37 protein-coding genes, 1 pseudogene, 1 CRISPR repeat array and 1 riboswitch are annotated in these 46,185 nt (G+C 42.7%); of the genes and pseudogenes, 21 read left to right on the forward strand and 17 right to left on the reverse strand.

Annotated elements, in window-relative coordinates:
* The first annotated feature begins 16 nt into the window (after positions 1–16).
* A CRISPR array of direct repeats spans positions 17–4,069; the repeat unit is 28 nt; unit sequence GTTCACCGCCGCATAGGCGGCTTAGAAA.
* Positions 4,070–4,360: 291 nt separating this feature from the next.
* Complete coding sequence (locus KUL10_RS17620) at positions 4,361–5,503, reverse strand: glycosyltransferase (protein ID WP_110430275.1); 1,143 nt, start codon at positions 5,501–5,503, stop codon at positions 4,361–4,363.
* Between the two features lie 242 nt (positions 5,504–5,745).
* On the opposite strand from KUL10_RS17620, the gene KUL10_RS17625 reads away from it, so the two are divergent.
* The 3 genes from KUL10_RS17625 to KUL10_RS17635 all read left to right on the forward strand — a co-directional run bounded on the left by KUL10_RS17625 (position 5,746) and on the right by KUL10_RS17635 (position 8,341).
* Positions 5,746–6,315, forward strand: coding sequence for an alpha-ketoglutarate-dependent dioxygenase AlkB (locus tag KUL10_RS17625; protein WP_110430276.1), 570 nt, complete (start codon positions 5,746–5,748; stop codon positions 6,313–6,315).
* 49 nt (positions 6,316–6,364) lie between these two features.
* Complete coding sequence (locus KUL10_RS17630; RefSeq protein WP_110430277.1) at positions 6,365–6,679, forward strand: BolA family transcriptional regulator; 315 nt, start codon at positions 6,365–6,367, stop codon at positions 6,677–6,679.
* A 96-nt stretch (positions 6,680–6,775) separates the two neighbouring features.
* A complete protein-coding gene (locus KUL10_RS17635) occupies positions 6,776–8,341 on the forward strand; it encodes a SulP family inorganic anion transporter (protein ID WP_110430278.1) in 1,566 nt (521 codons plus the stop codon).
* Positions 8,342–8,425: 84 nt separating this feature from the next.
* On the opposite strand, the gene KUL10_RS17640 is transcribed toward KUL10_RS17635, so the two are convergent.
* From KUL10_RS17640 to ccoG, 5 genes are all read right to left on the reverse strand, one after another.
* Positions 8,426–9,340, reverse strand: coding sequence for a class I SAM-dependent methyltransferase (locus KUL10_RS17640; protein ID WP_110430279.1), 915 nt, complete (start codon positions 9,338–9,340; stop codon positions 8,426–8,428).
* 188 nt (positions 9,341–9,528) lie between these two features.
* The gene (locus KUL10_RS17645; RefSeq protein WP_110430280.1) at positions 9,529–10,152 is read right to left on the reverse strand and encodes a thiol:disulfide interchange protein DsbA/DsbL; all 624 of its coding nucleotides are present in this window, start codon (positions 10,150–10,152) and stop codon (positions 9,529–9,531) included.
* 288 nt (positions 10,153–10,440) lie between these two features.
* Positions 10,441–12,387, reverse strand: coding sequence for a TonB-dependent siderophore receptor (locus KUL10_RS17650; RefSeq protein WP_158525419.1), 1,947 nt, complete (start codon positions 12,385–12,387; stop codon positions 10,441–10,443).
* Between the two features lie 61 nt (positions 12,388–12,448).
* A riboswitch (cobalamin riboswitch) is annotated at positions 12,449–12,681 on the reverse strand.
* A gap of 40 nt (positions 12,682–12,721) precedes the next feature.
* The gene (locus KUL10_RS17655) at positions 12,722–13,690 is read right to left on the reverse strand and encodes a serine/threonine protein kinase (protein WP_110430282.1); all 969 of its coding nucleotides are present in this window, start codon (positions 13,688–13,690) and stop codon (positions 12,722–12,724) included.
* Entirely contained in the window at positions 13,683–15,116 is a 1,434-nt protein-coding gene (ccoG, locus tag KUL10_RS17660) for a cytochrome c oxidase accessory protein CcoG (protein ID WP_110430307.1), read from the reverse strand. The genes KUL10_RS17655 and ccoG overlap by 8 nt, the downstream gene beginning before the upstream one ends.
* Before the next feature lie 269 nt (positions 15,117–15,385).
* On the opposite strand from ccoG, the gene KUL10_RS17665 reads away from it, so the two are divergent.
* The 4 genes from KUL10_RS17665 to KUL10_RS17680 all read left to right on the forward strand — a co-directional run bounded on the left by KUL10_RS17665 (position 15,386) and on the right by KUL10_RS17680 (position 17,429).
* Complete coding sequence (locus KUL10_RS17665) at positions 15,386–15,742, forward strand: hypothetical protein (RefSeq protein WP_110430283.1); 357 nt, start codon at positions 15,386–15,388, stop codon at positions 15,740–15,742.
* Between the two features lie 88 nt (positions 15,743–15,830).
* Positions 15,831–16,394, forward strand: a complete 564-nt coding sequence (locus KUL10_RS17670) for a DUF3016 domain-containing protein (protein ID WP_110430284.1) — start codon at positions 15,831–15,833, stop codon at positions 16,392–16,394.
* Between the two features lie 37 nt (positions 16,395–16,431).
* On the forward strand, positions 16,432–16,944 hold the full coding sequence (gene ybaK, locus KUL10_RS17675) for a Cys-tRNA(Pro) deacylase (RefSeq protein ID WP_233499878.1): 513 nt from the start codon (positions 16,432–16,434) through the stop codon (positions 16,942–16,944).
* Between the two features lie 2 nt (positions 16,945–16,946).
* Complete coding sequence (locus tag KUL10_RS17680; protein WP_110430285.1) at positions 16,947–17,429, forward strand: N-acetyltransferase; 483 nt, start codon at positions 16,947–16,949, stop codon at positions 17,427–17,429.
* 59 nt (positions 17,430–17,488) lie between these two features.
* Here the strand turns inward: KUL10_RS17680 and KUL10_RS17685 are convergent, their stop codons facing one another.
* Complete coding sequence (locus tag KUL10_RS17685) at positions 17,489–18,430, reverse strand: aldose epimerase family protein (RefSeq protein ID WP_110430286.1); 942 nt, start codon at positions 18,428–18,430, stop codon at positions 17,489–17,491.
* Between the two features lie 326 nt (positions 18,431–18,756).
* Here KUL10_RS17685 and KUL10_RS17690 point away from each other — a divergent pair, with 326 nt between their 5' ends.
* Complete coding sequence (locus KUL10_RS17690) at positions 18,757–20,331, forward strand: Re/Si-specific NAD(P)(+) transhydrogenase subunit alpha (RefSeq protein WP_110430287.1); 1,575 nt, start codon at positions 18,757–18,759, stop codon at positions 20,329–20,331.
* A 13-nt stretch (positions 20,332–20,344) separates the two neighbouring features.
* Entirely contained in the window at positions 20,345–21,778 is a 1,434-nt protein-coding gene (locus KUL10_RS17695) for an NAD(P)(+) transhydrogenase (Re/Si-specific) subunit beta (RefSeq protein ID WP_110430288.1), read from the forward strand.
* 60 nt (positions 21,779–21,838) lie between these two features.
* Here the strand turns inward: KUL10_RS17695 and KUL10_RS17700 are convergent, their stop codons facing one another.
* Positions 21,839–22,297 (reverse strand): Lrp/AsnC family transcriptional regulator, encoded by a 459-nt coding sequence (locus KUL10_RS17700; RefSeq protein WP_110430289.1) that lies wholly within the window; start codon positions 22,295–22,297, stop codon positions 21,839–21,841.
* Between the two features lie 128 nt (positions 22,298–22,425).
* Between KUL10_RS17700 and KUL10_RS17705 the strand changes: the two genes are divergently transcribed.
* Positions 22,426–23,673, forward strand: coding sequence for a methionine gamma-lyase (locus tag KUL10_RS17705; RefSeq protein WP_110430290.1), 1,248 nt, complete (start codon positions 22,426–22,428; stop codon positions 23,671–23,673).
* A gap of 59 nt (positions 23,674–23,732) precedes the next feature.
* Here the strand turns inward: KUL10_RS17705 and chrA are convergent, their stop codons facing one another.
* From chrA to KUL10_RS17725, 4 genes are all read right to left on the reverse strand, one after another.
* Positions 23,733–24,893 (reverse strand): chromate efflux transporter, encoded by a 1,161-nt coding sequence (gene chrA / locus KUL10_RS17710; RefSeq protein WP_110430291.1) that lies wholly within the window; start codon positions 24,891–24,893, stop codon positions 23,733–23,735.
* Between the two features lie 8 nt (positions 24,894–24,901).
* Complete coding sequence (locus KUL10_RS17715) at positions 24,902–25,789, reverse strand: DMT family transporter (protein ID WP_110430292.1); 888 nt, start codon at positions 25,787–25,789, stop codon at positions 24,902–24,904.
* Positions 25,790–25,982: 193 nt separating this feature from the next.
* A complete protein-coding gene (locus tag KUL10_RS17720) occupies positions 25,983–27,743 on the reverse strand; it encodes an acyl-CoA dehydrogenase family protein (protein ID WP_110430293.1) in 1,761 nt (586 codons plus the stop codon).
* Between the two features lie 75 nt (positions 27,744–27,818).
* Positions 27,819–28,247: a hypothetical protein gene (locus tag KUL10_RS17725; RefSeq protein WP_110430294.1), complete on the reverse strand. Its 429-nt coding sequence runs from the start codon at positions 28,245–28,247 to the stop codon at positions 27,819–27,821.
* A gap of 282 nt (positions 28,248–28,529) precedes the next feature.
* On the opposite strand from KUL10_RS17725, the gene KUL10_RS17730 reads away from it, so the two are divergent.
* From KUL10_RS17730 to KUL10_RS17745, 4 genes are all read left to right on the forward strand, one after another.
* The gene (locus tag KUL10_RS17730) at positions 28,530–29,600 is read left to right on the forward strand and encodes an efflux RND transporter periplasmic adaptor subunit (protein WP_110430295.1); all 1,071 of its coding nucleotides are present in this window, start codon (positions 28,530–28,532) and stop codon (positions 29,598–29,600) included.
* The gene (locus KUL10_RS17735) at positions 29,600–32,746 is read left to right on the forward strand and encodes an efflux RND transporter permease subunit (protein WP_110430296.1); all 3,147 of its coding nucleotides are present in this window, start codon (positions 29,600–29,602) and stop codon (positions 32,744–32,746) included. The genes KUL10_RS17730 and KUL10_RS17735 overlap by 1 nt, the downstream gene beginning before the upstream one ends.
* Positions 32,747–32,784: 38 nt before the next feature.
* Positions 32,785–33,987 carry a trans-acting enoyl reductase family protein gene (locus KUL10_RS17740; RefSeq protein ID WP_110430297.1) on the forward strand — a complete coding sequence of 401 codons (1,203 nt, stop codon included), beginning with the start codon at positions 32,785–32,787 and terminating at the stop codon, positions 33,985–33,987.
* Positions 33,988–34,133: 146 nt separating this feature from the next.
* Complete coding sequence (locus KUL10_RS17745) at positions 34,134–36,011, forward strand: DUF885 family protein (RefSeq protein WP_110430298.1); 1,878 nt, start codon at positions 34,134–34,136, stop codon at positions 36,009–36,011.
* A gap of 84 nt (positions 36,012–36,095) precedes the next feature.
* Here KUL10_RS17745 and rpoD read toward each other — a convergent pair whose 3' ends face one another.
* The 4 genes from rpoD to rpsU all read right to left on the reverse strand — a co-directional run bounded on the left by rpoD (position 36,096) and on the right by rpsU (position 40,771).
* Positions 36,096–37,922, reverse strand: a complete 1,827-nt coding sequence (rpoD, locus tag KUL10_RS17750) for an RNA polymerase sigma factor RpoD (protein WP_199509311.1) — start codon at positions 37,920–37,922, stop codon at positions 36,096–36,098.
* 285 nt (positions 37,923–38,207) lie between these two features.
* Positions 38,208–39,986, reverse strand: coding sequence for a DNA primase (gene dnaG / locus KUL10_RS17755; protein WP_110430300.1), 1,779 nt, complete (start codon positions 39,984–39,986; stop codon positions 38,208–38,210).
* Between the two features lie 15 nt (positions 39,987–40,001).
* Complete coding sequence (locus tag KUL10_RS17760; protein ID WP_110430301.1) at positions 40,002–40,445, reverse strand: GatB/YqeY domain-containing protein; 444 nt, start codon at positions 40,443–40,445, stop codon at positions 40,002–40,004.
* A 110-nt stretch (positions 40,446–40,555) separates the two neighbouring features.
* On the reverse strand, positions 40,556–40,771 hold the full coding sequence (gene rpsU, locus KUL10_RS17765) for a 30S ribosomal protein S21 (RefSeq protein WP_110430302.1): 216 nt from the start codon (positions 40,769–40,771) through the stop codon (positions 40,556–40,558).
* A gap of 292 nt (positions 40,772–41,063) precedes the next feature.
* Between rpsU and tsaD the strand changes: the two genes are divergently transcribed.
* The 7 genes from tsaD (at position 41,064) to KUL10_RS17800 (ending at position 45,903) form a co-directional block, all read left to right on the forward strand.
* Positions 41,064–42,071 carry a tRNA (adenosine(37)-N6)-threonylcarbamoyltransferase complex transferase subunit TsaD gene (tsaD, locus tag KUL10_RS17770; protein ID WP_110430303.1) on the forward strand — a complete coding sequence of 336 codons (1,008 nt, stop codon included), beginning with the start codon at positions 41,064–41,066 and terminating at the stop codon, positions 42,069–42,071.
* A gap of 213 nt (positions 42,072–42,284) precedes the next feature.
* A complete protein-coding gene (folB, locus tag KUL10_RS17775; RefSeq protein ID WP_110430309.1) occupies positions 42,285–42,641 on the forward strand; it encodes a dihydroneopterin aldolase in 357 nt (118 codons plus the stop codon).
* Between the two features lie 71 nt (positions 42,642–42,712).
* Entirely contained in the window at positions 42,713–43,213 is a 501-nt protein-coding gene (gene folK / locus KUL10_RS17780; protein ID WP_110430310.1) for a 2-amino-4-hydroxy-6-hydroxymethyldihydropteridine diphosphokinase, read from the forward strand.
* Complete coding sequence (locus KUL10_RS17785; protein WP_110430304.1) at positions 43,210–44,007, forward strand: undecaprenyl-diphosphate phosphatase; 798 nt, start codon at positions 43,210–43,212, stop codon at positions 44,005–44,007. Before folK ends, KUL10_RS17785 begins: the two co-directional genes overlap by 4 nt.
* Positions 44,008–44,070: 63 nt before the next feature.
* On the forward strand, positions 44,071–44,433 hold the full coding sequence (locus KUL10_RS17790; RefSeq protein WP_110430305.1) for a histidine triad nucleotide-binding protein: 363 nt from the start codon (positions 44,071–44,073) through the stop codon (positions 44,431–44,433).
* A gap of 155 nt (positions 44,434–44,588) precedes the next feature.
* Positions 44,589–45,422, forward strand: a complete 834-nt coding sequence (locus KUL10_RS17795; RefSeq protein WP_110430306.1) for an HDOD domain-containing protein — start codon at positions 44,589–44,591, stop codon at positions 45,420–45,422.
* A 76-nt stretch (positions 45,423–45,498) separates the two neighbouring features.
* Positions 45,499–45,903, forward strand: a complete 405-nt coding sequence (locus tag KUL10_RS17800; RefSeq protein WP_199509309.1) for a DUF1801 domain-containing protein — start codon at positions 45,499–45,501, stop codon at positions 45,901–45,903.
* Between the two features lie 32 nt (positions 45,904–45,935).
* Here the strand turns inward: KUL10_RS17800 and KUL10_RS18690 are convergent.
* Positions 45,936–46,185: pseudogene (locus KUL10_RS18690) on the reverse strand (transposase); the annotation flags it as partial.

The raw sequence follows: 46,185 nt of genomic DNA on the forward strand, positions 1-46,185 counted from the left end.
CTCAAATCATGCACTTGTTCACCGCCGCATAGGCGGCTTAGAAAAGACGGCTCAGTGACTATTGATAATGGTAACGGTTCACCGCCGCATAGGCGGCTTAGAAATGAATAACACCATGCGCTCTACGATTATCAAGGTTCACCGCCGCATAGGCGGCTTAGAAAAATTCGCGCTTGCAGTATGGTGATAGTCACACGTTCACCGCCGCATAGGCGGCTTAGAAAACCTGTTGTTACTACAGGCTCAGTGTACGAAAGTTCACCGCCGCATAGGCGGCTTAGAAATGAATCGGCTTGCCGTTAACTAGTACTCTGATGTTCACCGCCGCATAGGCGGCTTAGAAATTGCAAGGATTGAAAAGAGTCTTGATGAATTAGTTCACCGCCGCATAGGCGGCTTAGAAATAAAACGCTTTGCTCTGATTCTAGTGAGTGAGGTTCACCGCCGCATAGGCGGCTTAGAAAAGTGTAGCGCTCATCGTTTTTATTCCGATGTTGTTCACCGCCGCATAGGCGGCTTAGAAATATCAGGAATAAAAGAGACAATAAAAAGCACCGTTCACCGCCGCATAGGCGGCTTAGAAAACCTTTAGAAAGTCAGGCGCTACGAGGGGTTAGTTCACCGCCGCATAGGCGGCTTAGAAATGTGAACACTTCCCCTAGGTCGTGTTCTAGAGGTTCACCGCCGCATAGGCGGCTTAGAAATAATCTCTCTGCTATAATTACCTGCACCTCGTGTTCACCGCCGCATAGGCGGCTTAGAAAACGTCACCGGTTACTTTCATCGAACACGAACCGTTCACCGCCGCATAGGCGGCTTAGAAAGATTAAGGGTATTGACTACTTCGATGGTCAAAGTTCACCGCCGCATAGGCGGCTTAGAAATTTACGCCACCTAATGAGCGTGTGGCTTTTTGGTTCACCGCCGCATAGGCGGCTTAGAAACGCCATGCCATTAGGGAAATTACGCGCATGAGGTTCACCGCCGCATAGGCGGCTTAGAAAATTACCACCACTAGCTAGTTTTAGCGGTCATAGTTCACCGCCGCATAGGCGGCTTAGAAAAAATAGAGGTGTAAAAAATGGGGTCGCGTTCGGTTCACCGCCGCATAGGCGGCTTAGAAACTTGCGCGATTGCGGTAGTAACGAGATTTACTGTTCACCGCCGCATAGGCGGCTTAGAAAATCAGGGCGCAATACACCACTAGTGACAGCGCGTTCACCGCCGCATAGGCGGCTTAGAAATTTGCGGTCTTTAATGTCGTCATAAGCCACCTGTTCACCGCCGCATAGGCGGCTTAGAAAAACTCAAAGAATTGATTGACGCACAACAAACTGTTCACCGCCGCATAGGCGGCTTAGAAATAAGAAGTGTTACCCACCAAGAAAACAATATGGTTCACCGCCGCATAGGCGGCTTAGAAAAAAATAGAGAGGAACGCACAAAATAAAAACTAGTTCACCGCCGCATAGGCGGCTTAGAAAGCTGAAATCCCTAACTCTTCAGCCGCGCTTTTGTTCACCGCCGCATAGGCGGCTTAGAAACGATGAAGATGAAACGGAAGTCATTTTAGAGTGTTCACCGCCGCATAGGCGGCTTAGAAAAATACAAGCGCAGTGAGATAGGTAGAGCCATGGTTCACCGCCGCATAGGCGGCTTAGAAATTCATAGTTTCAAGCAGGGTTGTAGTTATCAAGTTCACCGCCGCATAGGCGGCTTAGAAAAAACAAAAAACATGCAAAGTCTGCAAGTCTAAGTTCACCGCCGCATAGGCGGCTTAGAAAGAGTTTTCATGCCACTGCTCCCAATTCATTATGTTCACCGCCGCATAGGCGGCTTAGAAATGATATTGATATGGAGCACATACGCGAACACTGTTCACCGCCGCATAGGCGGCTTAGAAATTTTTAGATTTGTACATATCAAATAAATACATGTTCACCGCCGCATAGGCGGCTTAGAAAGGTAATGCGCTTGCTAATAATGCACTGGTAGAGTTCACCGCCGCATAGGCGGCTTAGAAACAATCAATCCATTAACGCTTATCACGTATATATGTTCACCGCCGCATAGGCGGCTTAGAAATAGCTTAGGTGCTAAATATTCGTCAATAATTCGTTCACCGCCGCATAGGCGGCTTAGAAAACATTGGCATACACTGATATTCGTAAACAAAAGTTCACCGCCGCATAGGCGGCTTAGAAACCGCCACAGATGCCTATGGAACTATGTCCGAGTGGTTCACCGCCGCATAGGCGGCTTAGAAATGCACCATTAGCCCTTAATGTTACATCTTCTGGTTCACCGCCGCATAGGCGGCTTAGAAATCTTGGTGGGGCGGCTGATTGCATACAGGTCAGTTCACCGCCGCATAGGCGGCTTAGAAAAACAAAGAAGATTCGACCCAGTAAAGGGTGCGGTTCACCGCCGCATAGGCGGCTTAGAAACTTTAGAGCGGAAAATACACCAGTGTAAAATCGTTCACCGCCGCATAGGCGGCTTAGAAAGTTTGATGAACTGCTAACACCTATCATTTCAAGTTCACCGCCGCATAGGCGGCTTAGAAACAATTACGCCTATCAATACAATAGCTAGCCAAGTTCACCGCCGCATAGGCGGCTTAGAAATGTGGTGAAATCTGAACCACTGCCCCCGCAAAGTTCACCGCCGCATAGGCGGCTTAGAAACAGTAACGCAGCTGCTTGCGCTTCATTTATGATGTTCACCGCCGCATAGGCGGCTTAGAAAGCTAGAGACAATGGTATAAAAACCATTTTCAAGTTCACCGCCGCATAGGCGGCTTAGAAAGTGGTGGTATCAATTCGGCATGCTAGGCATTTGTTCACCGCCGCATAGGCGGCTTAGAAAAATATAGGCGCTATCGGACTCGGGTTCGTTAGGTTCACCGCCGCATAGGCGGCTTAGAAAAAAAGTATTACATTTGCGTACTTGATGCGTTTGTTCACCGCCGCATAGGCGGCTTAGAAAAGTCTAATATCATGCAATAACGGCATCTTTGCGTTCACCGCCGCATAGGCGGCTTAGAAAGCTACCGTTAGCTGTGCTTGTTATTTTCATATGTTCACCGCCGCATAGGCGGCTTAGAAATAATCACTCTCACATGAGCGGTTAATGCGAGGGTTCACCGCCGCATAGGCGGCTTAGAAAAAAGATATGCGCAATAATGGAAGTATGAAATCGTTCACCGCCGCATAGGCGGCTTAGAAAGTCACTGCCTAGCGCATCATCTGGCGCGCCGTGTTCACCGCCGCATAGGCGGCTTAGAAAATAATTGAATGTTTGCGGTTATCCATGACCATGTTCACCGCCGCATAGGCGGCTTAGAAACTATTAGCACAGGCGGCAGTGGTAGCACTACAAGTTCACCGCCGCATAGGCGGCTTAGAAAGATATATTCAGACAATACAATGTCATTTGATGGTTCACCGCCGCATAGGCGGCTTAGAAAAATCAATCGATTCATCAAACGAATCACCAAATGTTCACCGCCGCATAGGCGGCTTAGAAAAGGCAAAACGCCTTTAAAAAATTTCGCCCTTTGTTCACCGCCGCATAGGCGGCTTAGAAAAAGTCAAGAGCCACATGTTCATCGTTTAATTTGTTCACCGCCGCATAGGCGGCTTAGAAAATTAACAACACTTAGCGCACAAGTAGACGAAAGTTCACCGCCGCATAGGCGGCTTAGAAATTTCAAAGTCGCAAAAACAGGAGAGTGGGTAGGTTCACCGCCGCATAGGCGGCTTAGAAAACGAAAGCGAGACCATGCGTAATCACTCGGATGTTCACCGCCGCATAGGCGGCTTAGAAATTTATGGATAACAAGACAGATGTAGCAGAATTGTTCACCGCCGCATAGGCGGCTTAGAAAGCCACAGAATTTAAAGCTGGCTTGGTTTAAAAGTTCACCGCCGCATAGGCGGCTTAGAAACTTGTGGGTAAGTGCAAGCAACAACCGTCGGCGTTCACCGCCGCATAGGCGGCTCAGAAATCCTACGCCTAATGAATTTGATCATTTTTATGGTTCACCGAAGTGCAAACGGTTTTGAACGACTTTTACATTGTTTGTCTTGCTTTTGCAGCAGTCTGGCTGCAACCACATTTGCCAATGCGTTTAGCGATTCTTTAATAGCACAATTAAAGTGGGTTCAATGAGCGCAAGACTATCAAAGATGTAGGCAAGTAAGCAGTGAACTATAATGTTAGATTTTGAAACGAACACATGATGAACAAGTGTTAGAATTAAGGAGTAGGTAAACTGCCAGTAGTTAGTTACACTTTTGCAATATAAATGTATTTTGATATTTTGTGCCGCTAATTAAGCCTTAAACGCAAAGGTGATTTAGTGTGTTGTGCCACCCAGTAAATCTAAATAAGCTTGCGAGATCTGCTCAGAATTGATTTCATTAAGAATGTCTTTGTCTGCTTGCGTCAATTTATAGGGTAATGCCTCATTAATTTTGTTGCCCAGTTCTTCAGGGTTTCCAAGTTCGCATAAAAAATGGCGTAATCCATTTCGCATTATTTCACGTGGTCCAAAGTCGCAATCTGTCGAGACTATTTTTGTGTCGCATATAAGGCTTTCAATAAGCACCATTGAAAGTCCTTCAAAGTCACTGCTAAGCACAGTCACTTCGGCTCTATTCATCCATTGGTACGGGTTTTGACTAAAGCCCGGCAAAATCACGCGGTCTTCAACTTTAAACTGCTTCGCTAGTTTAGATAGTTTTTTAACGTTTTCACTCAAGCAGACCAGTTTATAACGCTCATCAACATGTTTGAGTGCCCTGAATAAAACATCATGGCGTTTAGCCCTAGCAGCTCGACCAACATGCAAAATGAATTTAACTTTATCCTGTTTATATAAATCTTTTCCTGTACCGTTTTGTTGAGCTAAATTTTGAATTGATTTGATATCAAACGGATTATAAATTCGTTTTACCGAGGAAGGTTTAAATAGCGTCGACTGTTCGAGCTCTTGTTTGACCCCATTAGATACCGCGATGAGATTTTTTCCACTTAGCCTTTTTAAAATACGTCGTTGATAAAAATACTTTAAAGGACCCATTCTCGCTTCGCGCTTTAATTCTCTTTGATATGAATTATGCATGACATAAAAAGCATTTTTGAGTGGTAAGTTGCTTGCTAGACGGTAGCTTTCATATAGGTGAATCAGGCTTAAATCAAAATCACCATGTCGTTTTTCTTCTGCTCTTATTGCATTGAATAGTTGTTGGCTGAGTCGAGGCTCATTAAACCAGCCTCTTACTGAGCCCGAGTTACCAGACAGCGGAAATATTACTTTAAAATCATCGTTAAGCGGGTAGCTGACGAGTTCTTTCAATACGAATATACACACGCGGCATCCTTTACGGCTCATTGATGCTGCGAGTTCGAGTACTACTTTTTCGGCACCCCCTCCGCTTAGTGAGTCAATGATCATTCCTACATGTTTTGGTTTTTTAGCGCTTGGGTTTTTTGGCATTTGAGTTCGATAAAAAGTATGGATGCTTGAATTAAAATGATAGGAGGGTAGGCGGATAAAATAAACTAGCGCCGCGGCTCAATATAGACTAGAAACATAGTGAACTCAAATACTGTTGATGCGACTATCAACACTGATAGTCGTGATATTATTGTGAATCTACAAAAACTTAGAACTAACAGGATAAATACACTCTGAAAGACCAATCGACGCTGTTTGATATTGAGCAACACACTATCAACTTGACTAATGCTGACATCAAGTACTTCCCTAATTGGTTAGAAAAACCGCTTGCTGATAAATTGCTAGCCCATTTGTTACAACATATTGAATGGCAAGAAGCCACAATTAAGATATTTGGCAGAGAACAAAAAATCCCACGCTTGCAAGCATGGTATGGCGACGAAGATGCCAGTTACACTTATTCAGGCTTGAATATGACGCCCTTGCCTTGGGAAAAAAACTTAAAAGTACTTAAGAGTAAATGTGAGGCTCAGTGCAATACACGTTTTAATTCTGTGCTCGTGAATTTATATCGGGATGGCAATGACAGTATGGGGTTTCATGCAGACGACGAGCTAGAGTTAGGAGAGCAACCCATTATTGCTTCAGTCAGTTTGGGTGAGCAACGAAACTTTGATTTAATCAATAAATCTACCAAACAAAAGCAGCGTATTGTGTTGGAACATGGCTCTTTACTAATTATGCAGGGTGAGACTCAAAAGCATTGGCAACATGGCATCAATAAAAGTAAACGGCCTCACGATCCGCGAATCAATTTAACTTTTCGTTTTGTGCATCAGATGCAGTAAACTTAGAAACTAATTAGTCAATAGTACAACCTAAGGTGTGAAGTATTTCATGCAAATTGAAAAAATTATCAGAGAAAAAGTCGAGCGCACATTCCCAAACGCTGAATATGAATTGCTGAACGAGTCGCATATGCACAACGTACCAGCGGACTCCGAAACACACTTTAAGCTGACCTTGATTACCGATGAATTTGCCGGTAAACGTCTTATTCAAAGACACCGAGCATTAAACGAGTTGCTAGCTGATGAATTAGCTGGTGGCGTTCACGCATTGGCTTTGCATACTTACACGCCAGAAGAATTCAAAAAGAAAAATGGTATGAGTCCTGATTCACCTAATTGCCTTGGTGGCGGGAAACGATAAAGCTTCGACAAAATGCTAAATTTAACATTCTGTTAAAAGCAATTTAGATCATTTTCTGTTAGACTCCGCGCGTTTTTTAATCAATAAAGTTGTTCTATGTTTAATTTGATAAATGGTACACAAGGTAATGTCAAAAACGACGTGCTTTCAGGTATCACTGTTGCCCTAGCACTTGTGCCAGAAGCGGTCGCTTTTGCATTTGTTGCGGGTGTTGAGCCGATGGTAGGGCTTTATGCTGCCTTTATGATGGGATTAATTACGTCTGCTATTGGTGGTCGCCCGGGTATGATCTCTGGTGCAACGGGCGCGATGGCTGTGGTCATGGTGGCATTGGTTGCCTTGCATGGCGTTCAATACTTATTTGCTGCCGTCATATTGGCCGGTATTTTTCAGATTTTAGCCGGTGTTTTTCGACTTGGTAAGTTCATACGGCTAGTGCCTTACCCCGTCATGCTAGGGTTTGTGAATGGCTTAGCAATCGTCATCTTTTTAGCGCAATTAGGTCAGTTCAAAATTACCAACCCAATGGGTGATTTAGAATGGATGAGCGGTACGATGCTATATATGATGCTTGGTTTAGTGGCATTGACGATGGCGATTATTTATTTACTACCGAAGTTAACAAAGGCTGTTCCAGCCTCACTGGTTGCCATTATTACGGTAACCGCTTTGGTTCACGGCATGGATTTAGAAGCGCGCACCGTTATCGACTTTGTACGTGATATGGTACCCGAAGCTCAAAAAGAAGGAGTTACGCTAGCTGGCGAGTTGCCGACCTTTGCTATTCCAATGGTTCCATTTAATTTAGAAACCCTTTATATCATTTTGCCAACTGCCATTATTCTGTCTTTAGTGGGTTTGATTGAATCTTTGCTCACGCTAACGCTCATCGATGAAATGACAGACACACGTGGTCGCGGTAATAAAGAATGTATCGGTCAAGGGGTTGCTAACTCAGTCAATGGTTTCTTTGGTGGTATGGGTGGTTGTGCGATGATCGGACAGTCGATGATCAATATCAATTCAGGTGGCCGTGGTAGACTGTCGGGTATCACTGCTGCTCTAGTATTACTCGGTTTCATCTTGTTTGCAGCACCGCTGATTGAAATGATTCCGCTTGCGGCATTGGTTGGCGTAATGTTTGTAGTCGTTATCGGTACCTTTGAATGGGCTTCATTTAGAATCATTCGAGGCGTTAATCGCGAAGATGCATTTGTGTTGTTCTTAGTAACCGGTATCACGGTTATTGCTGATTTGGCTATCGCTGTTATTGTGGGTGTGATCGTGTCGGCTTTAGTGTTTGCATGGAAGCACGCCACTCATATCATCGCGAAAACACATACAGATGAAGACGGATGGAAAGTCTATGACTTAGAGGGGCCGCTCTTTTTTGGCTCAGTGTCTTATTTCAAAGATATTTTCGACCCGCAAAACGACCCTCAAGATGTCGTCATTGATTTTAAAGAATCGCGTGTATGGGATTCTTCTGGAGTGGATGCGTTAGATGGATTGGCAGATAAGTACGAGAAGCTCGGTAAAAAGCTTCATATTCGTCATATTTCACCAGAGTGTCGTACTTTGCTGAAGAAAGCTGGTGACTATGTTGAGATCAATGTGAACGAAGATCCGCGTTACCGTATTGCGAGTGACCAGTTGGGTTAGTGATACAACTAAGTTCATTTAAACGAAAAAGGGGGCAATTTTGCCCCCTTTTTATTGCTCATTGAGCCTTTTCTGATCGTTTAATCAACTCTTCTTAAACAAAAGCGTCATGCGATCTGACTCACCAATCGCTTCCATTGCAGCTCGTTTCGCTTCATCATCTCTAGCGCCATTTAGGCTAGGCGGTAAGCGCCATACAATATCATTTTCAGTAGGCTGGTCTTTGGGATTAGCGTTAATTTCACTGCTGGCGACCAATGTAAAGCCCGCGTCTTCAAACGTTTTGATTAAGCTAGATTGCTTTAAGTAGCCTCGGCTTCCGTCAGACCATTCATCGCTATTTGCTTCTGGGGCGCGGTGTTGAACGACCCCGACCATGCCATCTTCTTTTAGCAGGGTATGAGCGGCTTTAAGCGCATTAGTCATAGTATTGGCTTGTGCTTCAAAGCGATTTAGATTGTGTAAGGCTCTGATAAATACTACGCGATCTAAGCTTCCTACTAGTTCATCGGGAACAGTGTCAAATGTAAACCCACTGCTTTTGATACCATTATCGGTATATTTGGCGACTGTTTGAGGGAATGCTTTTGTAGAAGCAATACGTTCTTCTATGCGTTCTGGTGAGAAAAAGCCAAAACGTGCCCACATGTCGTCAACGTAGTTAATGCCGTGAAGCTCACCATCGCTTCCAATGTAATTTGCTAAAATATTTGAGTACCAACCGCCGCCTGGCAACGCTTCAGCAACAGACATACCGGGTTTGATTTGAAAGAACGCGATTGTTTGAGCTGGGTTTCGATATTGGTCGCGTGCTCGTGTAGCTTCGTCACGCGCGTCAACAACGTTATTTAGTGTCGCTAATTGTGATGCTTGTAAACCAAGCCCAGCTTCGTCACTTGTTCGTTTACACGCGCTCAATGCTGATATAGCCGCCACTAAGGCCAAGCCTGTCATAATTTTGCTTAGCTTAGAATTTTTATTGCCTTTGCGAATATCCATGTCGTTTTCCTTGTTAGGTAGAAGTAATTATTAGTTTTTTAGTCGTGTTATAGATAAAGACAGTGATTTCAATCAAACACTTTCGGACAAATTAACAAAATTTTAATAGCTAAAAGTGCGTTACAAAATAATGGCACAAAAAAAGGACTTAGCAGTCCTTTTTTCGAAACAAGTATATCTTTTGGGGACTATGACTGAGTTGATAGCCAAGTAATTAGTTCAACAATATCATCAGCAGTCATATCGCGCGTGAATTTTGCTTGGTATTTACCATTTACGATAAAATTAGGTACGCCCGTTACAAACTCTCGATAAGTCGCAATGTCCTTGTTGTTCTTTTTAACCATGCTGTTAATGCCGAAGCTTTTTGCAAGCTTGTCAAAACGCTCTGCTTCAACACCGTTAACTATAAACAAGCTGCGTAGATCATCAATACCAGTGATGGTGGCGCGTTGCTGGTGGATGTAATTAAAGATTGCTTGGTTTAACTTGTCTTCTTGTTTTAACAAACGAGCAATCACCATTGCGCGTGTCGCGTCATCTTGAATATCAGGACCGGTAAAACGCATAAAGTTAACATGCACTTTAGTAAACTTAACGTCTTCGGCAAGACCCGCCTTAATTTGTGCAACAAGTGGCTCGAAGCTATAACAAGCTGGGCACCAAAATGAGAAAAATTCTTTTACTTCTGGTTTTGCAGTTGCAGTGTCGCTAATGATTTCGTAGTGAGTACCTTCGCTCCATTTCATTTGAGCACAAGCTTGGAGAGGGAACAATATCGCTACAAATAATACTAAAAAGAGTCTTTTCATCTTTTGGGATTTCCTTTGGTCGCATGCACGACTTACTAAGTGTTGTCGTTGTTATATGCTGTGTTGTTAAGTGCGATAGCATAGCACAATTTATTATTGAGTCTCAAAGCCAGCGTATCAACCGGCTCATAATTTCTTTTACGTAAGAACCGCTATTTAGCACAATTTGTTGAACAAGCTTTGTCACTAAACCTTATTCAATCCTCATTCTATAAAATGATGAAACAAAAAAGCAGGCGCATCTACGCTATAAAGCGTTTATGACCTGCCGTTGCGCTTTCAGTTCAATTAAAATAAGCGATAGCTAACATTTAAACTGACTTGTCGACCTTGCCCAACAAAGCCAATAATGTTTTCGTATTCCTCATCAAGTAAGTTACTGACTCTTAGCGAAACATCTAGGTTTTCATCAAATGAATGGGTGTAATTAGCGTTGACTAACCAATATGCACCAATGTTGATAATCTGACTAGATTGAGGAAAAGGAGGGAAGAAAATATCAAGCTGTGAGCCAGTATAATCTGCTTGCACGAATAAGGCATTGTCGGCATCAAAACGATACCTCAGCGTTGCTGAACCTGTGTGATTGGCGCGTCTAAGTTCTTTCGAAAACGCATCTTTAGCATCTAAATAAGTATAGTGAGCCTGCCAGTTCAATTTTTTATAGCTGCCCGACGCACTTACTTCAACACCTTCTCGAGTGCTTTCTAACTCGCTGTTTTGAGCAGTTGAAAGCCCTAATTCAGGAACAAATACAAAACTATTGATTTCGTTTTCTAAGTCAGTATTAAAGTAGCTTAGCGAGACAGTGTTTTGCGCAGTGGTATAAACCAACCCTAGTTCTTGGTTGACAGCAGATTCTGGTTCCAGTTCGGGATTCCCAATAAAAAACGCTGGAAAGAAACTAAAGCGTTCAGTAAATGTGGGGTTAGAGACTGCTTTTCCTAGTGAAGCAAACGCTCTTAGTTGACTAGTCACATCGTAATTTAAGCCTGCGCGGTATGACACCGCGCTATCAAATTCATCGCTGTTGTCATAACGAATACTGGCGGTGGCGTTAAATGACTCATTAAAGAAATAGCGCCCATCACTGGTCAGTGCGAATGTTGCATTATCTGATTCAAGAATGTCAGCGCCAGAAACCGGTAGTTCAACAGTTTCGTCAATGTAATCAAGTCCAACGTTAACAAAATGGTCTTGTTCAAACCTTAAAGTCGAGATCCAATTGAGTCGTATTTTTTCACCTTTACTTGAGCTTGTCATAAACTCTCCAGAGAAATTCTCTGTGTCTTGCTGACTGTATTGAAGGCTTGCTTTGTGAGAAAGGTTTGAACCTAAAGAAGAATAACTCCACATGGCTTTTGCGCTAACTTGCGTACCTTCTGAAACATTGTCCGCGTCAGTCGATAAACCCGTATTGACAAAGTCAGTCGCGTCAAAATCACTTTCGTATTGGGCTAGGCGAGTGTTGAAGGTGAGCGTGTGTTCTTTGTTTAAGATGCGTTGGTAGTTTGCACTTAGCTGCGTGTTTTTGTAGCCATCATCTTCATTATTATCAAGTCCGTTGCCTTCACGAGAGATATTAAAGCCATCGGTTTGATAGTGACTTAGGTTTATTGCTAATTTAGCGTCATTACTGTTAGAGCTGACGCTAAGGCCAATGCGTTGAGTATTTTGAGTGGCAATTTCACCTGAAGCATCTACCTGTAGGCCGTTGCTATTATTTTGACCTTTGGTAATGATGTTGATCACACCTGATACTGCACTTGCACCCCAAAGCGCGCTTTGCGGTCCGCGTAATAACTCAATTCGCTCGACGTCACTTGCTTGGATATGCGCAAGGTCGGCAATTCTGCCTTGTGAGATGTCATTGACTTCAACACCGTTGACCAGTACCAAAATATGATTGGTTTCGCTGCCTCTAAAGCGAACTTCGGTCAGCGTGCCATTTGGACCCGAGCGTGAAATATTCATGCCAGCAAAGCTTTTAAGCAAGTCAGTCACAAATACGGCGCCCGATGCTTTGATATAAGTTTGATCCAAGACAGATACCGAACTGGGTAAATCATCGATATTGGTTTCAATTTTCGAACCCAATACTGTGATTTTTTCAATCGTATTTGAATCAGACGAGGGAAGCGTCGTTTGCGCGAATACCGCAGAAGCAAGTAGGGCTGTTGACGCAAGTGAAGAGCTCAGCAATGCCTTGCTGATAGTAGAAAGTTTAGTGTTCATTGTAGTGTTATTCCCAATAATGCTCCGCCCGAGCATTTGTGGCTAAGATAAGTCAGCAAATTTGCTAACCGTTTATCAAGGCCGGTATCCGGGCTCACATTATTTAGAAACGCGCCTTCCCATTTTTGAAACAAAACAGTGGCGGACCTAACAAAGATTTTTTATGGCCTTTGTTATAGCATTTCTATTTGGCCCAAAAGACCAAATGTTTACCGTTGCGGGGGCAGCGCAGGCTTTTCACCTGCTTCCCGTTTAACACGAAGTCAATCGAGCACCTTGAACGGCGCGTAGTATACGTAAAAAAATGAACAAAAACTAAAAAGAAATGAATAAGTTATAGTTTTAAACTTGGTTCATTTAAGGCGGCAAATTGCTCTTTGAGTGCAAGGATTTGGTTTTCCCAATATTTGTCATCAGCAAACCAAGGAAAAGCATGTGGAAACGCGGGATCTTCCCACCTTAGGGTTAGCCATGACATGTAGTGAACCATGCGCATCGCACGCAAAGGTTCGATCAGCGCAAGTTCATTGCTGTCAAAGCTTTGAAACTCTTCATATGCTTCTACAAGGGTATCTAGTTGAATAAACTGTTGTTGTTTATCGCCTGATAACATCATCCATAAATCTTGTACTGCAGGCCCCATTCGACAGTCATCTAAATCAACAAAACTGGGGCCGTCACGCCACAAAATGTTGCCGGGGTGTAAGTCGCCATGCAGACGGATACTTTGATAATTTGTATGAAAAGCCGATTTTGTGCGTTCGATGATCAAATCTAAGATGGTCATAAACGCTGTCATCAGATGTGACGGGATTAAGTTTCCGTTAACTAATATCTCTCTTGGCTTGTCTAAATATGCGGCTAAATTGATAGAAGGCCGATGTTCAAAGCTTTGGCTTTGCGCAACACGATGAATACGCCCAATAAAACGCCCCATCCACTCAAGCTGGTCAAGGTTGTCGACTTCAAATTGGCGACCGCCGACTGAAGGAAACAAGGTAAAACGATAGCCATCGTATTCGTGTAATGATTTGCCGTTAATGATTGACGGCGCGGCGATCGGAATTTCTTGCGCCAGTAGCTCTTGCGCGAAATCGTGTTCTTCTTGAATCTGCTCATTGCTCCAACGAGCAGGCCGATAAAATTTGACCACGTAACGCTTTTTATCTTCGGTGGCAAACTGATAGACGCGGTTTTCGTAGCTGTTTAAAGCAAGAAGCCCCGTGGCGACTTGCACATCGAGGCTTTCGATAGCATCCAGAATTAAATCTGGATGCAAATTACTGAAGGAAAAATCAGACATCTGTATATAAGAACTTACTCTCTTCTTCGACTGCGATGATGTTACCTGTTTCGTCAGTGGTTTGTACACGGAAATAAAACTCGGTGACGCGTTCGGTAATATTTTCAGGCATGGTTGCTACGCTAACGGGAAGTGTAAACACACCACCACCTTTGACCTCAACGGTTGTTTCACCGTCGTAACGAGCGCCATTAAGGCCAACCACCGAAATAGTGAAGTTGCGTGTTTTTTGTGATTTATTAAGCACTTTTAAGGTGTATACGTTTACTATTTCGCCATCGAAGTTTTCTCTAAACAACGAATTTCTGTCTTTGATGATGTCTACTTCAAGCGGTGAGCGAAGCATAATATCCGTAATTAACAAGCCAGTCATAATACACAAAACAACAAAATAGCCGATGAGCTTAGGGCGGAAAATCTTGGTGGTCCCACCTTTTAATTCATGTTCTGATGTAAAGCTGATCAAGCCCTTTTCGTAGCCCATTTTATCCATCACGCCATTACACGCATCTACACAAGCGCCGCAGTTGATGCACTCGTATTGCAGCCCGTTTCGAATATCGATACCCGTTGGGCAAACTTGAACACAAAGGTTACAGTCTATGCAGTCACCGAGTCCCTTTGCAGCAACCTGCCCACTTGTCATTTTACGTGAACGAGGACCTCGCTTTTCGCCTCTGCCGCTATCATAAGCAACGGTAAAGGTGTCTTTGTCGAACATCGCAGATTGAAAACGCGCATAGGGACACATATGGGTACACATAATTTCGCGCATGTAAGCTGCATTACCGTATGTACAAAATGTGAAAAATAGCACTGAAAAACCAGCCCAAAAGCTCACTTCAAGGGTAAAGAAGTCAACGAATAATTTGTCTATTTCTGTAAAGTATCCAACAAACGTCAATGAGGTGAGCAATGCCACCGCGACCCATGCAAAGTGTTTTAAGCTTTTGCGCCAAAATTTATCAAAGTCCATTTTGCGTTGATCAAGCTTGATGCGTTTATTGCGACTGCCTTCTATTTTTTCTTCAAACCAAATATAAATAAATGTCCAAGTGGTTTGAGGGCACATAAATCCACACCACACCCGTCCTGCAAAGGTGGTGACAAAAAATAGTGCAAATGCGGCGACAATAAAGATGTAGGCAACAATCGTTAAGTCTTGTGGCCATAGTGTCATGCCAAATATATTAAAACGTTGTTCGTATAAATCGAAAAGAATAGCTTGCGAACCCTGGTATTCAATCCAAGGTGCGATAGCGAATAGCCCCATAAAGATAAGCCCGAATAGACGACGTGTATTTTCTAATACACCTTCGACTGCGCGCACATAAATACGCCTACTTGAAGCAACGTGAGAGTCGGTGCCCGCGGGTTTGTGAATTTTAACCGGCGTCACATCCTTTATCTCAATTTTTTGGTTCATCTTTGGCTCCATAAAGTTGCCTTTGAATTTAAGCGATTGCCTGCCTACGATAATTTCTCTCGATTATACAGGTAATAAAGCTATGTTGAGTTAATTCAGATCAAATTAATCCAACTAAAGTGAATGCAGGGTGAAGTATTTTGCTGTAAATGATGAATTTAATTTCGTTTTGTCGGTCATAACTATACGTAGGTGCTGCAGAGTTGGTTGCCGTTTTATGTTGAAATGGCGTATTGTATACTCAGATGTGGTAAAAGGTTGGTCTTTGGATGATAAGGTGGATAGGTGGTTTAATTGCGTGTTTAGTGTTTATAATGGTGCTGACCAATACGCAAACTCAACATGCAATTAAAAGTACGCAACAAACGTTGAGTAATTGGATCTCTACAGCAGCAAAAGTCCCTGATATTAGTAAGTTAAATATACTAAGAGAAGAGTTTTTACATAACAACTTGTCTCTTCAACCACACCAAACTGATTATATCAGTGAAATCACGAGCTCCGTTGAAGAGTTGCGAAAGTATTATTTTTTGTATTGTGTAAAGGGCGATAAGAACCCATTTATTTACGGCGCCAACAAAGCCAAATTATGTGAACAAATAAAGCAATCTAGTCTTATTGAGTAAAAAGTCTGTGATGAGTTTAAGTAGGAGCGGCTTTACTTGTTTTTGTTTTGAAAATCGTTGTTAACCTGTGTTAGTTACGGAGAAAGTCATGAAAAATTCTAGTCTAAAATTAGCTTCTTTCTGTTTGTTTTATATGGGCGTTTCGACATCGGTATTGGCCAGTGAGTCAGTGGTTACAGAAGAAAATAAAACGCCTGAAACTATTGAAGTCGTGTGGCAAGATGCCGAAAAGTTTCGAGATGTAAGGCCAGTTAATGAGGGACGTAAACGCTTCCGTGAGAGAGTACTGCAACAGCTTGAAGCGCATATTGTCTCGAAAGGAGACGATTTACCTTCTGGACAATCACTTAAGATAACCGTCAGTGATGTTGATTTAGCTGGACAGGTTTGGCCGATGTCTTTTGTCGGTATGGGGCAATCGGGGGGGGATGTTCGTTTAATAAAAGACATCGATATCCCGCGGATGGATTTGTCTTATGAATTGATGGATCAAAGCGGCCAAGTATTAAAGTCTGACACGGTTAAATTGAAAGATATGGCATTTTTGCAAAGCAGTCATATGCGATATCGAAACGACCATCTAAGGCACGAAAAGAAGATGTTGGACGATTGGTTTAAACGAACCTTCGTGAATAAACAAAGTAATTCTTAAATATTTGGGCGTTTATCGAAGCCGATAGGCGCCCAACTTGAAGCCAAGCACTTTTGAGTTAACATTGACCCCTGCAATCAAATTATTAGAAAAGCTGAAAATAGATTTTCAGGTGTTGAGCTATGAACATGATCCAAGTGAAACAGCCTATGCAAAAGAAGCCGCATGTAAATTGGGGATCGCGGAACAACGTGTATTTAAAACCTTAGTTCTTGAAACCTTCAAAAAACAAGTTAGCGATTATTGTGTTGTCGTTATTCCTACCACCCATTTAGCTGATTTAAAGCTCGTCGCGAATCTCATGGGAGCTAAAAAAGCTGATTTAGCGCCGGCAAATAAAGTACAAAACATGACGGGTTATATACTCGGTGGCGTTAGTCCTTTTGCTCAAAAGCGAAAATTAAAAACGTTGATTGATGAGTCTGCGTTAGCACATGATACTGTATTTGTAAGTGCTGGTAGGAGAGGCATAGAAATTGAGCTTGAACCCAGCATCATGAAAGATATACTCGACGCATCGTTTCACAATATCTGTGTAGGTCAATTATAAAAATGCATATCAATGTCGAGCGCGTCAATTATCAAAATGAAACCCAATGTGAACAGCTGATAGACTTGTTAGAAAGCTATGCACTTGACCCGATGGGAGGTGACACCCCTCTAGCTGATGTGGTTAAAAAAAATCTTTGTCAGGCTCTACAAGTACGCGCCTATATGAAATCTTTTATCTGTTACGTCGACGACAAGCCAGCTGGATTCGCAAATTGCATCGAGAGCTTCTCAACCTTTAATTGCAAACCCGTCTTAAATATTCATGATTTTGCAGTGAAACCTGAATTTAGGGGCCTCCAATTGAGTCAACATCTCATGATGGCGATAGAAGCTCACGCCAAAGAAATAGGATGCTGCAAACTCACACTAGAAGTGCTAGAAGGGAACAAAGTGGCTCAAAATGCATATTTAAAATCGGGCTTTGTGGGATATGAGCTTAATCCTGAAATGGGTAAAGCAATGTTTTGGGAAAAGAAGCTCTAAACAGATTTTCGCTTCAAGTCCCCCAAACGACTGCCATTCATTAGACGCGTGGTGCGTAACTACTGCTGCAAACCAAAACGATAAACAACATATCGCTCAAATACTTCTCCTGCCTTCAATATGTCAACGGGCAGTTGAGGCTGGTTGATGGCATCAGGAAACCCTTGCGCTTCCAGACATAAAGCTGATTGTTTGACTGGTAGAAAGTTACCTGTATACAGCTGCACGCCGGGATAGTTAGTTTCTACTTCTAAAGTGATTCCCGTATTTTTTGCAATGACTTGCGCTGCTTTATTTTGCGAAATCTGATAGCAATGGTCATAACCGTTTTCGTCAAGCAAGCCAGCAAGGTCTGACAACTTATTTAAATCAAATTTGGTTCCATGCACAGAGTTAAAGTGCCCCAGTGGAATACTGTCTTCGTCAACTGGTAAAAAACTATCTGCATTTACTTGAATGAACATGTCTTTTACATGACGCTCGCCCAATGAAAAGTAAGCGTGATTGCAGATATTAATTGGTGTGTCTTTATTGCTCGTCGCTGTATACGTAAAACGGAGTTCATTGGCGTCGTTTAGCTCGTAGACAACGCAGAGTTTCAATTCACCCGGAAACCCTTGATCACCATCGGGTGAAACTATTTCAAACGCTATCTTTTGGCCCGACTCGCTGACACCTTGAGTTTTCCAATAAAGTTTATCGTAACCCTTCACTCCTCCATGTAAGGTGTTTTTTCCTTCATTAGCAGGTAATTCAAAGGTCTGCCCATTCAATTCAAAACGCGCATTTGAGATACGATTACACACTCGACCAACTGTTGTTCCCATATAAGATTGGTCATTGAATATATCTTCATCACTTTGATAATTGACTGTCGTTTCAGTTAGGTTTCCAGTTTTGTCTGGCGCCTTGATAGACAAAATACGCGCGCCGTAGTCTGCCAAGGTGACTTGCATTTTATTTTGATTGTGTAGCGTAAAACGTTGAATGGCTTGAGGCATGATGTTTCCTTTTGGTTCACTGAATATCCTTAACTGCAAAGGTCAAAAAAGCAAGTTTTAAAATTTATAAAATAGGCATGATTTTTCTTTCAGCCTTTGTAGTTCAGCATAAAGTTATTAGACAACGGACATTATTGTAAAAATAAAGATAAGTTTTTTTATGGTTTTTCACATTGGAATAACTAAGACTCAGGGATTATTGATGTTTTGTGAACTAACTTGATATTGTGAGTACAGCTGAATTCATTCAGATCTATAGTGAGTGCTTTAACTTGCTAATCCGATAATGCGTGCAATGGACGCGTTTTACAAAAGAGGAAAGTCACGTGAAAATCGGTGCACCAAAAGAGATATTTAAAGGAGAGGCTCGTGTTGCCATTACTCCTGAAAGTGCTTTGGCTTTGAAAAAACTGGGATATGAACTTGCTATTGAGACTAAGGCAGGTGAATTAGCTGGTTTTTCTGATAAGGCTTATGAAGAGGCTGGCGTAGAAATTATTAAGACTGCTGCCGCTTTGTATAAAGAAGTTGATATTGTTGCGAAGGTTCGCCCACCAACCGAAACTGAAGCAAAGCGACTGAGAAAGGACCAAACACTTATTTCTTTCTTTTACCCGTCGGCAAATCAAGCGTTGATGGAATTAGCACAGTCAAAAGGTGCTAATGTGATTGCTATGGATATGGTGCCACGTATTTCACGTGCGCAAAAAATGGACGCGTTGAGTTCAATGGCAAACATAGCCGGCTATCGTGCGGTAATTGAAGCGGGCAACAATTTTGGTCGTTTTTTTACAGGTCAAGTGACGGCCGCTGGTAAGGTTCCACCCGCAAAAGTACTTGTCGTTGGAGCCGGAGTAGCGGGTCTTGCTGCAATAGGCACATCAACAAGTCTTGGGGCAATTACTTATGCATTTGACGTCCGCCCTGAAGTCGCGGAACAAATAGAGTCAATGGGCGCTGAATTCGTATTTTTGGAATTTGAAGACAGTGAACTTCCTGATGGTGCCGAAACAGGTGGCTACGCACCTCCCTCAAGCCCAGAGTTTCAGGCAAAGCAACTTGAAAAATTTAGAGAAATCGCTGCAGATATGGACATTGTGATAACCACCGCGCTGATTCCCAATCGAGCAGCGCCGTTGCTTTGGACAAAGGACATGGTCGAGTTAATGAAACCAGGTTCTGTAGTGGTTGATTTAGCAGCAGAAAAGGGCGGGAATTGTGAGTTAACAGAAATGGACAAACGAGTTGTTTCTGACAATGGTGTTGTGATCATTGGTTACACTGATTTCCCGTCACGAATGGCTACCCAAGCATCTACACTATACGGTAACAATATCCGTCATATGATGGCCGATTTAACACCTGAAAAAAACGGTCAGGTTAATCACAATATGGAGGATGATGTAATTCGAGGCGCAACGATTACACATCAGGGGGAAATCACATTTCCACCACCTCCCCCGAAGGTTGCGGCCATTGCAGTACAAAAGAAAGAGAAGCCTAAAACACTGACTCCCGAAGAGGAGAAAGCAAAAGAAGTAGCAGAGTTTAAAGCGCAAACAAAGAATCAGGTTACTCTGTTGGGTATAGGTGCTGCATTGGTATTAGCGGTTGGTTTGGTGGCACCTGCCAGTTTTATGCAGCATTTTATTGTGTTTGTATTGTCCGTTTTTATAGGTTTCCAAGTTATTTGGGGGGTGGCGCATAGCCTACATACACCATTAATGGCCATTACAAATGCTATATCTTCAATTATTATCCTCGGTGCACTCATGCAAATAGGATCTGGGTCATATTTGGTTATCATTTTATCTGCGTTGGCAGTATTTATGACAGGCATCAATATTTTTGGTGGCTTCCTCGTGACAAGGCGCATGCTAGCCATGTTCCAAAAATCTTAAGGAGACGAGGACAATGGACTTCGGATTTACAACAGCGGCTTATGTCGTTTCAGCAGTATTAATTATCTTGGCGCTTGGTGGATTGTCTAATCAAGAAAGTGCTAAACGCGCCGTATGGTATGGTATCGTCGGGATGGCTTTAGCTGTCTTGGCAACTTTAATCGGCCCAGGAAAAGGCTTGGCTATCTTATCTCTGGTGTTAATCGCAGCTGGTGGTTTAGTTGGCTATCAACTCGCGACAAAGGTGCAAATGACACAAATGCCGGAGCTTGTCGCTGCGATGCACTCTCTGGTGGGGTTGGCAGCCGTGTTTGTAGGGTTTAATGCCGATCTTGAGTTAACGAGAGTATTGTCTATGACTTATATAGAACAGTCTTCGTTAGATGGATTTGCGTACTTATTATCCAAAAAGTCCGCAGTGGAAATCTCTATCTTACGGGTAGAACTCGTCCTAGGTATTTGGATTGGTGCGGTTACGTTCACAGGCTCAGTGATCGCCTACGGAAAGCTTGCTGGTAAGGTGGATAGTGCAGCGACTAAATTGCCTGGAGGCCATTTATTGAACGCAGGAGCCGCAGGTCTTTCTTTGGTATCGGCGATTATATATTTCAATGGCGGTGGGGTCTTAGCATTGGTCCTATTGACCGTATTGGCTTTATTTATCGGGTATCACCTGATCATGGGAATTGGTGGCGCCGATATGCCGGTTGTCGTATCAATGTTAAACAGCTATTCAGGTTGGGCAGCTGCTGCGATAGGCTTTTCACTCGGTAACGACTTACTCATAGTGGTAGGTGCATTAGTTGGCTCCTCTGGGGCAATATTGTCTTACATCATGTGCAAAGCAATGAATCGCTCGTTTGTGTCGGTTATCTTGGGCGGTTTCGGTGGCCCTGCGGGTGAACAAATGGCAGTCGAGGGTGAGCAAATTGCTATTGATGCAGACTCAGTAGCAACGGCTTTGAACGAAGCTGATAATATTGTCATCATTCCAGGTTACGGAATGGCCGTCGCGCAAGCCCAGCAAGGCGTAGCTGAACTAACGCGCAAGCTTAGAAGCAAAGGAAAAAACGTTCGTTTTGCTATTCACCCAGTGGCTGGGCGTTTGCCGGGGCATATGAACGTTTTATTAGCTGAAGCAAAGGTCCCTTATGACATCGTGCTAGAAATGGATGAAATAAACGATGATTTCCCAGAAACTGACGTTGCGATTGTCATTGGATCCAATGACATTGTTAACCCAGCGGCTCAAGATGACCCAAACAGTCCGATTGCGGGCATGCCGGTATTAGAATGTTGGAAAGCCAAACAAGTCTTTGTTTCTAAACGAGGCCAGGGAACCGGTTATTCCGGTATCGAAAACCCTTTATTCTTTAAAGATAATACGCGCATGTTCTACGGGGATGCAAAGGCATCGATCGATAAGCTTATTCCAATGATAGACTGATTTTTGGTTTGAGTTAACTATCAAGACCTTAGCTGTATTGTTAATAGCTAAGGTCTTTTTTTATGGCCGGCTAGGCAATATTGCTGTTTTTTTAACGGTGCCATAAGCAAAACTAGTATCGATAGACGCAATGCATTTTGTCGGATGCAGTACTTTGCGCACAAACTCTTCGTAATCGTGCAAATCAGCTACCACAATTTTTAATAAGTAATCGGATACCCCGGTCATGACATAACACTCCATTACCTGTTCTGCGTCTTGCATGCATGATTCAAATCTATTAACCACCTCATCACTGTGCTTTTCTAGTTGTACTCTGGCAAAAACCGTAATAGGGAGTCCGTATGCTTGCGCATCAATTTCAACAGTGTAACCAGTGATTATTTTATTCTTTTCGAGATTCTTTAACCTGCGTAAACACGGGGAGGGCGAGAGGTTAACTTTGTTTGCCAATTCATTATTAGTGATACGGCCGTCTTTCTGCAATTCACGTAAAATCTCTCTATCTTTTTTGTCCATAAAAATGCCAATTAGTACCTATATTTTAAAATTATATGCCATAAAATTTGTTTTTTGTTTGTTTATTCGCAAATTTATGCGTGTTAAGTGGCAGTATACTGTAGGTTGATTAATGTCGAGCTCTTAGTATGAAATACCAATCTAATAATTTTGAAACAAATGCTATTCACTTTGGATACAACGCACAAGAAAATGAGGGGGCACTAACACCGCCAGTTCATTTTACCTCAACATTTGCGTTTGAAACTGCCCAAGTCGGTGGTGAAATGTTTGCTGGTGAAAGAGAAGGCCATTTTTACACGCGTATTTCAAATCCAACCCTTTCATTATTGGAAGAACGCATGGCTATTTTAGAGCGAGCAGAATCAGCTTTAGCCACTGCGTCAGGCATGGGGGCAATAACGTCTACGCTTTGGACTTTTTTGCGCCCCGGTGACGAAATAATCGTTGATAAAACGCTTTATGGTTGCACTTTTTCTTTTTTAAATCATGGGCTCGCAGAGTTTGGCGTTAAAGTCATTCACATTGATTTAAGCGATAGTCAAGGTCTGAAACAGCATTTGACAAAGAATACTCGCGTTGTGTTTTTCGAAACGCCTGCAAACCCAAATATGAAACTGGTAGATATTCGTGAGGTATCCGCGATGGTACATGAGTTTAATCAAGACATTCGAGTGATCGTAGACAATACATATTGCTCCCCGTTCTTGTGTAATCCCATTGCTTTTGGCGCTGATTTAGTTATTCACTCTGCGACTAAGTATTTAGGTGGTCATGGAGATCTAGTAGCTGGTTTAGTAGTTGGTAACAAAGATGATATTCAAGCAATACGCTTATTTGGCTTGAAAGATATGACAGGTGCTGCACTTGCTCCTTTAAACGCGATGTTGATCATGCGAGGATTAAAGACGCTTGCGTTGAGAATGGAGCGCCATTGTGAAAACGCATTGAAAGTGGCGAAGTTTTTACAAAGTCATCCTAGCGTGAAAGAAGTTAGCTACCCAGGATTATCTTCTTTTAAATATCACAATCTTGCCCAGCAACAAATGAAAGGCTTTGGTGGAATGATCACCTTTGAGGTACACGGCGGGCTCGAAGCAGGTATTGCAATGATGAATCAATTAAATATGATTCAAAGGGCGGTGTCTTTAGGCGATGCTGAGACATTAATTCAGCACCCTGCGAGTATGACACATTCATCTTATACCCCTAAAGAACGGCTGTCGCACGGTATTAGCGATGGCCTGATAAGACTATCCGTTGGTTTAGAGTCAGTTGATGATATTTTGATGGATCTGAAGCAAGCGCTAAACTGCTGTGTGCCAGCCTCATTAGACGATAAAACTGATAAATTAGCTTCAGCTGAACTGGCATAGCAGCTGGGTTGTGGTTTAAACAGCAGAACATGAATTGCTCTGCTGTTTAACGTAGCCCTTCAAAAAAAGTAATTAGCCACGCTAACACCAACACTTAGGCCTAATAACCAAAGCAAAGATAAATGAAATCGAACTGCAATGATTAAACCCAAGGCGATCAACCCTAATTGAAGCGGTTCCTTAATTGTCGAACTCATTATTGGGTTGATGAGCGTAGCAGCAAGAATGCCAACCACAGCCGAACAAGCGCCTAGTGTTGCCCGTTTAAACCAGATGTATTGACTAAGTGTTTGCCAATACGGAAGCACAGCGATAACTAACAGAAACCCCGGTGCGAAGATAAGTAAGGTAGCGATTAGCGCATTTACCAACGCATTGTGTGTAAATCCAGCGTCGGTTGGTAATTCATAACCGAGATAACTAGCAAATGTGAATATGGGACCTGGTACAACTTGTGTGGCACCATATCCAGATATGAACACTTCACGTGAGATAAGCTCGGTATCAACCAAAGGCGCTTCTAACAATGGCAAAACCACATGCCCGCCGCCAAATACCAATGCGCCAGCTTGATAAAATAGAACAAAATCGCTAGCAATCGCTAAGATCACAAACACCCCAACGAGCAACACTAAAGATATAGATGCACTGTGTGCTGAGATATTAATTGAAAGGGTTTGCTTTTGGCTAATTACTTCGTTTTTAATTGACCAAGCGCCTATCAACATACTCATTATAATTGTCGCACCCATCACCCAAGCGTGTTCAAATACAATGCTTATAATCATCGCGATAAGTGCTATAGAGTATGTCAAAACACTGTTGCAAAAGTTTTTACGCATGCCAATCACAGCCTGAAATACAACGAAGACGGCTAACACCTTAAGACTATCAACTGCTAACAACAACCACTCGCTACCAAGCCATTGTTGGGCTAGGTTAGCAAAACAAATCAATACAATGACAGATGGCATCGTGAATGCAAAAAACGCAATTAATGCCCCCCATAAACCGCCCCTTAGCCATCCAAGGCAAAAGCCAACTTGTGAACTAGCCGGGCCAGGTAACACTTGGCAAATTGCTACAAGTTCAGCGTATTGTTCATCGCTTAACCACTGTTTTTGTTCTACAAATACTCTGCGAAAATAGCTCAAATGTGCGACCGGACCGCCAAAAGCTGTGCAACCTAGTTTTAAAAAGCTAAAGAAAATGTCTGACATGATTTTAATTACTTATATTTGATCACCAAACTAACCCCGCCGAGAATCATGATTGAAGCAATGATTAATGATAAACTAAGCGCCTCATTCAACAGCAAGACACCCGCTATACTGGCGAAGACAGGTACACTCAATTGCATACTTGCAGCGCTCGTACCTCTTAGCTTAGGTAATACTGCATACCATATTGCATAACCGATCCCAGATGTGATCGTTCCTGAAATGAGCGCTAGAAATAAGCCTTGGCGTGAAAGGTGTATGGTTCCGTTTGAGACAAGGTAAGCACTAAAGCCTACACACGCTAGCACGCTTGCTCTTAAAAAGTTGTCTGTTGTAGATAGTGTTGCATTTGCAACGCTTTTGCCTTTTATGGAGTATACCCCCCAGGCAATGCCCGCTAAAATCATCAACAGGCTTGCAATTGCCCACGTATTTACCGAGTCTATTTGCAGCTTATCACTATTAGGAAATAGCAAGTAAATAAGTCCAAAAATGGCAGTAATAAACCCAAACCATTGAAGTGTTACCAACCTCTCACCTGATAAAAGGCTATAAAGCATCATGGTAATTTGTACACTGCCAAACAGTAATAGCGCACCTAAGCCTGCAGGTAGTGCAATATAAGCAAACGAAAAACCAGCGGCATAAACAAACAATGCAGAAGCAGATAACCAGTCTCCGTTATTCACTACCTGTTTTATTGTAGAAGCTTGCTTGAGAACAAGCACAAGTATTATTAGTGTAACAGCACCTGATATTAATCTAATAAGTGTGAACGATGCGGGGTCAATGGCTTGCTCATACAGCGCCAGTCGGCATAAAACTGAATTGGCTGCAAACGCAAGTAGAGCGATAAGGCTGTAGAGATATAATCGAACATAGGATGATGTTTTCAAAGTAATTAGATTGCTTTTGGTTTAGAGGGATATTTATTTAGCGTTACATTATAACTGTATAGAAACATCAGCGTGAGTCAAACCTAAGTTTCTAGCACAAAGGAGTTTACGTTAAGATTGATTAGTTGTTAGCAAAAAAAGAGTCCGAACGTGCACTCTTTTTTTGACACTGATTAAGTTACATTATTTAACCTTACACATAGTCGAACTCTTGATCTGCATGTGCAAGCAAATCATCCGAATTGTCCAATATAACTGCCTTGTGGTTGTCTTTGCGTGGTAAAAGGCGCTTTATATAAAAATCTGCTGTTTTGGCTTTACCCTTTGCAATCAATTCGTTGCTATTCACGGATGCCACATCTGCCATACTTTGCCATAACACACCTAAAATAATATAAGAGCTGTAATGCAAATAGTCAGTTGCAGCGCCAGCTGCATCTTCAGGCTTTGCGCCTAACAAGCCATGCGACACTTCTTTCCATTCTTGCAGCAGTGAATTTGCATGTGATTGCCTCTGCGCATCGCTAATTGAAGATACTTTATTACTCAATAACTCATACGTGGCAGTCATCATGTGGCCACCATCACGGGTGAGTTTTCGACCAATCAAGTCAGCCGCTTGAATGCCATTAGTACCTTCATACAGTTGCGCAATGCGGGTATCACGCACTAACTGTTCCATACCCCATTCACGCACATAACCATGGCCACCGTACACTTGGATACCAAGATTGGTAACTTCTGTACCCATGTCAGTCATAAAGCCTTTACAAATGGGGGTAAGAAAAGCGAGTACCTGTTTTGCCTTTTGCTTAACATCTCCATCAGTGTACTTCTCGACGTCCATTTGTTGAGCATATAGGAGCGACAGAGCCCGACAGCCCTCAGTCAACGCCTTTTGAGTTAGTAGCATTTTACGTACGTCTGGTTGATGAATAATAGCGTCTGCTTTTTGCTCTTTTTGTTGAATACCCTGAGGCGCTCTGGATTGCAAGCGCTCTCGGGCGTATGTTAATGAGCCTTGATAAGAGGCTTCAGCTGCACCTAAACCCTGCAGTCCGACTTGAAATCGTGCATCGTTCATCATTGTGAACATACAAGCTAAGCCATTATTTTCTTCACCGACAAGCCATCCAGTCGCGCCGTCATAATTCATCACGCAAGTTGGACTGGCTTTGATCCCCATTTTCTTTTCAATACTGCCCACACCCAAATTATTTGGGGTTGCAGGTTCTCCGCTTTCATCAAGCAGAAATTTAGGCACTAAAAACAGACTAATTCCTTTCACTCCTGCAGGTGCGTCAGGCAGTCTAGCAAGCACTAAATGGATAATATTTGATGTCCAATCTTGATCACCACCCGTAATAAAGATTTTATTACCCGTGATAGCATACGAACCGTCACCATTAGGTATTGCTTTAGTACTAAGCAAGGCTAAATCAGTTCCTGCGTGGGGTTCTGTCAGGTTCATTGTACCTGTCCATTCACCGCTAATTAATTTTGCTAGGTATTGATCCTTCAATGCTTGAGAAGCGTGTTTATCGACTGCAAGCACCGCGCTTTCTGTTAACATTGTCGTTAAACGCCAGCTTAAATTGGCAGCATTTAACATTTCGTGAACGGGTACCGCAGCAGAATAAGGTAAATCTTGACCGTCATACTCAGGATTACCTAGCATCGCATTCCAACCGTTCGCAATATACTCTTGGTAGGCTTGTGCAAACCCTTCTGGTGTAGTGACTTTTCCATCAACCAGTTTTGCACCTATTTCATCACCTTCTCGGTTTAATGGCGCGACGGCGTCCTCGGCAAACTTTGCACCTTGTGAAATTACTTCGTTGACTAGCTCAAAATCAAAATCTTGAGCGCCGATATTTTGGTAATGCTCGTCTAGTGCAAGCCAGTCCTTTAGCAAAAACTGATAGTCCGCTAAGGGTGCTTTAAACTGAGGCATAGGATCTCCTGAATTTGTATGTGTGTTAAAAGATATAGTTACCTAGGGTGTTAAATACATTGATACGTCACTTAATCAATATTGCTCATTTTCATGACTCATTTGAAAAATCTCTGCGTCACTCAATATTTCCGTGCGTCCTTGGGCGACGTAGGCATCTCTAATTAAAATTAAGTCTTTGGGATGTTGCCAAGCCTCATAACGCGTTACAAATGGGTCAATAAAACCGATTCTGTCGATACTTTCATTAATCCAGCTTGGAGCATCTATGACTTCTTCAGTGCCCTCAAAGCCCCCACCTAAATGACAGGCATAAATTCTCAAGCCTTGAGCTGTGACCCCCAGCAATTGAGCGACTTTTACATTTAAACCTGTCTGTTCCCACATGTGACGATGAGCGCCGCATTGTGATGTTTCGGTTTGTGAAAGAAAATTGCCTCTGGGCAGGTCTATCGCGTTAGATTGCTCATGTTTAACCGTAAGAAGCCCATCTTGAATGCGCACTAGGCAAGCACCATTTCCTTGATGAGTATCTCTATAGTCAATATGAACTCTACAGGAAGGAGCAGGGGGGGGCGCTTGCGTGCATCCAACTAAAGTCAAAAGAAATAAAATTATAATAGTGTAAGTTTTCAATCTAGAACCTACAATTAGCAGTATGTATTGCGTTTAGACATGCACCTTAAAGCGCATTGAGCATTGAATCAAGTAAATCGAATCGTTATTCGCAAAAAAAGCAAGAACTCTGCAAGAACGCGACGTTTCGGTACTAAATTAGGAAAAGTAATGACCAAGTTTGTAAAAGTATCCCCTCTTTTAATCGGTGTTTTAGCCTTGGTGGGTTTTCTAATCTATCTTAATTGGCCTCAAGATGAAGCAAAACAAGGCGCGGGAAGGGCTGCTAGCGAAACCCCAGTTGTGGTTGCCCCCGTGGCGATGGAAGAGTTTCCTCTCATTATTGAAGCCTTGGGAACGGCTGTCGCCAATGAATCAGTGATAATTACCGCACAGGAAGCTGATGTCGTAAAAAATATCTACTTTGAGGATGGTGAAACAGTTGAAAAGGGTAAATTGCTATTAGAGCTTAATAATGCTGAAGAGTTAGCTCGTCTCAACGAACTTAAGGTCAATATCGCAGAAGCGAAGCGACAACTAAATAGAGTGAAAGGGTTGGCAAAAGAAAGTGCCGCCTCTGAGCAGTTACTAGATGAACAAAAAGCGCGTGTAGATGCATTAGAGTCACAAGAAGATGTGATTAAAGCTCAATTAAGAGAGCTACAGATTTTTGCTCCATTTACCGGTACTTTGGGGATCCGTGAAGTCAGTATTGGTAGTTTAGTTCGCCCCGGAGATACAATCACGACACTGGATGATTTGAGTAGAGTGAAAGTCGATTTTAGTGTATCTGAATCCCATTTAGCTAGCCTTGCTGTTGGGCAAAGTGTATTCGCTAAATCCGTGGCTTATCCCGGGCAAGAGTTTGAAGGCAAAATTACCAGTATCGATTCACGAATAGATCCTATCACTCGTTCAGTTCAAATTCGCGCTCAAATACCCAACGAACAAAACCTTCTCCGCCCGGGGCTTCTGTTGCAGATCAACTTACAAAAGCGTGTCTTGGATACCTTAGTGATTCCAGAAGCGGCACTGATTCCTGAAGGCAATTCGCAGTCAGTATATGTCGTTAATAGTGAAAACAAAGCAATAAAAACGAGAGTGATTGTTGGACAACGCCGCCCTGGCCTAGTTGAAATAATTGATGGGCTTTCACCTGGACAACGAGTAGTAGTAGAGGGCACCTTGAAAATGCGTCCAAATGCGAGTGTAAGGGTGCTAAATGACGGGAGTACTCAATAATGTTGCTGTCAGATATTTCTGTAAAAAGGCCTGTATTTGCGTCGGTTATTAACCTCCTTCTGTTGGTGTTTGGTATCGTTGCAATAAGCTTTTTATCATTGCGTGAGTATCCAGACATCGACCCTCCCGTTGTGTCAATAACGACACAGTATCCGGGGGCGTCAGCCGAAATTATAGAGACGCGAATCACTCAACTAATTGAAGATCGTATTAGTGGTATTGAAGGGATTAAGAATGTTAGCTCTTCTAGCCAAAATGGCCGCTCAAATATCACCATCGAATTTAACCTTTCACGAGACATCGACGCTGCTTCAAATGACGTGAGAGAGAGAGTCTCTCGTGTCCTTAACAACCTTCCTGACCAAGCGCTGCCTCCTGAAGTCGCAAAATCAAATTCTGACGAGGATGTTATCGTTTGGTACAACTTACGCAGTACTAACCTGGACACGATGGAGTTAACTGATTATGCCGATCGCTTTATTGTTGATCGCTTATCTACTGCAGATGGTATCGCGCGAATTGTCTTAGGAGGCGGGCGTACTTATGCGATGAAAGTCTGGTTAGATCGCAATGCAATGGCGGCTAGAGGCATCACGGTTGATGACGTAGAACGAGTCATTCGCTCCGAGAATGTTGAGTTGCCAGCTGGACGTGTTGAATCTAACGAACGTGATTTTGATGTGAGAGTCGCACGAAGCTTCCTGAATCCTAGTGATTTTGCTGAATTGACGGTAAAAGCGGGTATCGATGGGTATCTTATTCGCTTGGGTGAAATTGCGAAGGTCGAACTTGCCGCCGAAGACGATGAAACCGATTTTAGAGGTGACGGTGTGAATATGATTGGTTTGGGGATTGTTAAACAGTCTAAAGCCAATACACTAGAGGTCGCGCGCTCTGCAAGAGAAGCCATTCAACGAATAGAGCAAACCTTGCCAAGTAATATTTTTATTGTGCCAAGTTATGATTCTTCGGTGTTTATCGAAGAGTCGATTAACGAAGTATACAACACACTAGCGATAGCAATGATCATGGTTATCATTGTTATCTATGTGTTTTTAGGTAACGTACGAGCAACGTTGATACCAGCGATAACGGTACCTATCTCGCTGGTTGCAGCATTTATGGTGATGTATATGCTCGGCTTTTCCATCAACCTACTTACTTTGCTAGCCCTTGTGCTTGCAATAGGTCTAGTTGTTGATGACGCCATAGTTGTCTTAGAGAACATATACCGCAGAATTGAATTAGGAGAGCCTCCGATTCTCGCTGCCTACAGGGGAGCAAGAGAGGTGGGTTTTGCGGTCATTGCGACTACCTTAGTATTAATTTCAGTATTTGTTCCTTTAGTCTTTTTGGAGGGGAACATTGGGCGTTTGTTCACTGAATTTGCGCTTGCAATTGCAGCCGCTGTCGCGTTTTCAAGTTTTACCGCGCTAACGCTCTCTCCTATGCTCGCATCAAAGATCTTGAAGAAGCGCGAACGCAGTTCAGGGTTTGGTTTATGGGTTGATAGATCCTTTAAGAAACTTGAACAACGCTATTACAATTCTTTAGGGGTTACCATCAAGCAACCGTTTGTGATGGCTTTACTCGTTATTGTCAGCATTGCATTGTTACTGCAGTTACAGAGTAAAATTCCTGAAGAATTTGTACCGCGAGAAGATCGAGGAAACTTCTTTATATTAATGCAGGCCCAAGAAGGCGCCAGTTTTGAAAGCAACTCTCGCAACTTAAAACAAATAGAAGATATTTTATTACCATATAGAGATACGGGCGAATTTAAACGGGTATTAGTAAGAACACCTGGGTTTGGTGGTACAGCTGGAATTGCGATAGTGGGGGCAGCTGACTGGGATACTAGAGAGCGTTCTACCTTTGAAATGATGAATGAGGTGAGTGGTAAACTTTCTCAACTACCTGATGTTCGCGCTTTTGCCATCATGCGCTCTGCAATTGGCGGACGTGGCTTGGGCAGGCCGGTTCAGTTTGTTTTGCAAGGTAACACTTATGAAGAGTTAATCGAATGGCGTGATATTGTCATTGAAAAGGCTTCAGAGAATAAAAAGTTGCTGCGCCTAGATTCAGATTACAAAGAAACATCTCCGCAACTCTTAGTTAATATTGATAGAGATCGTGCTGCCGATTTAGGCGTATCAATTTCAGAAATTGGCCGCACATTAGAAACCATGCTTGGCCAACGCCGCGTGTCGACCTACCTTGATAGGGGCCAAGAATATGACGTCATCCTAGAGGGTTGGGAAGCTGACTTTAGAAGCCCCTCAAGCATCGATAATATTTACGTTCGTTCTCAACGGACCAACGAACTTATCCCTATGGATAACTTGCTGAGCATCAAAGAACAAGCGACCTCAAATCAACTCAATCGCTACAATCGCATGCGAGCCGTCACGATCAGTGCAAATCTTGCCGATGATTACACTGTTGGTGAAGCCCTTGCTTACCTTGAAAACATTGTGGCCACAGAATTACCAGAAGAGGTATCAATTGACTATAAAGGTGAGTCTTTATTGTATCAAGAGTCTGGTTCGTCGTTTTTATTCATTTTTGCTTTGGCGCTTGCGGTAACCTATTTAGTATTAGCAGCTCAGTTTGAGAGTTGGATACATCCATTGGTTATCATGTTTACTGTGCCTTTGGCGCTAGTAGGTGCTTATGTGGGATTATATCTGTCAGGCATGTCGGTTAATATCTACAGCCAAATTGGGTTAGTGATGTTGATTGGACTAGCTGCCAAGAATGGTATTTTAATTGTTGAATTTGCAAATCAGTTGAGAGATGCCGGAATTGAATTCGAAGAGGCATTGAAACGTGCTGCAATGTTACGTTTACGCCCTATCGTAATGACTGGTTTTACGACGGTTTTCAGTGCTTTGCCATTAGTACTTGCTTCAGGGCCCGGTTCTGAATCTAGAGCAGTGATTGGAATGGTTATTTTTGCAGGTGTGTTATTTTCTGCGTTTATGACACTGTTTATTATTCCAACCGCATACTCATATCTCGCAAGAGGAACAGGTTCACCGCAAAAACGAACTAATAAGTTAAATGAATTGGAGCAAGAAATCCCATATAAAAAAGGCGATGACGAAGAAGCCGAAACCACGGCAAGTCAAATAGTACCTAAATAATTAATATCCACCTATAGAAGTGGTTAAAAGGATAAAACATGACAGAAAGCACCAAGGCCTATGATTTGATTTTACACGGCGCGACATCTTTTGTTGGTCAAATCATGACTGAGTATTTGGCTAACTATCAATCAGAAAGTTATTCATGGGCGATATCGGGAAGAAGTGAATCAAAGTTGCTAGCACTCAAAAACCGTTTGGGTTTAAATATTGAACACTTTATTGCCGATGCGGCTGATGAGTCTTCTTTGAGCGCGATTTGCGAACAGACTAAAGTGGTTGTGAGTACGGTTGGACCATATGCCTTATATGGTGAAGCGCTGATAAAAGCTTGTGTAACGTCAGGTACTGACTACTGTGATTTGACGGGCGAGCCACAATGGATAAAAGCCATGTTAGATAAGTATGAGTCACAGGCTCAAACAAGCGGCGCGCGGATTGTGCACTGTACTGGTTTTGATTCAATACCTTCAGACATTGGCGTGTATAGTTTGCAAAAGCGCGCAATCGAACGCACAGGTCAGCCAGCTAAACATGTGAAAATGCGTGTACGTAAAATTAAGGGGGCTGCATCTGGTGGCACTATCGCCAGTATGATGAACGTGCTTAAAGAAGCAAAAGAAGACCCTCAGTTACGAAAAGCGTTGGTCAATCCTTACGTTCTTTGTCCAAGCAATCACGGGTTTACAGTAAGGCAAAAGAATCACAAGAAGGCTGAACAAGATAAGCAATTGAAAATGTGGACAATGCCATTTGTGATGGCGGCTATCAATGAGCGCGTTGTTCATCGTTCAAATGCATTACTTGATAATATGTATGGCTCTGAGTTTAGATATGACGAAGCCATGTCGGCTAAAACAGCGTCACAGGCATGGACATTTACACTGGGCCTTGGCGCATTTATGTTGGGTGCAAGTGTTTCGCCGATTCGTTCCTTATTAGAATCGTATGTATTACCTAAACCTGGGGAGGGTCCAAGCCCTGAAGAACAACTCAATGGAATGTTTGATATGCGCTTCTATGCGAACTTAGAAGACAATCAAAAAATAGTCATAAAAGTTGAAGGAGATCGCGACCCGGGCTATGGTTCAACAGCAAAAATGTTGGCTCAATCTGCGCTTTGTTTAGCCAAAGATGTACCTGATTTAGCCGGTGGTTTTTGGACACCTGCTTCCGCGCTAAATGAGGCTTTAATTTCTCGTTTAAGTACTCATGCAGGCGTAATCGTCTCGGAACTTTAGGACTTGCTCTCGGCCTCTGCATAGACAAGACACACTTTGTTGCAAATCTAAAAAGCTGCATTTAATGATGCAGCTTTTTTTATAGGGTATGCTTGGATGACAAGTATTAAATTATAAAAATAACAATTCACTGGGAGAATATATAAATGAAACTTACTTTAATTGCGCTAGCGACGACTATTGCGTTAGCCGGCTGCTCACCAGCATCAAATACATCGTCACCTGCTTCAGCTCCGCAGGCAGCGCAGAGCTTCAGCGCAGAAGAAATTCAACAAGAAACTCAAAAAATGAATGAGTGGTTTGAGCAGAAATACGAAGCGCAAGTCATGAATAGCCCAATTCAGCTGACCATGTTAGGAAGAGATGAGCGCCAAGGTGAAATTGATGAATTTACCGTTGAGGCTATGGATAAGCAAATGGCAGAAACGATTGCGAATGCCGAAGAACTAAAAGCGAGCATCAATTACGACAAATTAAGCGATGGCGGTAAGATTTCATATGATATTTGGATGTATCAAGCCGAACGCGCAATTGAAGCTGATAAATTCAGAAATAACAGCTATGTGTTTGATCAAATGCAAGCGGTTCACACTTTCTTTCCGCAACTGTTGATTTCTTTTCATCGAGTAGAAGATGCTGAGGATATGCAAAACTATTTGTCGCGCATAAAAGGCAGTGCAATTGCGGTTGAGCAGCTTATTACAGCATCTAAAACTGTGGCTGAAAATGGCGTTCGCCCACCTTATTTTGCCTTTGATGCTACGATAGAAAGTGCGCAAAAGATTATCACTGGTGCACCCTTTACCGAAGGGGACGACAGTGCACTATGGGCCGATGCAAAAGCAAAAGTGGCAGGTTTAGTGCAAGCTGAAAAGTTGGAGCAAAGTGCAGCTGATGCCTTACTTGCCGATATCCAAGCAGCTTTGCAAGGCGAATTTCAAGCAGCTTACCAAAACTTGATCGCTTGGCAGCAAGAAGATCGTGTTAATACGTCACCTGATGCGAAAGGTGTCAGTGCCTTACCTAATGGTGTGGCATATTACGAAGAGCGTTTAGCTAACCAAACCACGACTAATCTCACCGCTAATGAAATTCACGAAATTGGCTTATCAGAGGTGGCTAGGCTGCGCGCTGAAATGGTGAAAATTAAAGAAGAATTTGGTTTTGAGGGAAGCTTACCCGAGTTCTTTACTTTCTTGCGTGACACTAAAGACGATGAGCGTTTGTATTACCCTAATAATGACGAGGGCAGACAAGGGTATATCGATGACGCTACTGCAGCCATTGATAAAATAAAAGCGGAGTTACCTAACTACTTCGGTATCTTGCCCAAGGCCGATATGGTAGTAAAACGCGTTGAAGCCTTTAGAGAACAAGACGGTGCTGCTCAGCATTACTTCCCTTCTACACCAGATGGCTCACGCCCAGGTGTTTACTATGCTCATTTATCAGATATGACCTCGATGCCAAAGCGCGAGCTTGAAGTCATTGCTTATCACGAAGGGCTTCCAGGCCACCATATGCAAATTGCTATTCAGCAAGAACTTGAAGGTGTGCCGACATTCAGAACACAAGCTGGTTTTACTGCATATTCTGAAGGTTGGGCCTTATACTCGGAATGGTTGGCAAAACAAATGCCAGCGACCTTTGAAGACCCATTATCTGAATTCGGTCGTTTAGGCTCTGAAATTTGGCGCGCAATACGCTTAGTTGTCGATACGGGCCTTCATGCAAAAGGTTGGACTGAGCAAGAAGCTATCGACTACTTCAAAGCCAATTCTGCAGTAACCGAAGAGCAAGCCATTTCTGAAGTACGCCGCTACTTGGTTTTACCGGGGCAAGCCACAAGCTACAAAGTGGGAATGCTTAAGATTCAAGAACTACGAGCTGATGCAGAGAAAAAGCTAGGCGATAAGTTCGATATTAAAGGCTTCCACGACACCGTGTTAGGCGGTGGAGCAATGCCATTGTCGATATTAGAGCGCAGAGTTCAGCAATGGGTTGCTAAGCAGGGCGCTGCTTAGTTAACAAATTGAAGCATAAAAAAAAGCCGCTGATTTTAAAATCAGCGGCTTTTTTGTATCAAGCGATGTTATTCGTCTAAGAAGCTATTCATCTAAAAAGCTACGAAGCTGCTCAGAGCGACTAGGATGACGAAGCTTGCGAAGGGCTTTGGCTTCGATTTGACGAATACGCTCACGCGTTACGTCAAACTGTTTGCCTACTTCTTCGAGTGTATGGTCGGTGTTCATGTCGATACCGAAGCGCATACGCAATACTTTAGCTTCTCTTGCAGTTAGGCCTGCTAAGACTTCTTGTGTGGCATCTTTAAGACTTCCGCCAGTGGCTGAGTCTAGAGGCTGCACAATGTTACTATCTTCGATAAAGTCACCTAAGTGCGAATCTTCATCATCGCCGATAGGTGTTTCCATTGAGATAGGCTCTTTTGCAATCTTAAGCACCTTGCGTATTTTGTCTTCTGGCATGATCATGCGTTCTGACAATTCTTCAGGTGTTGGTTCGCGACCCATTTCTTGTAACATTTGACGAGAGATACGGTTAAGTTTATTAATCGTTTCAATCATATGTACCGGAATACGAATGGTACGTGCTTGGTCAGCGATCGAGCGAGTGATTGCTTGACGAATCCACCATGTTGCGTAAGTCGAGAACTTATAGCCACGGCGATATTCAAACTTATCAACTGCTTTCATTAGACCGATGTTACCTTCTTGAATGAGATCCAAGAATTGTAGGCCACGGTTAGTGTATTTTTTAGCGATTGAAATAACGAGACGAAGGTTAGCTTCGACCATCTCTTTCTTCGCACGGCGTGCCTTAGCTTCACCGATTGACATGCGACGATTAATGTCTTTAATGTCTGGAATGATGAGGCCAGTTTCGGCTTCAACAGCGTTCATCTTGCTGATGCTACGCTCAATTTCTTCTTTAAACTCGACAAGCTTTGGTATGTATGGCGCGTCGGTTTCAAGCATGTCATATAGCCACTGAGTGCTTGTTTCGTTGCCCGCAAATGCCTTGATGAAATCTTTCTTAGGCATTTTTGCGTTAACAACGCAGTACTTCATGACAAGGCGTTCTTGAATACGTACACGGTCCATCATGCTGCGCATGTTTTTAACCATGCGGTCAAACTGCTTTGGTACAAGTCTGAATTCTTTGAATACTTCACTGAGTTCGTTGATCTGAGCGCGCGCGTCTTTGTGTGAACGACCTTTAGATTCGATCATTTCACGCGTTTTGCTGTACTGCTCACGAAGGGCGGTGAATTTTTCACGCGCTAACTCCGGATCTGGACCTGTATCCTCTTCTTCTTCGTCATCTGCATCGTCGTCATCTTCGTCTTCTAACTCTTCTTCAGATAATTCAGAGCCAACGTGTGTTGCAGTGGGTGCAACATCTTGCTCGTTTGGATCGACAAAGCCGATGATGATGTCACTAAGACGAATTTCTTCAGCTTCAAACAAGTCCCATTGGTCTAGCAAATACGTGATTGCTTCTGGGTACTCAGCAACTGAACACTGAACTTGGTTGATACCGTCTTCGATGCGCTTAGCAATTTCAATTTCGCCTTCGCGTGTAAGTAGTTCTACCGTGCCCATTTCTCGCATATACATGCGAACAGGGTCGGTGGTTCTGCCTATCTCACTTTCAACGGTGGCTAATGCTTGGGCCGCGGCTTCTGCCACGTCTTCGTCTGCGGTGGTTTCTTGCATGAGTAATTCATCAGAATCTGGCGCCGATTCTGATACTTGAATACCCATGTCGTTTATCATTCGGATGATATCTTCTATCTGATCCGAATCTACTATGTCTTGGGGAAGGTGGTCGTTGACCTCGGCAAAAGTTAAATAACCTTGCTCTTTACCCTTGGCAATCAGGAGTTTGATCTGGGACTGCTTGCTTTGCACAATATACCTTACACTAAATTGGGAGTTGTTAAACGCGTACTGCCGAATAATAACTCATTGATTAATCAGCGGTTTTCAACCCGTTAAACGATGCTAATGTAAGCTACCATTAGCTGTCTTTACCGAAGCGTTCGCGAATTAGCTAGTATACCACATAATGTGGATTATTTTCTACACAATAAGCCATACGGGCTAAATTTAAATAAAGATTGCGGTCGCCTTAAAATGATTATCGACCAAACTGTAAATAGGACAACGCGTATTTACTTTTTATTTATGCTTTATTTACTAACTTTGATGCTTCGCTTTCATCTGTTTTTGTAACAATAAACTCAATTCTTGCTCTTCTGTCGGGCTCAAGGCACTGAATCTTGATTTTGCTTTTAGTGCTTCAAGGCGTGCATTAATATGAGCACTAATCAGTGATTTGAAGCTGTCAAAGTACTCCCTGACTAAATCTACATCTTCAAAAATATCACTGACGGCTACCGCTTCGATATGCTTAACATGGGGGTGACTTCTAAATGCTTCAAGTACCCTTGCGGCATTACTGTCTGGATTTTGTTGGCAATATTCATGAACCTCTACCAACACGCTTATCCCTTTGATGTTTAAATGCTTGATAGACTGAATCTTAACTTCTTGATATTGGCTAGCAAAAGACGGGTGATTGATTAAGATCTTAAGCAGGGCCCGAACAGGTGTCGCTTGAAGTTTTGGCTTTTTAAAGTCTTGCTCAAAGGGTTTACGCTGTTGCATACCCGAAGAAGTTGGACCATCGTTGATTGCTTGTGCATCTCCGCAAATTTTGGCCAGTTCATTCAACAATAATTCTTTTTGATTTTCGCCTGATATTTTTTCAATCAGTGGTTTGGCTTGTGAGCGCAGTGCCGCTTTCCCTTCTATACTGCTGACATCATGTTGACTGAGCAAGGTTTCAAAGAAAAATTTAGAAAGAGGTTGGGCATCTTGATAAAGCGCTTCAAATTTTTCTTTGCCAATCTGGCGCACCATTGTGTCTGGATCTTCACCATCCGGTAAGAACATAAACTTCATGATACAGCCATCTTTTAAATAAGGCAGCGCGTTTTCTAGTGCTCTCCAAGCCGCGGTTCTTCCCGCTTTATCGCCGTCGTAACAACAAATAACCTGAGGCGTGGACTTGAATAACATTTGCACATGTTCTGGTGTCGTTGCCGTGCCCAGCGCCGCAACGGCGTAGTCAATGCCAAACTGACTTAAGGCGACCACGTCCATATAACCTTCGACGACTAAAACTTGTTCTAGCTTACGGTTGGCTTGTCGTGCTTGGTATAGTCCAAACAACTCATAACCTTTATGAAAAATGGGGGTTTCAGGGCTGTTTAAATATTTGGGGCCATCGTCCTGCATGACCCTTCCGCCAAATCCAACTACACGACCGCGTTTATCTCTGATTGGAAACATCACTCGGTTCCTAAAAAAATCAAAGCGCTTTTTATTATCGTTTTCGTTGATTAATTTAAGTTCGAGTAGCCGTGATTGTTTATGTTCATCTGCACCAAATGTTTTTAACACCGCATCCCATTCAGGTGGCGCAAAACCGATGTCCCACGCTTTGACGATATCACCCGTGAGTCCACGGCTTTTTAAATAGTCAACCACACTGGCAGATTGTGCATGATGTTTAAGTTGGTGCTGGAAAAAGCGAGTAACGCTTTCCATCAACGCATAGTCTTGTTCGCGTTGTGATTTTTGTTCGGGTGTTGTTTGAGTAAAGTTACCTTTTTCTCTGGGGACTTCTAAACCATAAATACTGGCGAGTTCTTCGATCGCTTCGGGAAATTCTAAGCGATCAAACTCCATTAAAAACGAGACGACATTACCTTTCGCGCCACAACCAAAGCAATAATAAAACTGTTTTTCTTGGCTAACTGAAAATGAGGGGCTTTTTTCGTTGTGAAACGGGCAGCAGGCTTGATGATTTTTGCCTGCTTTTTTGAGCTTCACACGCGCATCGACAATATCAACAATGTCGGCACGCGAGATGAGGTCGTCAATAAAGTCTCTGGGAATTCTGCCAGCCATTGGGTTTATATAACCTTAGGCTAGTTTAGCTTTGATTAACCCGCTTACTTTACCCATATCAGCTCGACCTGTTAATTTTGGCTTTAACATGCCCATGACTTTACCCATGTCTTGCATCGAGCTTGCACCTGTAGCTTCCATCGCTTCGTCGATCAAAACAGAAATTTCATCATCTGTTAGCGCTTTGGGTAAAAAGCGCGATAGCACTTCGATTTCAGCTTCTTCAACGGCGACTAAATCGTCGCGGCTAGCCGCTTTAAATTGAGTAATGGATTCGTTGCGTTGCTTAACCATTTTAGTCAAAATTTGTAGTAAATCAGCATCTGTGACTTCTACTCGCTCATCCACTTCTTTTTGCTTAACTGCAGCAAGCGCCATTCTGATCGTTGAAAGCGTGGCTTTGTCTTTAGCGCGCATTGCATCTTTTTGTGCTTCTTTTAATGATTCTAATAATGTCATGCTTCGATCCTTTGTTTTTATATTTTGAGCGACAAACAAAAACGGGTGTCTATAAAGACACCCGTTTTCTAAAACTGTTTACGATTAAATCGTATACGAGTAAAGGTACCTTAGTACAACTTCACGCGGCGTGCGTTTTCGCGCGCTAGTTTTTTCATGTGACGTTTTTTAGCAGCTGCTTTCTTGCGCTTACGCTCCCAAGTCGGCTTTTCAAAAAACTCGCGACGGCGAACTTCTGAAAGTACACCTGCTTTTTCACATGAACGTTTGAAACGACGTAATGCGATGTCAAACGGTTCGTTATCTCTTACTTTAACGATTGGCATTAATATCTCACCTTAGATAAATAAATCAACCGGGTAGTAGTTAATTTAAGTACCCGGGCTAAAAAATGGTGCGGAATACTAAATCTTTACATGCCTTTTGTAAAGTAATTTAGTATAAAAACAACAAATAAATCTTGGTTTTCCGACGCAGGCGCGCAGTATATACTAGCGCCTTCATATATGCACCATTTGAAGCCCTGAAAAGCGAAGATTTGTGCATTAGCGCTTACACCATTATATCTATATGGTTAAGTATCTGTCGCCCGTTGGTAGGCTCAAATAAGGTAAGTGAATGAAAGTATTGGGAATCGAAACTTCTTGTGATGAAACCGGTATCGCAATTTATGATAGTGAGAACGGTTTACTTGCTCACGAATTGTATAGCCAAGTAAAACTTCACGCTGATTATGGCGGTGTTGTTCCTGAATTGGCTTCACGTGACCATGTGCGCAAAATTATTCCTTTAATTCAACGCACCTTGGACAGTGCAAATTTAACGTCCAGCGATATTGACGGACTTGCTTTTACAAGAGGGCCCGGTTTAGTGGGTGCTTTATTAGTAGGTGCTTCTGTTGGTCGCAGTATTGCCTATGCATGGGATGTCCCTGCCGTTGGTGTGCATCATATGGAAGGGCATTTACTCGCGCCGATGTTAGATGACAATGCACCTGAGTTTCCATTCGTTGCATTGTTAGTGTCGGGTGGTCATAGCATGATTGTCGATGTCAAAGGCATTGGTCAGTACGAAGTGTTAGGCGAATCACTCGATGATGCAGCGGGTGAAGCTTTTGATAAAACCGCTAAATTACTAGGTTTGGATTACCCTGGCGGTCCATTGCTAGCAAAATTAGCTGAAAAAGGTGAGGCAGGGCACTATAAGTTCCCTCGGCCTATGACGGACCGTCCAGGTCTAGACATGAGTTTCAGTGGTTTAAAAACGTTTGCAGCTAACACTATTCGTGCCGCCGCCGACGACCCTCAAGTCAAAGCGAATATTGCCTATGCTTTTCAAGAAGCCATTGTTGATACTTTATTCATCAAGAGCATGCGCGCATTAAAACAAACAGGTCGAAAGCGCATAGTCATGGCAGGAGGCGTCAGTGCAAATCGCTATTTAAGAGATAAATTTGCAGAAGAAAGTCGTCGTAAAAGCTTCGAAGTTTATTACCCCGCGTTCGAATATTGCACAGATAATGGTGCCATGATTGCTTATGCAGGCTGTCAGCGATTGCTAAAAGGCGAACGAGTCTCGTTGGATATGCAAGCAAAACCGAGGTGGCCGCTGGATTCGTTGGCCTAATACTTCTGCTCTCAAATTAGTAGCCAACTTTAAGTTAGCGAATTGTATGAAGCAGGTGGTCATAAATGTGAAAACGATTGCATATACATTAAACACTACAGTGCGTTACAATTGCGCCAAATTGCACGCGTAGATCCAATCAAAAGCCCTATTAGTCGGGCTTTGTTTGGTTACACAAACCCAATGCAAAACCCAAGAAAGAACACCAAAAGAATGGATTTAGTTAAAATAGAAGGCTTGTCATTACAAGCACTCATCGGCGTTTATGAGTTTGAACGCCATGCAAAGCAACGCGTGATCGTCGATCTTGTGATGCATACTGATTTTTCAAAAGCGGGTGCAACAGATGACGTTACTTACACAATTGACTACGGAAAAGTGGCTGAGCGTTTAGGTGAACTAGCTGATAAATGTGAGTTCAAACTGCTCGAAGCGTTGGGTGCACAGATGTCTGATATGATTTTTAAAGAATTTGCTCCTGAAAAAATTGAACTAACACTTAGCAAGCCCGATATTATCGACAATGCAGATAACGTAGCGATTACCTTGATTCGGGAACGAAAATCGTGATCGACACAAGCGACTCATTCTCTAATACCGACGCTTGTTCCGACTTAGGGGCTAGCGCAGCCGACAGGCCAATGCACAAAATTCTTATCAGCACTGGCAGCAATATCGACAAAGACAAACATACTCAAGCAGGTTTTGACCAGCTTGCCGATGCCTTTGATAATATTAGTGTTTCGAGCGTTTTTGAAAGTCAATCCGTTGGTTTTAAAGGCGACACTTTTTATAACGCAGTTGTATCAGCAGAAACTGATATGTCTTTGTCGCAAGTCTGTGACGTATTAAAAGCAATCGAAACAAAGAATGGGCGTGTCAGACAAGCTGAAAAGTTCTCTTCGCGCACACTCGATTTAGATCTTCTGTGTTTCGATAATATGGTCTGTGATAATCCAATCGTATTACCCAGAGAAGAAATACTTTTCAATGCCTTTGTTTTGCAACCCTTAGCTGAACTTGTTCCCGAGGATATTCATCCTGTTGTTCAAAAAACGTATGCCCAATTATGGGAAGACTATGATAAATCCAAACAAAAACTATGGATTTCAGATTTTACATGGAGCCGTGACCCCCAATGACACTTTTTGAAATTATTATTCTGGCCATCATTCAAGGTTTAACTGAATTTTTGCCTATATCAAGTTCAGCCCATTTAATCCTGCCCGCTGAAATATTAGGATGGCGAGATCAAGGTCTTGCATTTGATGTAGCGGTGCACGTAGGAAGTCTGTTAGCCGTTATTATTTATTTTCGCAAAGAGATTGTCGATTTAACCATTGCCTGGTTTTCTCATGGTTTTAGTAAAGTACAAACTAACGAAAGCAAGCTGGCTTGGATGGTGGTTGTGTCTACTATTCCTGCGGCCACGTTTGGCTTTTTAATGAAAGATTGGATTGCCCTAAATGCCCGCACGGCTATTGTTATTGCTATCACGACCATCGTCTTTGGTTTATTGCTTTGGTATGCAGACGTCAAAGCCAAGCAAGTTAAAACCGTCAATAACATTGGTCTTAAAGAAGCGATTGTTATTGGCTTAGCACAAGCGATTGCAATCATTCCAGGCACTTCACGATCAGGTATCACCATGACAGCTGGTTTGATGATGGGCCTTGACCGCGAGAGTTGTGCAAAATATTCATTCTTATTATCGATCCCAATTATTTTAGGGGCTGGACTTAACGCAACCCTTGATCTAGCAGGCGCAGAGCATGCTGTTAATTGGAATGAACTAGCCTATGGAGCCGGCTTTTCGTTTGTCGCTGCATACCTATGTATATTTTTATTTTTGAGTTGGATTTCTAGAATCGGTATGTTGCCTTTTGTGTTGTACCGCTTGGCTTTGGGTTGTGTACTTTTGTACATGGTGCTGTAACGTACGTGTGATTTTAGTTAACTATATGAATATGAACCAACAGCACTTTGGGAAAAATATAGAATGAGTGAAACAATCTTCACAAAAATTATTAATAAGCAAATCCCTGCCGATATATTATTTGAAGATGATCGTGTCCTCGCGTTTAAAGACATCAGTCCTCAGGCGCCAGTGCACTTTCTTGTAATACCTAAAAAACCGATTGCAACGACAAATGATATTCAAGCTGAAGACGAAGCTGTTGTTGGGTACATGCATCGAATTGCTGCTCGCATTGCAGCGGAATTAGGTGTTGCAGGTGATGGATTTCGCACCGTAATGAATTGTAATGCTCATGGCGGACAAACGGTTTACCACATCCATCTTCATGTATTAGCAGGTAAACCATTGGGTTGGCCGCCTTATCAGGAAAGGCTAAAAGAGTAAGTATTAGCAGAATAAATGTCGTGAATGTCGCATTGGCGTAAACTTCAGCTAGACTTACCTTCGAAACGAAGTTGCAGTGATACATATTGCTGTAAAACGTACAAAAGTGAAGGGGCTACATGCCCTGTACTTTGAGATATAATAAGGTTCAATTCATGTCTACACAAAACGCTTTGCTGACCATTTTGGTTGAAAAAATTAATAATGACACCCTAGTGTTACCCACCTTACCAGCAATTGCTTTAAAAGTTCGAAAGTCAGCCGACGACCCCAATATCAACTTAAACGGGATGGCAGAAGTTGTCGGGCAAGATCCATCATTGAGTGCGCGGATGATTAAAATATCAAACAGCGCTTATTTAGGTAGACAAGTCAAAGTCCAATCAGTGACGCAAGCCGTAACTCGCATCGGTCTGGCCCAGGTGAAAAACATCGCAACCGCCCTAGCGATGGAGCAACTGTTCGTTTCTAAAAACGAAGTTGTTAAGAAATATATGTCAATGAAGTGGAACGATACCATCGAGATAGTTGCCAATGCACTCGCGGCGTTGATGACCTATCAAAAAGAAACGGGAAACAAAAATCTTGCGCTCGACACGATGACACTTTGCGCACTTGTCGCAAATATAGGTGCATTGCCAGTTTTAACAGAAGCGGAGCGACACGACAGTGTGTTTGCCAACCCAACGTTTTTAGATGTTGCCATCGACAAGCTGGCAGGAAGAATAGGCGGCAGCATCATGCGTGAATGGCAGTTTAATGATGTATTCATTACATGTGCTGAATATTGGAGAGAATTAGCATTTGGTAAAGAAGACGTATCATACATTGACTTTGTGCGATTAGGCGCAGCATTAGCGAAGCAAGTGGATAACCCTGAAGATTACTTAAACGCCGCTCAAGCGAAAGGTATTTTTGAAGATGTCGACGTTTACCAAACTGATGAATTCATAGAAATGCGAGATAATGCGAAAACAATCTTTGCATAAATGTTAATAAATTGTTATAAAAAACCAGTGCTTGCACTGGTTTTTTTTTGTTTGAAATTAGGGAGGGAATCTTTTAGTGGTAGATGAATTATTAGCTGCGATTGAAAATAAATCGCGTCAAAACGATGCCTTAAAGCTGCTCCCTCTGATGCAAGAATGGTCAGGTTACAAACCTCATCAAGCTGGTTCGATGGTTGGTTTTGGTCGCTATCATTATCGGTATGAAAGTGGTCGCGAGGGTGATTTTTTCGTAACGGGCTTTGCTCCTAGAAAGCAAAATATTGCTGTTTATATTATGCCTGGATTCGAAGCATTCGAGCCCTTGCTAGAAAAACTCGGAAAGCACAAGATCGGAAAGTCCTGTCTTTATATCAATAAACTAAGCGATATCGATATCTCAGTATTAGGTGAAATTGTCAGTTTGTCTGTGTCTATGATGAAAGAGAAGTATCCGTGTTCTGAGTTTATTGAGCATGTTTGATGTTAAGGAATAAAAGGGTCAGTGTTAATTAATCATAAAACCTTGGGGCGGCCTCGTGTTGCTGATTTTAGCTTCATTCCAGTTAACTCGGCGACTTGTTGTTTAAATTTACTGTTGCCTAAAACAATTTCTTTTTGGGTACAATGACGTATATCGTCTATTAGGTCTTGTTTGAGTTGGTGCTCAAATAGTCTTCTGTATGCAATGAGTCGTTGGCACTTATTGGTTCCTAACTGTGTGTAAAGAGGGTGAGGCTCAATGAGTGAGGAATGCTTACCGAGA

The organism is Glaciecola sp. KUL10, from assembly GCF_003203515.1.
GTDB lineage: Bacteria > Pseudomonadota > Gammaproteobacteria > Enterobacterales > Alteromonadaceae > Glaciecola.

Excerpts from the sequence above, each read along its gene's own strand:
- KUL10_RS17655 (WP_110430282.1), bottom strand. The coding sequence starts at position 13,690 with ATGTCTGATTTTTCCTTCAGTAATTTGCATCCAGATTTAATTCTGGAT.
- ccoG (WP_110430307.1), bottom strand. The coding sequence starts at position 15,116 with ATGAACCAAAAAATTGAGATAAAGGATGTGACGCCGGTTAAAATTCAC.
- KUL10_RS17790 (WP_110430305.1), top strand. The coding sequence starts at position 44,071 with ATGAGTGAAACAATCTTCACAAAAATTATTAATAAGCAAATCCCTGCC.
- KUL10_RS17705 (WP_110430290.1), top strand. The coding sequence starts at position 22,426 with ATGAAATACCAATCTAATAATTTTGAAACAAATGCTATTCACTTTGGA.
- chrA (WP_110430291.1), bottom strand. The coding sequence starts at position 24,893 with ATGTCAGACATTTTCTTTAGCTTTTTAAAACTAGGTTGCACAGCTTTT.
- folB (WP_110430309.1), top strand. The coding sequence starts at position 42,285 with ATGGATTTAGTTAAAATAGAAGGCTTGTCATTACAAGCACTCATCGGC.
- KUL10_RS17785 (WP_110430304.1), top strand. The coding sequence starts at position 43,210 with ATGACACTTTTTGAAATTATTATTCTGGCCATCATTCAAGGTTTAACT.
- KUL10_RS17695 (WP_110430288.1), top strand. The coding sequence starts at position 20,345 with ATGGACTTCGGATTTACAACAGCGGCTTATGTCGTTTCAGCAGTATTA.
- KUL10_RS17720 (WP_110430293.1), bottom strand. The coding sequence starts at position 27,743 with ATGCCTCAGTTTAAAGCACCCTTAGCGGACTATCAGTTTTTGCTAAAG.
- KUL10_RS17735 (WP_110430296.1), top strand. The coding sequence starts at position 29,600 with ATGTTGCTGTCAGATATTTCTGTAAAAAGGCCTGTATTTGCGTCGGTT.
- KUL10_RS17640 (WP_110430279.1), bottom strand. The coding sequence starts at position 9,340 with ATGGATATTCGCAAAGGCAATAAAAATTCTAAGCTAAGCAAAATTATG.
- KUL10_RS17680 (WP_110430285.1), top strand. The coding sequence starts at position 16,947 with ATGCATATCAATGTCGAGCGCGTCAATTATCAAAATGAAACCCAATGT.
- KUL10_RS17795 (WP_110430306.1), top strand. The coding sequence starts at position 44,589 with ATGTCTACACAAAACGCTTTGCTGACCATTTTGGTTGAAAAAATTAAT.
- KUL10_RS17740 (WP_110430297.1), top strand. The coding sequence starts at position 32,785 with ATGACAGAAAGCACCAAGGCCTATGATTTGATTTTACACGGCGCGACA.
- tsaD (WP_110430303.1), top strand. The coding sequence starts at position 41,064 with ATGAAAGTATTGGGAATCGAAACTTCTTGTGATGAAACCGGTATCGCA.
- KUL10_RS17620 (WP_110430275.1), bottom strand. The coding sequence starts at position 5,503 with ATGCCAAAAAACCCAAGCGCTAAAAAACCAAAACATGTAGGAATGATC.
- folK (WP_110430310.1), top strand. The coding sequence starts at position 42,713 with ATGCACAAAATTCTTATCAGCACTGGCAGCAATATCGACAAAGACAAA.
- KUL10_RS17630 (WP_110430277.1), top strand. The coding sequence starts at position 6,365 with ATGCAAATTGAAAAAATTATCAGAGAAAAAGTCGAGCGCACATTCCCA.
- KUL10_RS17645 (WP_110430280.1), bottom strand. The coding sequence starts at position 10,152 with ATGAAAAGACTCTTTTTAGTATTATTTGTAGCGATATTGTTCCCTCTC.
- KUL10_RS17670 (WP_110430284.1), top strand. The coding sequence starts at position 15,831 with ATGAAAAATTCTAGTCTAAAATTAGCTTCTTTCTGTTTGTTTTATATG.
- KUL10_RS17685 (WP_110430286.1), bottom strand. The coding sequence starts at position 18,430 with ATGCCTCAAGCCATTCAACGTTTTACGCTACACAATCAAAATAAAATG.
- KUL10_RS17745 (WP_110430298.1), top strand. The coding sequence starts at position 34,134 with ATGAAACTTACTTTAATTGCGCTAGCGACGACTATTGCGTTAGCCGGC.
- KUL10_RS17730 (WP_110430295.1), top strand. The coding sequence starts at position 28,530 with ATGACCAAGTTTGTAAAAGTATCCCCTCTTTTAATCGGTGTTTTAGCC.
- KUL10_RS17650 (WP_158525419.1), bottom strand. The coding sequence starts at position 12,387 with ATGAACACTAAACTTTCTACTATCAGCAAGGCATTGCTGAGCTCTTCA.
- KUL10_RS17760 (WP_110430301.1), bottom strand. The coding sequence starts at position 40,445 with ATGACATTATTAGAATCATTAAAAGAAGCACAAAAAGATGCAATGCGC.
- KUL10_RS17635 (WP_110430278.1), top strand. The coding sequence starts at position 6,776 with ATGTTTAATTTGATAAATGGTACACAAGGTAATGTCAAAAACGACGTG.
- KUL10_RS17700 (WP_110430289.1), bottom strand. The coding sequence starts at position 22,297 with ATGGACAAAAAAGATAGAGAGATTTTACGTGAATTGCAGAAAGACGGC.
- dnaG (WP_110430300.1), bottom strand. The coding sequence starts at position 39,986 with ATGGCTGGCAGAATTCCCAGAGACTTTATTGACGACCTCATCTCGCGT.
- rpsU (WP_110430302.1), bottom strand. The coding sequence starts at position 40,771 with ATGCCAATCGTTAAAGTAAGAGATAACGAACCGTTTGACATCGCATTA.
- KUL10_RS17665 (WP_110430283.1), top strand. The coding sequence starts at position 15,386 with ATGATAAGGTGGATAGGTGGTTTAATTGCGTGTTTAGTGTTTATAATG.